The organism is Pseudomonas sp. OVF7 (assembly GCF_030644265.1).
Lineage (GTDB): Bacteria > Pseudomonadota > Gammaproteobacteria > Pseudomonadales > Pseudomonadaceae > Aquipseudomonas > Aquipseudomonas gorinensis.
The window spans coordinates 3141769-3199439 of the sequence record NZ_CP128996.1 but is presented as its reverse complement, the minus strand read 5'-3'; the positions used below and the strand labels follow the sequence as shown (position 1 = coordinate 3199439).

Annotated in this window: 48 protein-coding genes, 1 tRNA gene and 3 pseudogenes (2 of these 52 only partly in view); 7 read left to right on the top strand and 45 right to left on the bottom strand. The window is 61.6% G+C overall.

Going from position 1 to position 57671, the window contains the following annotated elements:
- Both QU606_RS14745 and QU606_RS14740 read left to right on the top strand, forming a co-directional pair.
- Positions 1-1294, top strand: the 3' portion of a protein-coding gene (locus QU606_RS14745) for a sigma-54-dependent Fis family transcriptional regulator (RefSeq protein ID WP_304998508.1). The gene continues 464 nt to the left of window position 1, outside the view; 1294 of the gene's 1758 nt are visible here — the last part of the coding sequence; the start codon falls outside the window, past its left edge; it ends in the stop codon at positions 1292-1294.
- A gap of 105 nt (positions 1295-1399) precedes the next feature.
- Positions 1400-2011 (top strand): TetR/AcrR family transcriptional regulator, encoded by a 612-nt coding sequence (locus QU606_RS14740; protein ID WP_024074607.1) that lies wholly within the window; start codon positions 1400-1402, stop codon positions 2009-2011.
- A gap of 246 nt (positions 2012-2257) precedes the next feature.
- On the opposite strand, the gene QU606_RS14735 is transcribed toward QU606_RS14740, so the two are convergent.
- The 13 genes and pseudogenes from QU606_RS14735 to QU606_RS14685 form a co-directional block, all read right to left on the bottom strand.
- Positions 2258-3361 (bottom strand): polyamine ABC transporter substrate-binding protein, encoded by a 1104-nt coding sequence (locus tag QU606_RS14735; RefSeq protein ID WP_150056082.1) that lies wholly within the window; start codon positions 3359-3361, stop codon positions 2258-2260.
- Positions 3362-3401: 40 nt separating this feature from the next.
- A complete protein-coding gene (locus tag QU606_RS14730) occupies positions 3402-4739 on the bottom strand; it encodes a hypothetical protein (RefSeq protein WP_304998507.1) in 1338 nt (445 codons plus the stop codon).
- Between the two features lie 117 nt (positions 4740-4856).
- Positions 4857-6119: a serine hydrolase gene (locus tag QU606_RS14725; RefSeq protein ID WP_304998506.1), complete on the bottom strand. Its 1263-nt coding sequence runs from the start codon at positions 6117-6119 to the stop codon at positions 4857-4859.
- A 248-nt stretch (positions 6120-6367) separates the two neighbouring features.
- A complete protein-coding gene (locus QU606_RS14720; protein ID WP_024074602.1) occupies positions 6368-7978 on the bottom strand; it encodes a gamma-glutamyltransferase family protein in 1611 nt (536 codons plus the stop codon).
- A gap of 17 nt (positions 7979-7995) precedes the next feature.
- A complete protein-coding gene (locus tag QU606_RS14715; protein ID WP_024074601.1) occupies positions 7996-9087 on the bottom strand; it encodes a polyamine ABC transporter substrate-binding protein in 1092 nt (363 codons plus the stop codon).
- A 20-nt stretch (positions 9088-9107) separates the two neighbouring features.
- Positions 9108-9887 carry an amino acid ABC transporter ATP-binding protein gene (locus QU606_RS14710; RefSeq protein WP_024074600.1) on the bottom strand — a complete coding sequence of 260 codons (780 nt, stop codon included), beginning with the start codon at positions 9885-9887 and terminating at the stop codon, positions 9108-9110.
- 2 nt (positions 9888-9889) lie between these two features.
- Positions 9890-10666 carry an amino acid ABC transporter permease gene (locus QU606_RS14705; RefSeq protein ID WP_024074599.1) on the bottom strand — a complete coding sequence of 259 codons (777 nt, stop codon included), beginning with the start codon at positions 10664-10666 and terminating at the stop codon, positions 9890-9892.
- 12 nt (positions 10667-10678) lie between these two features.
- Positions 10679-11485: an ABC transporter substrate-binding protein gene (locus QU606_RS14700; protein ID WP_024074598.1), complete on the bottom strand. Its 807-nt coding sequence runs from the start codon at positions 11483-11485 to the stop codon at positions 10679-10681.
- Positions 11486-11559: 74 nt separating this feature from the next.
- Positions 11560-12228, bottom strand: a complete 669-nt coding sequence (locus QU606_RS14695) for a GntR family transcriptional regulator (RefSeq protein WP_024074597.1) — start codon at positions 12226-12228, stop codon at positions 11560-11562.
- A 340-nt stretch (positions 12229-12568) separates the two neighbouring features.
- A pseudogene (locus QU606_RS32985) lies at positions 12569-12910 on the bottom strand (ATP-binding protein); the annotation flags it as partial.
- Between the two features lie 519 nt (positions 12911-13429).
- Positions 13430-13765: pseudogene (locus QU606_RS32980) on the bottom strand (response regulator transcription factor); the annotation flags it as partial.
- Between the two features lie 207 nt (positions 13766-13972).
- Positions 13973-15022: pseudogene (locus QU606_RS32975) on the bottom strand (sensor histidine kinase); the annotation flags it as partial.
- A 1288-nt stretch (positions 15023-16310) separates the two neighbouring features.
- A complete protein-coding gene (locus tag QU606_RS14685) occupies positions 16311-17411 on the bottom strand; it encodes an ABC transporter substrate-binding protein (RefSeq protein ID WP_304998504.1) in 1101 nt (366 codons plus the stop codon).
- A gap of 703 nt (positions 17412-18114) precedes the next feature.
- On the opposite strand from QU606_RS14685, the gene QU606_RS14675 reads away from it, so the two are divergent.
- Positions 18115-18849 (top strand): EthD domain-containing protein, encoded by a 735-nt coding sequence (locus QU606_RS14675; RefSeq protein ID WP_193690429.1) that lies wholly within the window; start codon positions 18115-18117, stop codon positions 18847-18849.
- A 120-nt stretch (positions 18850-18969) separates the two neighbouring features.
- Here the strand turns inward: QU606_RS14675 and QU606_RS14670 are convergent, their stop codons facing one another.
- The 20 genes from QU606_RS14670 to QU606_RS14575 form a co-directional block, all read right to left on the bottom strand.
- Positions 18970-20103, bottom strand: coding sequence for an FAD-dependent oxidoreductase (locus tag QU606_RS14670; RefSeq protein WP_081329205.1), 1134 nt, complete (start codon positions 20101-20103; stop codon positions 18970-18972).
- 307 nt (positions 20104-20410) lie between these two features.
- Positions 20411-21880: an NAD-dependent succinate-semialdehyde dehydrogenase gene (locus QU606_RS14665; RefSeq protein WP_304998503.1), complete on the bottom strand. Its 1470-nt coding sequence runs from the start codon at positions 21878-21880 to the stop codon at positions 20411-20413.
- A gap of 16 nt (positions 21881-21896) precedes the next feature.
- Positions 21897-22913: a dihydrodipicolinate synthase family protein gene (locus QU606_RS14660; protein ID WP_024074563.1), complete on the bottom strand. Its 1017-nt coding sequence runs from the start codon at positions 22911-22913 to the stop codon at positions 21897-21899.
- A 28-nt stretch (positions 22914-22941) separates the two neighbouring features.
- Positions 22942-23952 (bottom strand): ornithine cyclodeaminase family protein, encoded by a 1011-nt coding sequence (locus QU606_RS14655; protein WP_024074562.1) that lies wholly within the window; start codon positions 23950-23952, stop codon positions 22942-22944.
- A 99-nt stretch (positions 23953-24051) separates the two neighbouring features.
- A complete protein-coding gene (locus QU606_RS14650) occupies positions 24052-25002 on the bottom strand; it encodes a LysR family transcriptional regulator (protein ID WP_240968764.1) in 951 nt (316 codons plus the stop codon).
- Positions 24999-25730: a FadR/GntR family transcriptional regulator gene (locus QU606_RS14645; RefSeq protein ID WP_304998502.1), complete on the bottom strand. Its 732-nt coding sequence runs from the start codon at positions 25728-25730 to the stop codon at positions 24999-25001. Before QU606_RS14645 ends, QU606_RS14650 begins: the two co-directional genes overlap by 4 nt.
- Positions 25727-26512, bottom strand: a complete 786-nt coding sequence (locus QU606_RS14640) for a cyclase family protein (RefSeq protein WP_024074559.1) — start codon at positions 26510-26512, stop codon at positions 25727-25729. The genes QU606_RS14645 and QU606_RS14640 overlap by 4 nt, the downstream gene beginning before the upstream one ends.
- The gene (locus QU606_RS14635) at positions 26499-27506 is read right to left on the bottom strand and encodes an NAD-dependent epimerase/dehydratase family protein (protein WP_304998501.1); all 1008 of its coding nucleotides are present in this window, start codon (positions 27504-27506) and stop codon (positions 26499-26501) included. The genes QU606_RS14640 and QU606_RS14635 overlap by 14 nt, the downstream gene beginning before the upstream one ends.
- The gene (locus tag QU606_RS14630) at positions 27497-28489 is read right to left on the bottom strand and encodes a fumarylacetoacetate hydrolase family protein (protein ID WP_304998500.1); all 993 of its coding nucleotides are present in this window, start codon (positions 28487-28489) and stop codon (positions 27497-27499) included. The genes QU606_RS14635 and QU606_RS14630 overlap by 10 nt, the downstream gene beginning before the upstream one ends.
- Positions 28486-29058 (bottom strand): cupin domain-containing protein, encoded by a 573-nt coding sequence (locus tag QU606_RS14625; protein ID WP_102623752.1) that lies wholly within the window; start codon positions 29056-29058, stop codon positions 28486-28488. The genes QU606_RS14630 and QU606_RS14625 overlap by 4 nt, the downstream gene beginning before the upstream one ends.
- A 62-nt stretch (positions 29059-29120) precedes the next feature.
- Positions 29121-30074 (bottom strand): PDR/VanB family oxidoreductase, encoded by a 954-nt coding sequence (locus tag QU606_RS14620; RefSeq protein ID WP_304998499.1) that lies wholly within the window; start codon positions 30072-30074, stop codon positions 29121-29123.
- Positions 30071-31111, bottom strand: coding sequence for an aromatic ring-hydroxylating dioxygenase subunit alpha (locus QU606_RS14615; protein WP_304998498.1), 1041 nt, complete (start codon positions 31109-31111; stop codon positions 30071-30073). Before QU606_RS14615 ends, QU606_RS14620 begins: the two co-directional genes overlap by 4 nt.
- Before the next feature lie 48 nt (positions 31112-31159).
- On the bottom strand, positions 31160-32362 hold the full coding sequence (locus QU606_RS14610) for an MFS transporter (RefSeq protein WP_277378406.1): 1203 nt from the start codon (positions 32360-32362) through the stop codon (positions 31160-31162).
- 126 nt (positions 32363-32488) lie between these two features.
- Positions 32489-35017: an RND family transporter gene (locus tag QU606_RS14605; RefSeq protein WP_150293447.1), complete on the bottom strand. Its 2529-nt coding sequence runs from the start codon at positions 35015-35017 to the stop codon at positions 32489-32491.
- Between the two features lie 4 nt (positions 35018-35021).
- Positions 35022-36125, bottom strand: coding sequence for a YCF48-related protein (locus QU606_RS14600; RefSeq protein ID WP_168233136.1), 1104 nt, complete (start codon positions 36123-36125; stop codon positions 35022-35024).
- 71 nt (positions 36126-36196) lie between these two features.
- Positions 36197-37561 carry a DUF1329 domain-containing protein gene (locus tag QU606_RS14595; RefSeq protein ID WP_102623750.1) on the bottom strand — a complete coding sequence of 455 codons (1365 nt, stop codon included), beginning with the start codon at positions 37559-37561 and terminating at the stop codon, positions 36197-36199.
- Positions 37562-37573: 12 nt separating this feature from the next.
- The gene (locus tag QU606_RS14590) at positions 37574-39253 is read right to left on the bottom strand and encodes a DUF1302 domain-containing protein (RefSeq protein WP_304998496.1); all 1680 of its coding nucleotides are present in this window, start codon (positions 39251-39253) and stop codon (positions 37574-37576) included.
- Between the two features lie 127 nt (positions 39254-39380).
- Positions 39381-40505, bottom strand: coding sequence for an FAD-dependent oxidoreductase (locus QU606_RS14585; RefSeq protein WP_304998495.1), 1125 nt, complete (start codon positions 40503-40505; stop codon positions 39381-39383).
- Between the two features lie 157 nt (positions 40506-40662).
- Positions 40663-41046 carry a Rieske 2Fe-2S domain-containing protein gene (locus QU606_RS14580; protein ID WP_304998494.1) on the bottom strand — a complete coding sequence of 128 codons (384 nt, stop codon included), beginning with the start codon at positions 41044-41046 and terminating at the stop codon, positions 40663-40665.
- Between the two features lie 15 nt (positions 41047-41061).
- A complete protein-coding gene (locus QU606_RS14575) occupies positions 41062-42000 on the bottom strand; it encodes a VOC family protein (protein WP_024074545.1) in 939 nt (312 codons plus the stop codon).
- Between the two features lie 314 nt (positions 42001-42314).
- Between QU606_RS14575 and QU606_RS14570 the strand changes: the two genes are divergently transcribed.
- Together QU606_RS14570 and QU606_RS14565 are read left to right on the top strand one after the other, a co-directional pair.
- Positions 42315-43226, top strand: a complete 912-nt coding sequence (locus QU606_RS14570) for a LysR family transcriptional regulator (protein WP_024074544.1) — start codon at positions 42315-42317, stop codon at positions 43224-43226.
- A 198-nt stretch (positions 43227-43424) separates the two neighbouring features.
- Positions 43425-44582: a S9 family peptidase gene (locus tag QU606_RS14565; RefSeq protein WP_168233135.1), complete on the top strand. Its 1158-nt coding sequence runs from the start codon at positions 43425-43427 to the stop codon at positions 44580-44582.
- 169 nt (positions 44583-44751) lie between these two features.
- On the opposite strand, the gene QU606_RS14560 is transcribed toward QU606_RS14565, so the two are convergent.
- The 5 genes from QU606_RS14560 to QU606_RS14540 form a co-directional block, all read right to left on the bottom strand.
- Positions 44752-44827 (bottom strand) — tRNA-Gly (locus QU606_RS14560).
- 63 nt (positions 44828-44890) lie between these two features.
- Complete coding sequence (gene pgsA, locus QU606_RS14555) at positions 44891-45451, bottom strand: CDP-diacylglycerol--glycerol-3-phosphate 3-phosphatidyltransferase (protein WP_012723427.1); 561 nt, start codon at positions 45449-45451, stop codon at positions 44891-44893.
- Between the two features lie 32 nt (positions 45452-45483).
- Positions 45484-47307, bottom strand: a complete 1824-nt coding sequence (gene uvrC, locus QU606_RS14550; RefSeq protein ID WP_024074542.1) for an excinuclease ABC subunit UvrC — start codon at positions 47305-47307, stop codon at positions 45484-45486.
- A gap of 1 nt (position 47308) precedes the next feature.
- Positions 47309-47950, bottom strand: coding sequence for a UvrY/SirA/GacA family response regulator transcription factor (gene uvrY, locus QU606_RS14545; RefSeq protein WP_003190387.1), 642 nt, complete (start codon positions 47948-47950; stop codon positions 47309-47311).
- A gap of 159 nt (positions 47951-48109) precedes the next feature.
- A complete protein-coding gene (locus QU606_RS14540) occupies positions 48110-48466 on the bottom strand; it encodes a helix-turn-helix domain-containing protein (RefSeq protein ID WP_024074541.1) in 357 nt (118 codons plus the stop codon).
- Between the two features lie 83 nt (positions 48467-48549).
- On the opposite strand from QU606_RS14540, the gene QU606_RS14535 reads away from it, so the two are divergent.
- Positions 48550-48789 carry a DNA-binding protein gene (locus QU606_RS14535; protein WP_024074540.1) on the top strand — a complete coding sequence of 80 codons (240 nt, stop codon included), beginning with the start codon at positions 48550-48552 and terminating at the stop codon, positions 48787-48789.
- Between the two features lie 35 nt (positions 48790-48824).
- Here the strand turns inward: QU606_RS14535 and QU606_RS14530 are convergent, their stop codons facing one another.
- A complete protein-coding gene (locus QU606_RS14530; RefSeq protein WP_193690419.1) occupies positions 48825-49265 on the bottom strand; it encodes a GNAT family N-acetyltransferase in 441 nt (146 codons plus the stop codon).
- 19 nt (positions 49266-49284) lie between these two features.
- Entirely contained in the window at positions 49285-50031 is a 747-nt protein-coding gene (locus QU606_RS14525; protein ID WP_193690418.1) for a carbon-nitrogen hydrolase family protein, read from the bottom strand.
- 621 nt (positions 50032-50652) lie between these two features.
- On the opposite strand from QU606_RS14525, the gene QU606_RS14520 reads away from it, so the two are divergent.
- Positions 50653-51744 (top strand): 3-deoxy-7-phosphoheptulonate synthase, encoded by a 1092-nt coding sequence (locus QU606_RS14520; protein ID WP_102623951.1) that lies wholly within the window; start codon positions 50653-50655, stop codon positions 51742-51744.
- A 51-nt stretch (positions 51745-51795) separates the two neighbouring features.
- Here QU606_RS14520 and QU606_RS14515 read toward each other — a convergent pair whose 3' ends face one another.
- The 5 genes from QU606_RS14515 to QU606_RS14495 all read right to left on the bottom strand — a co-directional run.
- A complete protein-coding gene (locus QU606_RS14515) occupies positions 51796-52497 on the bottom strand; it encodes an NAD(P)H-dependent oxidoreductase (RefSeq protein ID WP_168233132.1) in 702 nt (233 codons plus the stop codon).
- A gap of 135 nt (positions 52498-52632) precedes the next feature.
- Complete coding sequence (locus QU606_RS14510) at positions 52633-54240, bottom strand: 5-guanidino-2-oxopentanoate decarboxylase (protein ID WP_168233131.1); 1608 nt, start codon at positions 54238-54240, stop codon at positions 52633-52635.
- Positions 54230-56338, bottom strand: coding sequence for an acetate--CoA ligase family protein (locus tag QU606_RS14505; protein ID WP_304998492.1), 2109 nt, complete (start codon positions 56336-56338; stop codon positions 54230-54232). The genes QU606_RS14510 and QU606_RS14505 overlap by 11 nt, the downstream gene beginning before the upstream one ends.
- 18 nt (positions 56339-56356) lie before the next feature.
- The gene (locus QU606_RS14500; RefSeq protein WP_069076231.1) at positions 56357-57517 is read right to left on the bottom strand and encodes an acyl-CoA dehydrogenase family protein; all 1161 of its coding nucleotides are present in this window, start codon (positions 57515-57517) and stop codon (positions 56357-56359) included.
- 23 nt (positions 57518-57540) lie between these two features.
- Positions 57541-57671: the final stretch of an enoyl-CoA hydratase/isomerase family protein gene (locus tag QU606_RS14495; RefSeq protein WP_193690415.1), read on the bottom strand. It continues 661 nt past the right edge of the window; 131 of the gene's 792 nt are visible here — the last part of the coding sequence; its start codon lies beyond the right edge, outside the window; it ends in the stop codon at positions 57541-57543.

Sequence of the window (57671 nt, the reverse complement as noted above, 5' to 3'; positions counted from 1 at the left end):
CGACGAACATGTAGGTGCCTATGGCATCGGTCAGGATCCGGTGTGCTGGACAGAAACGGGCTATGCCATCGGTTTCGTCAGTGGCCTTTTCGGGCAAATGGTGATTTTCCGCGAAGTGGAGTGCCGCGGCATGGGCCACCGAAGTTGCCGGGTGATCGGCAAGACGGCCGAGCAATGGGGCGACGTCGAGCAGGACCTGCGCTACCTGAATGTGTCCCAGACCGTCACCCGCCCCGCCGCCGCCCCTACGCTCGATAGCGCAATGGGCAACCGTGCCAGCGGCAGCCAGCCACCGCCGTTGGTGGGCGCCAGTGCCGCGTTCAATGCCGCGATGCAGGCGCTGCAACGCGTCGCGCTGACGCCCGCCACCGTGCTGATCAGCGGTGAGTCAGGGGTGGGTAAGGAGATGTTCGCACGCCAGTTGCACCAGCTCAGCTGTCGCCGTGACAGCCCGTTCGTGGCGCTCAATTGCGCGGCCATCCCGGATAACCTGATCGAAGCCGAACTCTTCGGTGTCGAACGTGGGGCGTATACCGGCGCGACACACTCACGTCCCGGACGTTTCGAGCGAGCCCAGGGCGGGACACTGTTTCTGGATGAAATCACCAGCCTCAGCCTGACCGGGCAAAGCAAACTGCTGCGGGCCTTGCAGGAGCGCGAGATCGAACGGGTCGGCGGCGTGCGCGGCATCAAGGTGGATGTGCGGGTGGTGGCCGCTACCAACCTTGACCTGCGCAAAGCGGTCGCTGACGGTACGTTTCGCGAAGACCTGTTCTACCGGCTGAATGTCTACCCCATTGCCCTGCCGCCCCTGCGGGAACGCCGCGATGACATCCCGCTGTTGATCAACGCGTTTCTGACGCGCTTCTGCCAGGAATATGCGCGCACCCCCGTGGGCCTGACCATGCGCGCCCTGAAGGTGTTGCTGCGCTACGACTTCGCGGGCAATGTGCGCGAGCTGCAAAACCTGATCGAGCGCGGCCTGATCGCCAGTAACGAAGGCCAGGCCATCGACCTGGTGCACCTGTTTCGCAACGAGCCGATGCCGGCCGATCCCTATGGCCTGGACGATCACGGCAGCCTGTCAAACACCGGGCAAATGCCCCGCCCTGCACTGTTGGATACGCTTGGCCAACTGGAACAGGGGTTTTCCATCGAGGGCCTGGAATCGCGCCTGATCAATGAGGCGCTGCAACAGAACGCAGGCAACCTGGCCGCTGCGGCCAGGCTCGTGGGACTGAGCCGGGCGCAATTTGCCTACCGCCTGAAGAAACATCGGCGGCAGGCGCCTTGAATGGCAATTAGAGCTTTAAAAGCTTTACCCAATTAAGTATTTTGCAGGGATACCCGGCCGACAAGCGCCTGGTGCCCCTCTTTTTACTCGTGACAAGGACCTCCCGTGAGCGGACTGCGTGAACGTCAGAAAGCCGAACGCCGGCAAGCCATCAGCAAGGCGGCGATCGAACTGTTCGAGCGCCAGGGTTTCCAGAACACCACCATCGAACAGATCGCCAGCCAGGCCGGGGTGTCGCCGCCCACGGTGTTCAAGTACTTCGGCAACAAGCAGGAAATCATCCTGGAAATCCTGCACCACGCCGATCAACGCGCCATCACTGACACGCGCAGCCTGATCCGGGAAATAGAGGATCCGGTCGAGGCGCTGTGCCACTTGGAACGGCTGCTGACGGGTTATGCCTTGGAAGTCATGCACCCCAGCCTGTGGCGCGAACTGCTGCCATTGATCCTGTTCGGTGGCAGCAATGAACTGCCCGAAGGTTATCGGGCCATGAACGATGCGCTCAGGGCCGAAATCAGCGAGCTGCTGCGGGAACTGCAACGGGCCGGCAAGCTGCGCCCGCAACTCGATGTGGAGTTGGCCGCGTTCCTGCTGAACGACTACTCCCACCTGCAGTTGTTTCGGCTGGTGAACCAGGAACACCCGGATATCGACGCGCACTCTACCCAGGTCAGGCGTATCACCGAGTTGCTGTTCTACGGAATGCAGGCCTGACAGCATAGGTATCTACACAAATCTTAAGGCTGACACATAACTCTGCAGTGAGCGGAGCAAGCCCTAATGCCCGTCAGTTAAGCGTACAGCGCCTTCTGTAGGAGCGAGCTTGCTCGCGAAAAACCTCAACGATGACGCGTGCCTCCTGAATGAACGCGGCGCCTGTGGGTTTTTCGCGAGCAAGAACTAGGCGTCCCCCTCGCTCCTACAAAAAAAATTAACTGCCTGGCATTAGGGTCACACTGATCAGCGGTTGCTCTTGATGGCGGTCCAGGTGCGGGTACGGATGCGTTCCACCGCAGCCGGGATCGGCTCCAGGGCGAACAGGGTCTTGCGCGCGGGCTCCGGCACATACATGTTGGGGTTGTTACGGATGCTGGCGTCCACCAGCGCGGTGGCGTCCTTGTTCGGGTTGGGATAGCCGATTTTGTTGCTGATGCGCGCAATCACGTCCGGGCGCAGGATGTAATTGATGAACACATGAGCCTCTGCAAGGTCGGGCGCATTGGCTGGGATCATCATCACATCCGACCACATCGGCGCGCCTTCCCTGGGCAATGCCATCTCGACCTTGACGCCCTTGCCAGCGGCATCCGCCAATTGCTTGGCCAGCGCGACACCGCCGGACCAGCCCACGCCCACACAGATATCACCGTTGGCCAGGTCCATGCCGTAGCGCGACGAGTTGAAGTAGGTGATGTAAGGGCGAATCTTCATCATTGCGGCCTGAGCCTGCACATAGTCCTCGCGCTTCTGGCTATTGGGGTCGAGGCCCTTGTAGTGCAAGGCAATCGGCAGGATCTCGTTGCCGGCGTCGAGGAAGCCGACCCCGCAGCTGGCGAGCTTGGCGAGGTTTTCTTCGTTGAAGATGATGTCCCAACTGTTCATCTGCACGTCGGGGCCCAGGGCTTTGCGCACCTTGTCGACGTTGTAGCCGATCAATGTGGTGCCCCAGAGGTAAGGCGCGGCGTAGCGGTTGCCGGTGTCACCCACCGCTTCCAGGGATTGCATGAACTGCGGGTCCAAGTGCTGCCAGTTCGGCAACTGCTTGCGGTCCAGTGGCTGCACCGCTCCGGCGGTGATCAAGTGCCCCAGGTTGGCGGTGCCGGGGAACACCACGTCATACCCGGAGTTGCCCGTCAGCAGCTTGGACTCCATGGTTTCGGAACTGTCGAACACATCGTAAATCGGACGAATGCCGGTTTCGTCCTGGAAGCTCTTGAGCACTTCGGGCGGCAGGTATTCGATCCAATTGTAGATCCGTACCGTCCGCTCTTCAGCCAGGCAAAAACCACTGATCAGCAACGAAGTGACAGTGCCCAGCAAGGTATTACGCAAAAACCTGTTCATGATCCAAACACTCCAGCGCGGCCACGATGGCTCGCGGCACTTAATAGCGATAGGTGAAATACAGTTCCAGCGCACTGAACGTCTGGTCATCGCCGAATACCTGTTTGGCGGCGGCCAGTGGCTTGACCCAGTTGTAGGACAGCGACGTATAGAACGACGGCGTGGGCGTCCAGTCGAGGAAAACCACACTTTCGTCAGCAAAGCGCCGATCGCTGACCGGTGCGCCCATGTAGTTTTTCTCGTCCAGCCAGAACTGGTAGTGAATCGCGCCGAGGGTCAGGGTTTCGTTGAGGTGGGTCTTGAGGGAGAACTGCTGGACGTTTTCGTTGCTGTTGAACAGCAGGTAGTTGCCGACCACGTCCCCGACCAGCCATGTGCTCCAGTCGACGAAGCCTTTACTCAGCGAATCCCAGGCTTTCTGCCGGTTGTCGGTGAGGTTGTCGTCGCCGGAAAAGCTCGCGTAGCGGTAGCCGAGGACCGGCGTCAGCGGCACGGTGCTGAAGGCGTAGTCGGCCTGGGCGTACCAGGCGTTGGCATCGTAGTCGACCCCCTCGCCGCTGCCGCGCTCCAGCGCGTACTCGGCATTCAGCGTCAGCGCCTGTACGCCGGGCACCTTGGCGTTGAGCGCCCGCAGGTTGTACACCTGCATGCCGTCCCGACGGCGCGGGAGCGTGCTGCCTCGGGGGCCAAGGGCATTGACCTTCATGGCCATGGCGCCGAGCGTCACCTGGTCATCGAGGTTGTAATCGAGGTTGACGCCGGTCATGCGGAAATCGCCCAAGTCATCATCGGTGCGCAAGGTGAAGGCCTGGGACTTCAGCGCGCCATGATCCCAGGCGAGGATCGCCGAATCCTTGAACGCGGTTCGCGGGCCGAGCCAGTAGGCGCCATCCTTGTATTGGTCGAGGTTACCGTCCATGACGATGAACCCCGTACCGATCATGTAGTTCTGGCGGCCGGCGGTGAACTTCCATTCGCCGGCGCGAAAACCGCCGTAGAGTTCTTCGGCAGCGACCTTGCCGTCGGAGCTGCGGCTGAAGCCCCCCGCATCGCCATCGCCAAACGTGCTCGCGCCCACCAGGGAACCGCCCGCCAGCAGGCTGAAATCCGGTTGCAGCGCATACTCGAGTTTGACCCCCGGTTTTACGTAGACCTCTTGCCAGTTGATCCTGGCCCCGCCGTTTTTGCCGTTGCGCGCATCGACCTGGCCGCTGCCGAAGTTGACGCCACGGGTAAACAGCGTCGCCCCGCCCACCGTGAGATTGACTTCACCCTTGAGATCGCCGTCCTCAAAGGTGTAGCCCGCCAACGCGACATGACTGGTCAGGGGTAAGCCGAGCGCTAACAGCGCTCGGGAAAAACGCTTGGTGAAAACCATAAGAAGCTCCTGTGGAATTATTGTTGTTACAGGGCAGTCAATGGCGACGCAGAGCGCCGCCAACACCTGGGCAAGCCAAGTGAATAGAACGCAAAACTCTTATTTTTTAGGCGTGGGTCAGTGACTCAGTTGCGCGGCGATCGCGCGCAGCATGCGCACGCTGTCGTTATCGAACGGGCTGACCGCATCGGTGAGCGACGATTGCTTGACGATCACCACGCCGGACGGCTTGTCGATAAACAGGTATTGGCCGTGGATGCCCCCAGCCATCAGGGCTTGGCTGTGGTCGTTGAACACGTACCACTGGCTGCGATAGGACGCACCCGGCGTCCAGCTCGAGAACTCGGCATTTTGCGCGTAGACCGCAGGATCAGCGCCGGCGGCGATACGGGCCACGGTCTCGGGCGACAGCAGCTCAACGCCGTCCTGGCGACCGTCGTTGGCCAGCAGGCGGCCGAAACGTGCCATGTCTCTCAAGGTTGCGCTGAAGCCCGCCCCGGCCACGTTACGGCCCCAGGGATCGGCCATGAAATAACCGTCGCGGTCGCATCCCAGGCGAACCCAGATCTCTTCCAGCATCTGACTGCAGGCCTTGCCCGAGGCACGTTCCATGACCCATGCCAAGGCTTCGGTGGTTGCGGTCACGTAATGGAAAAAACCACCGTGGCTGCCGCGCTTCTTGAGAGACGGCAAGTACTGGTACAACGAGTCGAACTGGGCGTACTGCGCCGGTGCCGGTTGAAAGCCGCAGGCATAACCATACTGCGAGCTCTCAGAGCTGGGGTCGTCATACACCTCGCTGTAGTCGATGCCCACCGCCATATCGAACAACTGACGCACCGTGGCATCGCCAAACGCACTGCCCACCAGCTCAGGCACGTAGTACGCGACGGACAGCTCGGGCTTGAGCGTGCCGTTGGAAACCAGCTGTTCACCAAGGGTGCCGATCAGCGACTTGGTCACCGAGAACATGATGTGCCGGTCATCCGCACGCTGACCGTTGAAGTAGCGCTCGAACAACACCGTGTCGCCCTGCAGCACCAGAAAGGCGTCGGTCTGGCTGGCGACAAGGTGTTCGATAACACTGATGCTCAACCCGCATTCGCTGTCGAAACACAGCTGATCCAGCGCGTTGGGCGCTTCCTTGAGCTGACCGGCAGGCCCTGGACCCGCCGCCACATCGATGGTGGGACGCAGCCGCGCCAGATGACGGAAGCCCCACTGGCTGAAGGGTGCGCGCATCCAGTTGTGCCACGTGACTCGGTGTTTGGGTTCGGCGGGGAAGCCCTGCATCAGCTGGGGGGTGATGCGATTGGCCGAGGGCGACTCAGTGGCCTCGATGTAAAGAGTCGCAAGAAAAGACGGGGGTGTATGACTCATCGGGATAACCCTGAAGATGACTCTGCATGAAAGCAGATGCAGGGAAATAATTACCCGATATTTTATTTTAGTCAATAAAACTTTTTATCAAGAAACGCTAATTCCACCGCCTTTGAATCCCAGCGGATTGCCGGCTGCGGAGGATGCCGCTGCCGGGCAATCTGGGCCGAAAGCCCGTGCCATAGGAAAGCCTCGACGACCCGCTACGAGTCGCCGCGACATGCTCAGACGAGGGCTGCGCCAGGCGGTTACCACACGGCAATATGGGAGTCCGCCCGCGGTTCAGTGCCTGCGCAGAGCACCCCGCTGACCGGGTCGCGCAGGATGATTTGCCCACGCCCGTAGTCGGTCAGGTCGCTGGCGATCTGCACGTGATGCCCACGCCGGGCCAGGGCATTGGCCAAGTCACGGGAGGCGCCCTGCTCGATGCCGACCTTCATGTCGCCCAGCCATTGCCAGCGTGGCGCATCCAGCGCGGCCTGGGGGTTGAGGCCGAAGTCCACCAGGTTCATCACCATCTGCACGTGGCCCTGGGGCTGCATATAGCCGCCCATCACGCCGAACGGGCCAAGGGCTTGGCCGTCCTTGGTGAGGAAGCCGGGGATGATGGTGTGGAAGGTTTTCTTGCCCGCGGCCAGGCAGTTGGCGTGGGCCGGGTCGAGGCTGAATTCCTGCCCACGGTTCTGCAGCGCAATGCCACTGTCGGGCAGCACCACGCCGGAGCCGAAGCCGTGGTAGTTGCTCTGGATGAACGAGACCATATTGCCTTCAGCGTCCGCCGTGGCCAGGTACACCGTGCCGCTGGCGTGCGGGTCACCGGGTTTGGGCGGCTGTGCCTGTTCGCCGATCTGCGCGCGGCGGCGCGCGCTGTAGTCGTCGCTGAGCAGGTCGGCGACTGCCACGCGCATATGCAGAGGGTCGGTGATGTAGTGCAGGCCGTCGCTGTAGGCGAGCTTCATCGCCTCGAGCTGGCGGTGCCAGGTCTGTTGGCTGTCGCGGTGATCAAAGGTGAAGCCTTCGAGGATTTTCAGCGCCATCAGCGCCACCATGCCCTGGCCGCTCGGTGGGATTTCCCACACGTCCACGCCACGGTAGTTGATGTGGATCGGGTCCACCCACTGCGCGCGGTAATCCTTGAGATCACTGGCGCGCAAGTAGCCACCGCTGGCCCGCGAATGGGCATCCAGGCGTGCGGCCAGGGCGCCGCGATACAGGCTTTCGCAACGGCTGGTGGCGAGTTCTTCCAGGGTGCGCGCCTGGGCCGGGTTGCGGAAGATCTCCCCTGCCCGAGGCGCGCGGCCGTCGATCAGGAAGGTATCGAACCAGGCGTCCAGCACCGGGTCGCGATGGGGGGTGAATTCATCCAGCGCGATCTGCCATTGATGGGCAACCACCGGCGACAGCGGGAAACCATCACGCGCCAGGCTGATGGCCGGTTGCAGCAGCTCGGCAAACGGCAGCTTGCCGAAGCGTTGCGACAGCTCCGCCCAGGCCGACGGGCAGCCGGGCACGGTGACCGGGGTCCAGCCGTACAGCGGCATCCGATCGTGCCCCGCGGCCTTGACCGCGTCGATACTCAAGGCGGCCGGCGCGTGGCCGTTGCCGTTCAGGCCGTGCAACTGGCCCTTGCACCACACCAAGGCAAAGGCATCGCCGCCCAGGCCGCAGCCGGTGGGCTCCACCACCGTGAGCGCCGCCGCCGTGGCAATCGCCGCGTCGATGGCATTGCCGCCCTTTTGCATGATCTCGATACCCGCCTGGGCGGCCAGGGGCTGGGATGCGGCGACCATACCGCGACGCGCGAACACGCACTGGCGTTGCGATGGATAGGGGTACTCGTGAGCAGAAAATTTCAACATGGCAAAGGCTCTTCGATTTATTGGCCGGATTTGATCCGGTTCCATTCCCGGGTCATCAGGCGCTGGATGTTTTCCGGCAGGTCGGCGGAGACAAAGGTGTGGCTGATGACGTCATCGCCGGGGTAGATCCCCGGGTTACCGCTGACCTTGGGGTCCATCAGCGGCGTGGCGTCCTTGTTCGGGTTGGCGTAGCCGACGTAGTCGCTGATCGGCGCGATCACGTCGGGACGCAGCAGGTAGTTGATCAGGGCGTGGGCGTTGGCTGTGTTACCGGCGTCCTTGGGAATCGCCAGCATGTCGAACCACAGGTTCACGCCTTCCTTGGGCATCAGGTAGCGGATGTCGATGTTTTTACCGGCGTCCTTGGCCCGGCTCTGAGCCTGCATCACGTCGCCGGAATAACCGACGGCCACGCAGATATCGCCGTTGGCCAGGTCAGCGGTGTATTTCGACGAGTTGAAGTAGGTCACCGACGGCCGCAGCGCCATCAGGCGTTTGGAGGCTTGCTTGTAGTCGTCGGGCTTGACGCTGTTGGGGTCCAGGCCCAGGTAGAGCATGACCTGGGGAATGATCTTCACCGGCGCATCGAGGAAGGCCACGCCGCAACTTTTCAGCTTGGCCAGGTTGCCAGGCTCGAAGACCATCGACCACGAGTCCAGCACCACGTCCTTGCCCAGCACGGCGCGCACTTTTTCTGCGTTGTAGCCGATGCCCACGGTGCCCCACATATACGGCACGGCGTAGCGGTTGCCGGGGTCGGCGGCTTCCAGGCGTTGCATCAGGCGCGGGTCGAGGTGCTTCCAGTTATCCAGCAGCGCGCGTTGCAGCGGCTGGTAGGCGCCGGCGCGAATCTGCTTGGACAGGAACTGGCTGGACGGCACGACCACGTCATACCCCGAGTGCCCGGAAAGCAACTTGGCTTCGAGCATTTCGTTGGTGTCGAAAATGTCGTACTGCACCTTGATGCCGCTGTCTTTCTCGAAGTTCTTCACGGTGTCGGGGCCGATGTAATCGGACCAGTTATAGACCTTCACCACCGACTCGGCGGCCTGGGTCACGGGGACAAGGGCGGCACAGCACAGAGCCGCAAACAAACGTGATAAACGCATGGTGATTTTCCTTGCAAGGGTCATAACACGCGGCTGAGAAAGGCCCGGGTACGCGGGTGGCTGGGGTGGCTGAAAATCTGCTCCGGCGGGCCTTGTTCGATGAGCTCCCCCTGATCGAGCACCACCACACGGTCGGCCACTTCACGGGCAAAGCCCATTTCATGGGTGACCACCACCATGGTCATGCCCTCTTCGGCCAGCGTCTTCATGACCTGCAGGACTTCGCCGACGGTTTCCGGGTCGAGCGCGCTGGTGGGTTCGTCGAACAACATGGCCTGGGGTTTCATTGCCAGGGCACGGGCAATCGCGACCCGTTGCTGCTGGCCACCGGAAAGCATCGAGGGGTAATGGCTGGCCTTGTCCGCCAGCCCGACCCGTGCCAGCAAGCCATGAGCCTGTTCCAGCGCCTCGGCACGCGGTACGCCGAGCACCTGGATCGGGGCTTCGATGATGTTTTCCAGGGCAGTCATATGGGGGAACAGGTTGAAGCGCTGGAACACCATGCCGATGTCGCGACGTTGCCGGGCGATGTTGCGCTCCGAATCGCGCACCAGGCTGCCGTCGCTGCGCTCGCGATAGCCCATGGCGCGGCCGTTGACGCGGATGCGTCCAGCCTGGATGTCTTCCAGCAGGTTGATGCAGCGGATAAAAGTGGTCTTGCCGGAACCGGAGGCGCCAATCAGCACCACCACCTCGCCGCGTCGCACCTGCAACGAAATCCCCTTGAGAATCTGCAGCGTGCCGAACGATTTGTGGATATCCAGGGCTTCGATGATCAGTTCTTCACTTTGGTGCGCCATGGTTAACGTCCCCTCAGCAATTTCAGGGTGCTGCGGCCGAACATGCGGCTGGATGCCGGCGGCGGTGCGGCAGGCCGATCGGACTGGCTGAAACGCGTCTCCAGCCAGCGCTGGAAAAAGCCCCACAGGGTCGTCAGCGTCAAGAAGTAGAGCGCGACCACCAGGTACAGCTCGAATACACGAAAGGTCGCCGAGGTGATCATCTGGGTGCTGAGCAGCAACTCTTGCACGCCAATCACACTGACCAGGGTGGTGTTCTTGAGCATCACATTGAACTCGTTGCCCAGCGGCGGCACGATCACCCGGAACGCCTGAGGCAACACGATGCGGCGCATCAGCTTGGCGAACGGCATGCCCAGGGAGCGCCCGGCTTCATACTGGCCCTTGTCCACCGCACCGATGCCGGCGCGGATGATCTCGGCCATGTACGCCCCTTCATTGAGACCCAGGGCAATGATCGCCGCCTGGATATTGCCGGGCACGACCAGGCCGAACAGCGCAATGTCCTCAAAGCGGAAGATGCCGCCCGCCGCCAAGGCCGTGTAGAGAAAGACGATCTGCACCAGCAACGGCGTACCGCGCATCAACCACACATAAAAACGCACCGGCAGGTGCAACAGCGGGTTTTTCGACAAGCGCAGCAGCGCGGCCGCCAGCCCCAGGACACAACCGAGCGCCATCGCCAGCACGCTGATCAGGCAGGTCAGCCAGAGCCCGGTGAGGTACACCCCGCTCGGCTGCAACAGGTACTGCCAGAACACATCCCAATTGAAATTCATCGCTGGCAAACCTCAGTCGAGTGTGTCGCTGCTGACATGCCATTTGTTCAGCAATTGCCCATAGCTGCCGTCACTGCGCATATCACTGATCACCTGCTGCACGGCGGCGGTCAGTTGCGGGTCATCCTTGCGAATCCCCAGGCCGGTGAGGATGCGACTGAAGGCCGGTACGCCTTCCTGGAACAGCTCCGGCGCCATCGCCGCGTAGTACCCGGCGGTTTCCACGGTGGTGCCGTAGGCGTCGACCTGGTTGATGCGCAGCGCCTGGAATGCATCGGTGTCGGTGTTGTAGACCACCAGCTTCATCGGTGGCTTGCCGGCCTTGGCCAGGCTTTCATTCTGGGTATCGAGCAGGGTCTTGATGGTGGAGCCGTTGAGCACCGCCACCTTGTGCCCGGACAAGTCATCCAGCGCCTTGATGCCCTTGGGGTTGCCCTTGGGGACCACCACCGACTGGCTGGAATACATGTAGTTGACGATGTCGATGACCTGCCGCCGCTCAGGCTTGTCGAACAGCTGGTCGACGATCATGTCGCACTGCTGGGCGAGCAGCGCCGGGACCAGCCCGGAGAACGGAATCACCCGCCACTGCACCGGCTTGTCACCCAGGCGCTTGGCAATTTCCAGGCCCAGGTCGACGGTGAGCCCGCGCGGTTTCTGGTTTTCGTCGAAGGACACCAGGGGCGGTGAATCCATCCCCGAGCAATACGTGAGCTTATCGACTTTCTGCAGGCGCTCCGGCACCTGGGGCGCGGCAAACGCCCCTTGCGTGCAGAGACCCAGGGTTACAGCCACCAGCAAGGCGCGGCGTTTATGCATGACCAGACACTCCAGTTCGTTGAACAACGGGGGCAGGACTCAATGTCAAAACACAGTCGGGCTTGGGCCCGCTTCTATTTTTCCGATTGCAGGAATTGAATCAGCGCCGGCACGGTGCCTTCGATGTGTTCGCGCACCACCGCTTCGGCACGGGCGGCATCCCCGGCACGGATGGCATCGAGGATCACCGCGTGCTCCTGGCGTGCGCTGAGCGGTTTGTCACCGTGTTGCAACCACAACCGCATAGGCGCCTCGACCAGCGAGTACAGCGCCGAGATCTGCTTCATCAAGCGCGGACGCCCGCTGAGGCTGCAGAGCAATTCATGGAAGGCACGGTGGCGGCTGACCCACTCGGCGCTGTCGTCGCGGTAATCGTCCATCTCGTCCAGCAGGCGCTCCAGCGCCGCCAGTTGGCGTTCGCCGATACGGCTGGTGGCAACGCGCACCGCCAGGCCTTCGAGGGCGCTGCGCATTTCAAACACTTCGTGCAATTCATCGATATCCACGCCGCTGACGACCGCGCCACGGTTGGGCCGCAGGGTCACCAGGCCCTGCGCGTCCAGGCGGCGAAAAGCCTCGCGTACCGGCATGCGGCTCATCCCGAGCTCGGTGGCAATGTCCTCTGCAATCAGGCGATCACCCTTGCGATAACGGCCGTTGCAAATGGCATTGAGCAGAAAACTGTAGGCCTCCTCCTCGGCGGTGAGGGGCTGGCGGTCAACGTAAGCGGAGGCAAATTGCATCGGACAGCACCTTTTGAATTTTTGTATCCAATTATCCACGAATACAAAAAAGCAGGATGCGTGCCAATTCTTCGGTTACGCGTCAAGTGATTGATTTGGCAGAAATCGCCGGAAAACCCGCGTCAGCCTGGCGCATGGGGTCAAGGCGCGGTGCTACCAAATAGCTCAAGGGGTGCGCCGTTAATGGGCACAACTGCAAGCGCAGTAACACTCGAGTCGCAGCAGCGGCGCCGTTGCTGCGCGTCGTGAGTCCGGGTGGTGTCGGGACCGCGGCCAACTCGCCCCTCATCAACCGCGTCAGCGATACCTCATCGACCAGCCAGATGCGCCGATTCAGTGTTCATCCCTTACTCTGCTGGGCATCAAGGGGGACATCGAGGATGAAGGTTGCGCCTTGCCCAGCCCCGTCGCTGCGCACGGTCAAGCTGCCACCCATTTCCTGCGCAGCGAGCGCGCAGCTGTGCAGGCCGAAACCGTGACCGTCCTGGCGCGTCGTGAAGCCATGGGAAAAGATGCGCACCAGATGCTCTGGCGTAATCCCGTTGCCGTTGTCGGCCACCGTGATACGCAATACTGGCCCGTCCGTAACAGAGGCGTTGAACGTGATGGCCGGGCTGCGATCGATCACGCCGTCCAACGCCTGCTTGGCGTTTCTGATCAGGTTCATCAGGATCAGCAGCACTCGGTGCCGGTCCAGCGACAGCAGGGGCAAGTCGGTAATCTCCTTGACCACCGTCACCTCCTGACGCCCCCGTGGTCCGGCACTCATGCGCAAGGCGTCATCGATTAATTCCGAGATCGCGATTGTCTCGACGACACTGACGGCAACGGCATAGGACTGCTGGGCCGCGACAATGGTTTTGATGTGGTCAATGCCCTTGGTGAGTTGCCCGAGTTCTTCGATGATGCCCTGTTGCTCTGCCGTCACCACTGTCGCCAGCTTGAGCAGGTAGTCGGGCAGCATCTTCCCTTTGTTGTCTCGGGTGAGGAAATCGCTCAGGTCATGGACGTGTTCGTTCATCAGTTGAGCCACCTTGCCCAGGCCCTGGGCTTTGGAGTTGCGCATCTGGCCGCTGACCAGCTCTGCCGATACGTTCACGCTGTTGAGGACATTGCCGACGTTGTGCAGCACCGTAGTGGCAATTTCGGCCATGCCCGCCTGACGGGATTTTGCGCTCAGTTCGGCTTGCACCTGGCTCATGCGCAGGGCCGCGCGTACGCGAGCCTTGAGCTCCAGCGGCGAGAAGGGTTTGGCGATATAGTCATCGGCGCCACTCTCCAGCCCGGAGACGCAGGCCTCGCTGCCGCCGCGGGCGGTCAATAGGATCACGGGCAGATGAGCGAAGCCGGCGCTGGCTTTGATTCTGGCGGTCAGGCCAAAGCCGTCGAGCTTGGGCATCATCACGTCCGAGAGAACGACATCGATGGGTCGACGCTGCAGTATTGCCCAGGCCTGTTCTCCATCGGCTGCGGTGGCGACAATGTAGTCGTCGCGCAAAAGTTCGTTGAGGTAGCTGAGCATTTCCGGGTTGTCGTCGACCACCAGTACTTTGGATCGCAAGGCGTGTTCCGGGTGGGGCTCGTCGTCTGCGACTTGCGTCGACGCCGGGTCGCCGCGACTGCCTTGGCGGCCGTCGTCGAAACGCAGGTAGCGCTGCTCGGTGGTGCTCGGTGCTGACCGCTCGTGCATCCTATTGCTGGCGTCGATCGGCACGATGCTTTGCTCAGCCCCCAGCGGAAGTCGCACAAAGAAGCATGAGCCGCGTCCAGGCTCGCTGTTGACGCCAACTTCGCCCCCCATCCGTTCGGCCAGATACTTGACCAGGGCCAGACCAATGCCTGTGCCGCTGTAATGGCGCGTGGCGGAATTGTCGATCTGGGAAAAACGCTGGAACAACAACGGCAGTTTGTCAGGCGCAATGCCAATCCCCGAGTCTTGCACCGCGAGTTCAAATCGCTCGCCATCAATCGGCGTCACGGCCACGTGCACGGTGCCGCCAGCGGGCGTGAACTTGATAGCATTGCTCACCAGGTTAAGCACGATCTTCTCGAAGTGTCGGGGGTCCAGGAACACCGTGCCGAGCGCGGCGTCGATGCTGCAGGTCAAGGTGCAGCCTTTGCCCTGCGCCACCAGCGCGGCATCCTCGGCCAGCACACCCACCGCCTTGTTCAAGTCAACGGACGTTGGAAACAACTCCACCTTGCCGGCTTCGGCCTTGGAAAAATCGAGGATCTCATTCACCCGGCTCATCAAGCGCAGCGCATTGCGTTGGGCGCGCTCGACTTGCACACGCCAGTCCGCGGGCGGGGTGGTCACCGCCGAGAGCTGCTCCAGGGGGGCGAGAATCAGGGTCAGGGGGGTGCGCAGTTCGTGACTGACCGTGGCAACGAAATCGCTCTTGGCCCGGTTAGCCGTCTCGGCCTGGTTGCGCGCCTGAATGAGTTCGACGGCCTGCGCCTCCAACACCTCGGTCTGCCGGTGCAGCGTGTCGGTCCGTTCATCGACCATTCTCTCCAAAGAGGCCTGGACCTGCTGTCGTTCGGCTTCGGCCTCGGCCTCCAGCACCCGGATGCGCAAAGCATTCTCCTGGAACACCCGCACCGCACGGGTCATGATCCCAATCTCATCGCCGCGCCCGGCGCTGGCGATCTCGGCGCTCAGGTCACCGGCAGCGAGCCGGCGCATGACCGAGGCCAGGGCAACGATGGGCTGCGCAACAAACCGCGAGGTGCTCCAGGCGATGGCACCGGCCAGCAGAATGGCGACGGCGCCCGCGATGATCGTGGCGAGCATGCCGCGATCCTTGTGGACCAAGGCGTCTGAACGCGCTTGGCCAGCGAAGCGCGCAACCAACAGGCCTGCGCTGCGGGCCTCGTTGCGAACTTGGTCGCGCGCGTCACTCAAGGCATTGCTCGCCTGATGGAACCTGGCGAATGCGGCCCGGTAGCCGGCGATCTGATCGCTGACCGTCTGGGGCGTAGCGTCGGTCTGCGGCCCTACCGATGAAGGGAGAACGCGCGCGAGACGGGAGAGTTCATCGAGGATGGCATCGACAGCGCTGGCGACCTCGGCCGAGGGTGCCAGGCGAAACGACAACGTCTGCGCCTCCAGGGTGGCCACACGCTCGGCGAAACGCTTGGACAATGCGGCCGCATTTTGCAGCAAACCGGTGGCGGCCTGAATGTCGCTGGCTTCGTGGGCAACGTGCTCCTCCACTTCACCCAGCATGACTTCGAGGCGTTCGGCCACGTCCCCAACGGTGCCGAGATGCCGCAAAGCCTCGCCACCGCGAAGCTTGGGTGCCGCGCCAAGCTGCTCGACCGCCAGGCAGGCGGCAGCGACCGCCGTCGCCAACTGCCCCAGGGTCTCGACCTCCTGCGGCGCTCCCATCAACTCGCGCAATTGCTCGACCACGGGCGGCAATGCCGCGCAGGCGCTGCTCGCCGCAGTGGCGGCCGCCCCATCACCGGTCACCAGCACCTTGGCCACATTGGCGGTGATGATCCGTTCGCCGTTGCGCAGGATATCCAGGATACGGTGGGCACTCTCAATATTGCTCACCCGCGCCTGGTGGTCAGTGGCGCGGGCACCAAGCGTCTTCAGCCCATCGGCGATGCCCTGTTCGACGACGATCGTCGCCTCTCGCATTCGCTCGTAGTGGGCGGTCATGTTCTCCGTTTCGCCATCCATGGTCAGGGTCGCCGCCCGCAAGGCGGCGATCGCCCCGGCGAGCCGTTCCAGGCTGCCCTTGAGCGATTGCGCTTCTGCCACCGGAATGGCGGCAAGGCCGGTAATAGCCGTCGCCACCATGCCTTCGGCCTGGGACAAGCTTTCCTGATCGCGGGTGGCAATGAAGTTTTCCACCCGCCCGGTGGCGCCGTTGACCGAAGCCAGAATTTCTGCGGAATGGCTGGCGGAATCCACCGCACGCACCATGCCTCGCAGGCCGTAGAGGTTCACCAGCGATACCGCCAGCATCAAGAACACCAGTGCGGCAACTGCCAGGCCAATCCTGACGGCAATGGGCCTGGCCGTGGCCGATTTGAATGTCAACATCGGGGCTTCGCCTCCTCGCCCGCCGCTACTGTTTCGTCACCTCCGGCAGCGGCGCTGGCGACACCGTGTTGTTGATGGCAGCGTCGATCATCGCCGCAACGGAAGCCTGGCTGTAGAAAGGATTGGCGGCGCCGCCCACCGGCATAGTGGCGAGCCAGGCGTCCAAGTCTTTTGCATCGATACGCACCAGCGGCACCTCGACGAACTTCGGCACCTGCTTGCCCGCCAGGATCTGCTGGGCTACCCAGAAACCCACCTGAGAGACGCTCGGGGAGGCAGAGACAGAGACGGTCTCGTAGCCATTGGCATCGCGCTCCTGTTTCCACAGGGCGAGCTCGTCCTGACGGTTGCCCATCACGATGATCGGCAACGGACGGCCCGCCGCCTTGAACGCCATGGCCGCCCCATAACCGTCGCCCCCCTGAGTCGCCACGGCATCAATGTTGGGCAGCGATAGCAGCGCCAGCGCCACCTCCTTGCGGGCCACGGAAGCCGTCCAGTTCCCGTACACGGTCTTGGCGAATCTCAGGCCCGGATAGTCGCTGGCGGCCTTGCGAATGCCGTCGCTGATGTTTTTATCGGTGGCATCGCCGGCAATGCCACGGATCTCCAGCAACGTTCCGTTGCCCTTCAGGCGCTCGGCGATGTAATCCATTTCCACACGGCCCATGGCAGACCAGTTGTAATCCACGGTATAGACGCATTGCTCGGTGACCAGGCTGGCCATGACCACCACCACGATGCCGGCGTTGCAGGCATCGCGGATCACCCCATTGAGGGCCGTGTCAGACGCGGCCAGGATGACGATGGCATTGACGCCCTTGACGATCATGTCCTGGATATGGGCCGCTTGTTCCGACGCCGAGTTATTGGCGCTGACCACCGGAGCCTCCCGGATCAAGCCATCCTTCTGCGCCTGTAGCGCCATCGCCTGCCAATTGCTCACCATCACCTTACGGAAATCACTGCCCGCGTAGGAGTTGCTGAAGGCAATGCTATAGCTTGCGGTAGGGCCACCGGCGATGCCGCCGTCGGCAGCCTGGGCTGGATTGACGGCAACCATCGCCAGCCCGGTCACGCAGCCGGCGAGGTGCCATAAGATTTTGTGGATGGGTTGAGTGTTCATACTGCTCTCCATCTTCTTAGGATTTACCCACAGCAATCCACCTGCACTTGCCGACAGCCTGGATCGACTGATTGATTTGGTTGATCTGGTTGGAGAAGCCGCCCGGCGGAATGGAGATTGACAGTCATCATAGTATCAAAGTGCCCGCTTCGCCCGCGGCCATAGAGAATTTCAACCAATGCTTGCGCTGTAGATCAAACTGGTCGGGCCTCGCCAAGCGCAGCTCGCCAGTAAGCCCCCCGTTAGCAGCAACCAGCGAAGACCCAGGCTTGTTTTGTTTGCGCCACCGTAACGTCGAAGCACGGCCGGCCATGCAGGCAGCTCGTCCATACAAAGAAAGGGATTGTGTACGACAGATCCGCTCAGTAGGTGCGTCACGTCATGGCGATTAATGTCGTAGATAGAGCGTAGGCCGAACGTCTTTTTGAAGATTCTCAAGATCGGCGAAAATATCAGGGGTCATACCACCTCGCTATCGCCTTCTGCCATCGATGGCCACGCGCCACTCCCCACCCAAGGCTCGTCAAGCATGCTATTGCGCGATACCTCCTAGCGGAAACGCTGATTGGTTCGCCAGTCCGTTCTGGTTATATATTTTATTGCTGAATAAAGTAACGCCCGAACATCGCGCATAACAAATATGCATTAAATATTCAGGACACTACATTCATTTAAAATCAGTCCAATAAACGCGAGAGCTCTCATGATTAAAATGCTAGCCGCCGTACGCCGAAAACCTGGAATGACCCATGCTGAGTTTTTGGAATATATAGAGCATCAGCACGGAAAAATCGCTCGAGCCAAACCATTGAGTGTCAGACGATACGTACAAAACCATATCATCGACGGCGCGTTCGGAATGGACTCCGATGTGACCTATACAAGAAGTTTTCACCGAGACTCCATCACGGAGTTATTTTTTGATGATATGCCCGGTTTGATTCACACGTTCAGCGATCCCTATACCCAACAAACCGTAGGGCCTGATGCAAAAAACTTCGCGGACCTGTCTAACCAGGCCGCTCAGTTGATGGATGAAGTCGAAACCGTCCCTGCAAGTGCAGGGTCCCTCAACAGCAAAGTGATGATTTTTTTGAAAAAGAATCCAACGGTGTCTTTGGATTCTTTTTTCAGCGCATGGGATTTAGCGCACGAGTCAGTCATCAACCGACACCCAGACTTTCAAAGTGCACTCCGCCGGCATGTTCGTTCCAGATACCTGCCTGAAGGTGACAGGGTAACCGCCTATTTCGGACCCGACATAACGGTATATGAAGGCGCTTGCAGCATGTGGTTTGAAAGTGAAAGCGCTCTTTCCAGTTTTCGTCAGTATCAGCGCGCACTGTTCCAACAGCTTTCTGACAAAGGGATTGCGGTGTCAGCGGAGTCTTTTTTCGTATATGTCAAAGAGGTGGTGATTATGGGCCTGAACCGGTAAACACTTAATCAACGGAACTGTGCTCAACCGCGCGTCAACGCGGACTCAAGCCGCTGAGTCCGCATCCTGTGCCGCACACCATAGACATAAGTGCCAGGCACCAGAACAGCGACTCATTTATCAGATGGGCTCGGCCAACATCGCAGTAGACTCGCGCATGATCTGAGCATGCTCGTCCTTGTCACCCCCACTTTTTTCTATCTCGCACAGCCGCGCGGAGTTTTCGACCACGAGCTGGCAACGCTCCCAACGCCGCGCTTCGAACCGGTTCAGGGCAGTCTGTAGATCGGCGCTGGCGAGCAACTCTTCGGCGAGCACGATGGCGCTCTCAATACCAATTCCAGCCCCGGAAGCCAGATGTGGCGTGGTGGCATGCACCGTGTCCCCAATCATCACCATGCGGCCTTTATGCCAGGGCAACGGCACCAATAGATTGGCCAGCGGACGATAGTCGATATTGGCGCCCGGCTCATACAATTGAGGCACCAGCGCCTGCAGGATCGGGGCGGGGAACTCACCCAGCAGCCGCGCCATTTCACCTGGCCAACTGGCCGGATCGATCCACTCGGAAAACTCGCGGCTTTCCATGAGGAACATGTACATGTGCGTTTCGGAAATCGGATTGACGCCAACCTTGGTGCGTCCGAGCCAGTGACTGGGCCGCACGATTTCCGGCGGACGCCTCAGTACAGCACGCCAGACACTCTGGTGAATGGGTTTCGGCGCAGGCGCTTCGGGGAAAAACGCCTTTCGTATCTGCGAATGCACACCATCGGCGGCAATGACCAGGTCATAGCGCCCAGAGGTGCCGTCGGTGAAAGACACTTCAAGGTCATCCGCGTGCTCGATGATGCCGTCGAACGTGATGCCGAGGCGCACATGGGTGCCTACTTGCCGTGTCTTGTCGGCAAAAATACGAGCCAGCACCGGGCGCAGAATGCCGCCGCCACAAGGAATCGCTTTATCACTGAGCGGAGGTCGAAGCGCCAACTGCACAATCAGGTCGCCTGCCGGTGAAAACACATCGAAATTGGTCGACAGATACCCTTGCGCGGCCACCTGTTCAAGAATCCCAACGGTATCAAGCGCTCGTAGCGTGGGCCCACTCAGGGTAATTCCCGCCCCTAGAGGGCACCACAAAGGATCTATTTCGACCAGGTCAACTTCCACCCCCTGGCGGGCGAGCTGGATAGCCGCGGTCATACCGGAGAACCCTCCTCCGATCACCAGGACCTTATTGACTGCTGCAATCATCACGCTCTCCTAATTATTCTTATTCACCCGGCTGACAGTGCATGGCACACCGACGAGCGTTGCGGCGTCGTCGAGTCAATGCTGCAGAGTCATGAGTTTCCGACGGAAAATGTCAGATCAACGACGAGACTATCGAATTGGTTATCTGCGCTGAAATCGCTTTGCACAATCCGAGGTATCGCTTCAGCTGATGGGTCTTGGCGTTGCGACAAAACCCGGTGTTATCCGCGTGCCTACGGATAAATAAAAAAACCGATTGATTGCAGTTCATTCGAACCGCAATCAATCGGCCTTCAACGACACGGATTCACACGCTTTCCAAGCCATCCCAGCAGAGGTATTTCACTTCAAGAAATTCGTCGATCCCAAGGTGCGATCCCTCGCGCCCAAGACCGCTCTGCTTGACGCCGCCGAAGGGCGCGACCTCATTCGAAATCAAACCACAGTTGATGCCCACCATGCCCGATTCGATACGAGCGGCGTTGCGCCAGATGCGTGCCGCATCACGGCTGAACAGATAGGCCGCCAAGCCAAACTCACTGTCGTTGGCCATCGCAATGGCTTCGTCATCGCTGTCGAAACGCAACAGCGGCATGACCGGGCCGAAGATCTCTTCGCGAGCGATCTGCATCCCATGGGTCACATCGGCCAGCAGGGTGGGCTGGAAGAAACCTCCGCCCAGCACGTGGGGCTTGCCGCCGGACAGCAGTCGAGCCCCTTGCGCCAGCGCGTCATCAACCAGGGCCTGGGACTTTCGTAGCGCCGCGTCATCGATCAACGGCCCGACCTGTACACCCGGCTCCAGGCCGTTGCCCACCTTCAGGCGTGCCATGCGCTCGACGATGCGTTCGGCCAGCGCGTCATAAATCCCTGACTGCACCAGCACCCGGTTAGCGCCGATGCATGACTGCCCGCCATTGCGAAACTTGGCCAACATCACCCCGTCAGCGGCGGCATCCAGATCAGCATCGTCGAAGACAATGAACGGGGCGTTGCCGCCCAACTCCATGGAGCATTTCTTCACCGTCTGCGCCGCTTGCGCGAGCAACAACCGACCCACTTCGGTGGAGCCCGTGAAAGTGAGCTTGCGCACCAACGGGTTGGCCGTGAGTTCACCGGCAATGTCGCGGGTGTCGTTACCCGTGATCACACTGAAAACACCGGCCGGCACACCCGCGCGTTGCGCGAGTTCGGCCAGCGCCAGTGCGGTCAGGGGCGTCTGGCTGGCCGGTTTCACGACCATCGTGCAGCCGGCCGCGAGGGCCGGGGCGGCCTTGCGCGTAATCATGGCAGCGGGAAAGTTCCAAGGCGTGATCGCGGCGCACACCCCGATGGGTTCGCGCAGTACAACGATGCGCTGAGTGTCCTTTACGCCGGGGATCATTTCGCCGCGAACCCGCGTGGCTTCCTCGCCAAACCAGCGCACAAAAGACGCCGCGTAATCGACTTCGCCGCGCGCCTCCTCCAGGGGCTTGCCCTCCTCCAGGGTAATCAGCGTGGCAATATCCTCCCGATGTTCAACCATCAACTCATACCAACGGCGCAACACCTCGCCACGGCGTTTGGCCGTCAGGCGCCGCCACGGCCCAAAGGCCTCCTGCGCCGCGTCGATGGCGTGCCGGACTTCAGTTTCGCGACAGCGTGGCAACTCGGCCAGCACCGTTTGATCCACCGGATTACGCAGCGTGTAACGACCGTGTGGCGTCTCGGTCAACCAGTCTCCAGCGATGTAGGCTCCGGTACGCCACAGTGTCGGGTCCTTAAGTAAATGCTTCACGGTGCAACCCTCCTGATCAGCACGGGTGACGCCCGATCATGAAGGCGGCATCAGGGTCCGAAGTCACTGGCAGCCCCGACGCGACCAACCCTTGACGCAGAGACTTCATGAAGCGATCCGGCACACGCATCGCCGGGGCGCGGAGCGGGCCGCCGTTGAAGCCGGCGAGCCAGTCCTGGTATTTCCACATCGTGCGGTTGAGCACACCGGTGCCGCCGGCATAGCTTTGCGCAGCGGCGCCGTTGGCGCTGCGTGCCGGATTGACCTTCCAGTACAGTTCCATCGCTTCTTCGAAACGCCCCGTGCGGGCCAGCTCGAAAGCTTTCGGGTAGTAGTCGCTCATCCAGGCGGTGTTGCTGGTGCCGGAAAACTGCAGCTTCATCAGGCTCATCAAGGGGATCGCATCGCCTTCGATCGGGCAACTGATCACCACTTGGTCACGGAAGTGGTGGTACATCTCACAAATGCCCGCCGGCAATGGGAACCCTTGCTCGGACTTGATCGCGGCGATATTCGGGCAATCGGCCAGCAGGCGACGGACCAATTCCAATGACATCCCCGCCGGATGCACGCGCTCAAAGCCCCAGAGCGGAATCGGGAAGAGCATGACGGCAAGGTCCGTCGCGTCGCAGAATGCCTTGGTGTAGTCGTAGATTTCCTGCTCGCTGGTCGGCCAGAACTGTGGCGGATAGGACAGCAGGACGATGTCAGCACCGGCATTCTCGGCGAGCTTCACCGCCTCGATATTCTCGGCAAGCGTGCCAAAAGCCGCGTGGAAGAACAGGATCAGGCTTTTCCCCGACTCACGCGCCCAAGCGGTGAATTGCGCGTTTTCCTGGGCAGAGATGGCCAGCTCGCTGCACAGCAACGTGGCGCTGTAGCCCAGCCCGACCGTATGTTCGATGTCGTGGCGTATGCCACGCTCATTGAGGCGCTTCAGATCAGCACTGAAGCTTGGGAGGGTGACAGCCGAGCAGCCCACCAGGTTTTCACGCGCCCAGGCACGGGCATCCGCTTTGTTGTAAGTCGCCATGATGATTTTCCTTCGGACAGTGGAGGGGTTATTTCGAGACAGGGACAATGCTGGCAGGCAACTCGATGCCGAGGCCTTGTTGCCGGGCGCGCTCGTACAGCACTTGCGCAATGACAACGTCTTGCAAGGCCGAGCCCACCGATTTGTAGAGAACGATGTCGCTGTCGTTCTGGCGCGGGATGACACGCCCTGCCACCAGGTCCGACAGCGCGACCAATTTGTCGGCGACATAGACACCGGCAGTGATCGCCGCAATGGCATCCCCCGTATCGTGGAGTACCTCTTGCGGCATATCCGCGACGATGCACACGGCTCGCTCCATCGTGACCGGGTCAACTTCCCGTTGTTCAGGCAAGGTCGAACCCAACGATACGATTGTGGTACCCGGGCCAAGCCACGCGCCTTGCAGTACTGGAGACTCGTCACGGCTGCGGGCGGCACAGATCACCACATCACAGTCCTGCACGGCCTCTTGCGCGCTGCCCACCGCGTGAATATCCAGCCCCGGCCTGAAACTGTCGGCAAACCGTTCGCGGCTCGCAGGCGTTGGGCTGAACACGCGAACATGGGCGACATCGCGCACGGATTTGAGGCAATCCAAGGCGCCCCGCGCCTCGAACCCCGCGCCAATCACACCCACCCGCAGCGCACGCTGGGGCGCCAGCAAATCCACCGCCAGCGCAGCGGTTGCCGCGGTGCGCAATCCGGTTACCCGATTGCCGTCGATCAGGGCACTGAGCGCCATGGTTTGCTGGTTGAACAACGCGATCAAATAGCTGGCGCAACGTGCCCGCATGGATGCAGCAATCAGCTTGCAGCCCATATGGCCGCCAGTCGGTGGTACGGCGGTCAAACTGCGCAGCCAGATCCCATCGCCCCGCGCCATCGACCGGGGCGGCACCATGGCATCCGAGGTAGGGCTGGCATAGGCCTGGGCGAGCGCCGCGACGGCGGCGCTCCAGTCGGCGAGCGAGGCCACATCGGCATCGCTGAGAAAAAGCGTCGGGGCCACGACGTGGTGCTGTTGGGCGTGATGCATAGCGCTAACCTCGCAATCGAGTATCAGTCGGTGATTGACTGACACCCTACGAGGCACATCCCCCACCGAATACTGCTGGGGATCGAAAGCAGCTATCGCTCAAATCGATGGCATCGCCAGGCTGCCGATCAAGCGTCGCACTTCACGGGAGGCACGGGTCAAGGGGCGACGTGGTGACTCGACCAGTACCACAAAGCGCTCGAGAAGCGGCTCGACGATACGTGACGAACTCAGTCGCGGGTCCAGAGAGCCCGGTAGCACAGAGGCGATCGCATAGCCGCCACCCGCGGCGACGACTTCATATTGGAGCTGCACGGAGTCGGCTTCGACGGCAACGCATAATTCCACGCCTTGCTCGGTGGCCAGATGGTCGAGCCTGGCCCTCAACAGATGCGGTCGCCCAGGCACGACCAATGGCAACCTCGATAGATTTTTTAATGCAATATCTCGCTTGACGAACAGCGGATCGGCGGCCGGTCCTACCAGGTGCAACGGCAGCCTGGCCACAAGATGGGCCTGCCCGATGCTTGCCTCGCTCTCGCGCAGCACCAGCGCCATATCCAGACGACCATCGTGCAACTGCTCTTCGAGTTGAGCGCTCGCGCCCTCGATCAGGTGCAACCTCACACCGGGCATCTGGGCGCGTACCGCAGAAAAAAGCGTCCCGGCAAACCGACGCACCGCAGACGGCAACATGCCCACGACCACCTCCCCCACCGGCTTTCCCCGCAGGTTGCGAATGTCATCGGCAAGGCCTTCAGCGTCCGCAAGAAGATCCGATATGCACGGCAGCAGTTGCTCTCCAAATTCGGTCAGGACCACCCCGCGCCCCGTGCGATGAAACAGGCGCTCGCCACATTGCGACTCGAGCAAGGCAATATTGCGACTTACCATGGACTGCGGCATATCCAGCAGTACCGCGGCTTTGCTGAGACTTCCAGCCGCCACGACACGCACGAACAAGGTCCAGCGAGGGTCGATGATGGTCAGCGCTGTTGCCGGATAGTGCGAGCCATTGCCCGGTACATCGGCATTCTGAAGGTCCTTCATGGCCTAAACTCTTGGCGAGCCTGATGCAGGTACTCGCGACTGTCCTGAAGGTGCAGGCGCATGGCCGCGCGCGCGTATTCAGCGTCCTGGTTGAGGATCGCCTGATAGATCTGTTCATGCTCGCTTTGCATGCGCTGTTCATAGTGCAACGGCTCATCATGAAACAAACGCGCAGAATCCAATCGACTGCGCGGAATGATGATCACGCCCAGGTTGGCCAGTGTGTTGGCGATGTAGTGATTACCTGTCGCCTGGGCAATGCTCAGATGGAACTGAAAATCCAACGCCGCCCTGTCATTGACACTGACGGCTGGCTGTCCGAGTTGATCGAGAAGCCCCCGCAACCCGGCCAACTGATCCGGACGACGTCGCTGGGCGCACAGCCCGGCAGCTTCCACCTCAAGACCGATTCGAAACTCCATGATCGCCAGCGAATCATCGAGGATGCCGAGGGTAGCCGGGTCGATGAATGCCCCCAGCGACAGGGCGCTGCCGCGCACAAACGTGCCGATCCCGTGGCGTGTCTCAACCATTCCAGCAGCCTGTAGACGCGACATGGCCTCGCGCACCACGGTCCTGCTGACCCCATGCTCAAGCATGAGGGCCGACTCGGTGGGCAACTGTTCACCGCCACGCAGTCGCCCCTCCAGAATCTGCCCTGACAGCAGCGCCTCCAGCCCCTGGGACAGGCTGCTGCGTTTTTTTCCTGCGGCCGCCGGCACGTTCACGCCTCGAAAATCGCTACGGCACGGACGAAACCGGCCGACGCGTGCCGGATCTTGTAGGGGAAGCAGGACACCTGGAAACCATGGGCCGGCAGGCACTCCAGGTTGGCCAGTTTCTCCATCTGGCCGTAGCCGATGTCACGCCCGGCCTTGTGCCCTTCCCAGATGATCGAGGCATCGCCCGTGGCCGCGAAGCGTTCGCGTGTGTACTTGAACGGCGCATCCCAGCTCCAGGCATCGGTGCCGACCACACGCACGCCGCGCTCGAGCAAATACAACGTAGCCTCGCGGCCCATACCGACCCCGGCATCCAGATACCCTGGCTGACCGAACAGCGCGCCGGCGCGGGTGTTGACCAGGACAATGTCCAACGGCTGCAGCACGTGGTCGATGCGCGCCAGCTCCGCCTGCACTTCGGCGGCGCTGACCACATGGCCATCGGGCAAATGACGGAAATCCAGCTTCACGCCAGGTTGCAGGCACCAGTCCAACGGCAACTCGTCGATGCCGAAAGCCGGCTTGCCACCGTCGGTGGTCGAGGCATAGTGCCAGGGGGCATCCATATGCGTACCGCTGTGCGTGGTGATCTGCAGGCGCTCAGCCGCCCAGGATTCGTCGCCAGGCAGTTGCGCCTTGGACAGGCCGGGAAACATCGCGGCCATCTCCGGCCAGCCTTGCTGATGGTCCATGTAGTCGATTTTCGGCAGCAACGGCGGTGGATCGGTGTAGGGGTTGTTGTCCAGGGTAACGGACAGGTCCACGAGGCGGCGTTTAGTTGATTGCATGTTCGCTCACTCCAAGCGCCACCCGCCCACGCGCACGACGCGCCGGGGCAGCAGCATTCAAACTGTTTCGTATCAAGGCGGCAGCCGAGCCGTCATGGCGAAAGCCAAGAGCACGGGCCAGAGGGGTTTTCATGGCCGGGAAGTTGCCAAACAACGCTTGCAGCCCGGCATCCGGTGCGAAGCTGATCAGCGCACGGCGTTCCTGGCCATAGGCAGCGGCCAGGGCATCGATGACCTGGGCAATGGACAGGCGCAGCAGCGGGAGTTGCCAGACGCGTGACTCGCCAAGCTCGGCGGCCGGCAGTTCGGCGGCCCGTAACAGGTTATCCACGCAACACCGCACCGACATCCACCAGGCCTGCGCCTGCGGTGAAACCGGGCAGCAATACGGCTGGCCTTCGGCGAAGGCATGCAGCAGGTCGCTCATGAACGCCGAGCGCAGCCCGTTGGGTTCATGTGGACGGGCAACGATGCCGGGCAGGCGTACGGCACGGCCGTCCACCTCGCCTCGTCGGGCCAGGTCGTTGAGTGCCATTTCCACCATCGCCTTGTGCGCACCGTAACTCAACTGCGGGTGTGGCACGGCGCGCTCATCGAGGCGCGCCGGCAGGTCGCCGCCGTACACCGCCACGCTGCTGGCATACACCAGCACCGGCGCGCCAGGCTGCTCGCGCAACTGGTCAAGCAACTCCAGGCTTGCCAGCAGGTTGACCTGATAGCCCAGTGAATAATGCTGCTCGGCCGCTCCCCCAGGGATGCTGACCAGGTGAAAAACCACATCAATGCCATCGGCCAGGGCGCGACGCAATAACGCGGCATCGGTCACACTGCCGCAATGCCGACGCAGGCGTTTATCGTCAGCAAACCCCACCAACTCTTTATCCAGCAGGATCAACGCGCTGATCGAGCGGCCTTGCCATTCATTCGCCTGGAGCAATCGGTTGACCAGCGCCCGGCCGACAAAACCATTGGCCCCGGTAATCATCACGCGCATGGGAGGCCTCCGCGCACGACACGTTGGTCTATCGCCCCGAAGACCGACTGCCCGCGCAGGTCGAGAACTTCCATGCGCACGCGATCACCGAAGCGCATGAAGGACGTCTGCGGCGCCCCTTGCTCGATCATCTCGACGGCACGACGTTCGGCGATGCAGGCCGCGCCAACCGTGGGGTCGGCATTGGAAACCGTGCCAGAACCGATCACGCAGCCGGCCCTGAGGCGCCGGGTCAGCGCCGCATGGGCGATCAACTGATGAAAGCCGAAATGCATGGCGCCACCGTGGGCATGCCCGAACCACTGGCCATTCCATTCGACCCTCAGTGGCAAATGCACACGCCCGTCCCGCCAGGCCTCGCCCAACTCGTCGGGGGTGATCGCCACCGGGGCAAAACTTGACGAGGATTTGGCCTGGATAAACCCGAAGCCGGTCTTCATTTCACGGGGGGCGAGCGCACGCAAGCTGACATCGTTGACTTGCACAATCAGCCGAATATGGTCGGCGGCGTCTTGCGCCGAGCAGCCCATGGGCACCTCATCGACCACCACCGCGAATTCACCTTCAAAGTCGATACCGTGGCTTTCACTGGGCAGCACGATGTCGTCGTGGGCCCCCAGGAAATCATCGCCACAGCCCTGATACATCAAGGGTGTGTGTTCAACACCTTCGATCGGATCCAGCGCGAACGCTTTCTGCATGCGCTCGCCATGACTGAGGAAGGACGAGGCATCCAGCCATTGCCAGGCACGTGGCAAGGGTGCGGCAGCGTGCTGCGGATCGAAGGCGAAGGCGCCGGCCAGGGTGCCTTCATTCAAGGCGTCGTAGCGCGCGCGTAACGCGGTTTCGACGCTCGACCATTGTTCAATGGCAACCTGCAACGTCGCCGCAATATCGCTGGCATCGGCCGCCCAGGCGAGGTCGCGCGACACCACCAGCAGGCGACCGTCGCGGCTATCATTCTTGAAGGTACTGAGCTTCATGCCTGGCCTCCTTGCAGTTCGGGCGCGAAGCGGCCATCCAGCAGGACAAACAACATGCGTGCCATCTGCTCGGTGCGATTGCTCCAGGCGTGGTTGGTACCTCGCTGCACGACGATGTCACCGCGCTTGAGGTGCACTTCCTCGCCATCGAGCACCAACCAGACCTCCCCCTCCGTGACCACGCCGTAATCGAGGGTTTCGGTGCGGTGCATCAGCTTGTGTTTGGAATCTGCCTGCCCCGTGCCGGCATGGGCCTGGCCAATTTCGGCGAAGGCCGCCGCGGCATCCTCGGCGCTGACTTGGTTCTGTACGCTGTCGGGCGGGATATCCACCACACGGATAACGCTGCCCAACGGCGCCGGACTCAACTGAAGCGGCTTGCGGGTGGGGTCCTCGCCATTGTCGAGTAAGGCCGGGCTGGCACCACTGTTCCAGATCTCATGGAATACCGTACCAGGCACGGCCTTGAGCGGGAAGCTGTTGGGTGTCGGTCCGCTGAGCGCGACCACCGCCTGGCCGTGGGCATCGTGCCCGGTGACCACGCGTTTGAAACCTGGAAGTTGTTGCATGTTCGACTCCTCAATCAGTTGGCAAAACACCGCAGCGGGTAGAGATGGATGAATGGAAAACCTTAAAGATCGAGCACCAGCCGGGCACTCCTGGCACGCGAGCAACACGGTGTGAACTGGTCGTTGCGGGCCCGCTCGGCATCGGTCAAGAACATGTCGCGATGCTCCGGCTCGCCTTCCAGCACGCGCGTGATGCAGGTGCCACAGATGCCCTGCTCGCAAGACAAAGGGATGTCGATGCCGGCCTCCAGTAGAACCTGGGCAACGCTGAGCGTGGCCGGCACTTGGAAACACTGTCCGGTGCTGGCCAGTTGCACTTCGAACCCGCCCGCCTCACTCACCGGGGCAGCAGCAGCGGTAAAGTACTCACGGTGCAGTTGCGTTTCGGCCCAGCCCTGCGCGCGCGCGGTGCCGAGCACGTGCTCCATGAAGCCATTGGGGCCACAGACGTACAGATGACGGTCACGGGTCGGCGCGGACAAAACCCCAGCGCTGTCCAGGCGCTGGCTAGCCTCGCCATCGTCCACATGAACGTGCACGCCATCGGCGAACGCCGAATGGCGCAGGTACTCGATAAAGGCCATGCGCTCGACCGAGCGGCCGCAGTAGTGCAGCTCGAAAGGCGCGCCGATCCGCGCCAGGCGCTCGGCCATGCAGAGGATCGGTGTAATGCCGATGCCGCCCGCGAACAGCACGCTGTACCCCGCCCCATGCTCCAGCGGGAACAGGTTGCGTGGCTCGCTGATCCGCAGCCGGCTGCCTTCGTGCACTTGCTCGTGCATGGCCTGGGAACCGCCACGAGACGCAGGGTCGAGCAACACGCCCAGCAGGTAGCGGTGGCGGTCTTCCGGGTGATTGCACAGCGAGTACTGGCGCACCAGGCCATTGGGCAGGTGCACATCGATATGCGAGCCGGCACTGAAAGCCGGCAGCAGGGAATCCTCGGCCGGGGCCAGTTCAAAGCTGTAGATGCCTTCGGCTTCGCGACGCTTGCGGGTCACCACGACATCGATCATCTCGGGGCACTCACTGGCTGCTCAGCGGCAATCAAGCGACGCAGAACACGTCGGCAACGCACGGCCCCGGCATCGACTGGCAACAACACAGGGTTGAGGCCAAGCAGCTCAACCTCGCCAATCTGGCGCTGTTGAGCCTCGACCATGGGCTTGTCTTCACCGGCGAAAATCCCGATCAACATGTCCTGGATGAAGGTGTTCAACTGCGCATTGTCCTGCTCGAAACTGCGTGTGTTGGCGAAGAAGTAATGGGTGTTCGTCGCGTCCTGCGGCGTCATCAGATGCAGGTTCCAGGTCACGGGCCCCTCTTCCCTGGGGCGGCCGGGCGGCGTGGCGCCACTGCCCAGCAGCATCAGGCCGGGGGCGTGCCAGATGACTTCGGCCCAGACGTCTGCCCGGCTCGGGTCTTCAAGATGAGCGCCGAAAGCCGGTGGGGGGACATCGTCTGGCGCCCACCAACTGATGCGCACGCGGTCGTTGGGCAACTCCTCGATGGTCGCGCGCGTGCGTGACAACGCCCCGCCACCCAGCGTATCGGGGTGCAGGAAATCAACGTGGCTCAGGTCCATGATGTTGTCGGACAGCAACTCGTAGTGCGCGCGGGTTGGCAAATACCCATGCCCCTTGGCATGGGGTGGGGCCTGTTCGAGGAAGGAAAAATCAGGGATCTGCGCCTCGTTGGCCAGGCTCGAATCGCCAGGCCAGACCCAGATCGCCCCATGCCGCTCGACGACCGCGAACGCGCGAACACAGGCCGCCTTGGGGATGGTCCCATCGCCATGGGGATTGTGCGTACATTGGCCACTGCCATCGAAACGCAAGCCGTGGTACGGACACTGGACGCTATCGCCGACAACCTTGCCCATGTGCAGCGGGGCAAAACGGTGTGGGCAACGATCGGCGAGCGCCTGGATCACACCCTGGCTATTGCGAAAGAACACGATGGGTTGCTCGACGATGGTCCTGCCAAGCATCCCACCTTGCGTCAGCTCGTCTGCCCATCCAGCGATGTACCAGGTGTTGAGCAAATAACTCATGATGATCTCCTCATTGTTCTTGTTTTCATGAAATGTCGAATAGACAGATCAGCGATCAGGCTCTGCGACGACCGCGCCGGCAAACGCGGCCCCGCTGCCTCGCAACCGAAGGCAGGCCAGGGCCACCACAAGTTGAAGCCCTGCGATGATTCCCAGTGCGGCAGGCAAGGCGCCGATCACCCCGCCGGTGATCGCCAGCACCACCAGTGGGCTGGCGAACTCACCGGCAAAGAACAGCGCCGTGAAGCCGCCGGCCGCGCGGCCGCGCTGCTGGAAGTCGACCTGGCTCATGATCCAGGTGAGCAGGGTCGGCATCATCAGGCCGATGCCCAAGCCGTTGATCAGCACGGCGACCACCACCAGCCCATGACGGTCGGCCACCGCCAGCAACCCGCCGCCGATAGCGGCCGCGAAGAAAGCCAGGAGCATCTGCCGAGGCGCCGGGACACCACGCAACAGACGGAAACTCAAGGCGCCGACCAGTACGCCGAACTGACTGGCGCCCATGGTCAGGCCGATCTGCTGCGACCCTTCGACATGCAGCAGGTTGAGCAGATAACTGACTTGTACCGGCACGATGAACAGGCTCAAGCCAGCCAGGAATGCCAAGGCATACAAGGGTGCCAGGGCGCGCCAGGGGAATGCCCTGTCCGCTGTGGTTGTCACGGTGACGGCCTGCGCACGCGGCTCCCACAGCAACCAGGCCATCAGTGGCAGGAACACCAGCCCCAGCCCATACAGGGCAAACGGCGTGCGCCAACCGTGCTCGCCGAGCACACCGCCGACGGCAATGAAGATCGCCGCCGACAGCGAGGTCGCAACCATTTGCAGCGCGAATATGCGTTCACGTCGCGCGCCGCTGTAGTAGTCCCCCATCATCGTGGTGCAACAGGTCATGATCGCCGCCTCGGCCACACCGATGCCGGCGCGGCTGATCACGATGACCTGCAGCGACTCCAGCCATAGCGGCAGCACGCCACAAACCGTGTAGAGCACCATCGCACCGATCAGCAACGGCTTGCGCCCCAGTCGGTCGGCGATGATCCCGGCGACGGGGGCCAACAGCGCAATCATCAACGCCGGCAGCGTCAGGGCGATGGGCACCAGCACCGCGACACCTGGCGTGTCGGCAAAGTGTTCCTGCATACGCGGCAGGATCGGAGCCAGCAGCACCGCACCGAGCACCGGCAGGCAACTGCCGAGCAAGAGCAACAAGGACTGCGGCAGCCGCGCCTGGCGTTCAACGTTCATCACGCACCTCCGCTGATTGGGTCGCGCAGAACGCCATGCCGAAGGCGCTCAGGCCGGCGATAAGGTCAAGCCATAGAGGCTGTCGGAACAGATACATACGAGGCATCGCAACGTCCTTTCTTGTTGTTATGGCGCGACCGGATTAGCCGCCACAGAGACTGTCTTCTTGCACGATGAGTGCTGTTCCCTGGTCCTCTGCTCGGCGGTAACGGGCGTCAGCGCCGCAGTGACCAGGCAGTGGGGCTCATCCGCGACTGTGTGCCCCACCGGTTCCTTGCTCACACGCTTGCTCGGCAACAGGAAGTGAGCCAGGGCCGGCAGCAGAACCAGGGCACCGACCATGTTCCAGACGAACATGAAGGCCAGCAGCACACCCATGTCAGCCTGGAACTTGATCGGCGAAAACATCCAGGTGGCCACGCCGATCGCCAGGGTCACCCCGGTCAGCATCACCACCTTGCCGGTGGACAGCAGTGCCCGGTAATACGCCTGCGACAGGCTTGAGCCCTGGCGCATATGCCCGAGCAGGATGCTCATCACGTACAGCGCGTAGTCAACGCCAATGCCCACGCCGAGGGCGATCACCGGCAGGGTCGCGACCTTGACGCCGATGTTCAGCCAGACCATCAGCGCCTCACAGAGTACCGAGGTGAGCATCAGCGGAATGACCGCGCAAATCGTGGCGCGCCAGGAGCGGAAGGTGACCAGGCACAACAGGATCACCGCACCGTAGACCCAGAACAGCATTTCGCGGTTGGCCTGTTTGACGACAATGTTGGTCGCCGCCTCGATCCCGGCATTGCCGGCAGCCAGGAGGAACTGGACCTCGTCGGTATTGTTCGCCGCGGCGAATTGCTCGACGTGATCCACCAGGCGGCTGAGGGTTTGCGCCTTGTGGTCGGAGAGGTAGACGTACAGCGTCAGCAGGCTGCAGTCTTCGTTGTAGAGCCCGCGTGGTGCCCCGGCGGTGACCATGTTGAGCATCGCCTGGTTGTTCTGCAGCTCGTACCACTTCGGGCTGCCTTCGCTGAGGCCGACCAGCATGCGGCGGTTGAGCAGCGCCAGGGAATTGGTCGAATCGACACCCGGCAACGTGCGCAACTGCCAGTCGAGGGCATCGACCTTGTTCAGGATGTCATAACGCGAACAGGCGCTGGCGGGGGTCTTGATCATGACCGCGAACAGATCGCTGCTGGCGCCGTAATGCCGGGTCAGAAACGCATCATCCTGGTTGTAGCGCGAATCGGCCCGCAGCTCGGGCGCGCCGGCATCCAGATCACCGACCTTCAATTGCAGGCTGACGATGAAGCCGAGCGTCGCCAGCGCCAGGCTCAGGGCGATGCACAACGCCGCCCAGCGCCGCTGGGTGAACAGGTCAAGGAAACGCCAGAACCCATGGCGATGCTGACCGGCCTGTTCAGCGTGCTCGCTTTTCAGGCTCAATCGCGCCGCACGGCGGCTGACCCCAACGTAGGAGAGCAATATGGGTAGCAAGATCAAATTGGTGAAGATCAACACCGCCACGCCGATACTGGCGATCATCGCCAGGTCCTGGATCACCTGGATCTTGATGATCATCAGCACCGCGAAACCGACCGCATCACAAAGCAGCGCGGTGAGCCCGGCAAGGAACAGGCGGCGGAACGTGAAGCGTGCGGCGACCACCCGGTGCATGCCGCGCCCGATGTCCTGCATGATGCCGTTCATCTTTTGCGCCCCATGGCTCATGCCAATGGCAAACACCAGGAACGGCACCAGCACCGAATAGGGGTCCAGTTGATAATTCAGTAACGGCAGCAAGCCAAGCTGCCAGACCACCGCCACCAACGAGCAGAACACCACCAGCAAGGTGCTGCGAATGCAGCGGGTGTACCAATAAAGCACGACCGTGGTGATCAGGATCGCCACGGCGAAGAAGATCAGGATCTGCCGCAGGCCGGCAATCAAGTCCCCGACTTTCTTGGCAAACCCGGTGATGCGAATGTCGATGCTGTCGCTCTGGTATTGGCTACGCAACGCCTCCAGCTGTTGCGACAGCTGGGTGTAGTCCAACGCACGGCCATCCGGGGTTCGCTGCAACAGCGGTACTTGAATGATGCTCGATGCCTGGTCGAACGCCACCAACTGGCCGAGTTCATTGGACAGCTGCACATTGCGCCGCAACGCCGCAAGGCTCGCAGCGCCGCCATCGTATTTATCCGGAATGACCGGCCCACCCTCCAGGCCCGCTTCGGTCACTGCCACCCAGCGCGTGGCCGGCGTCCACAGCGACTTCATGTACGCACGGTCGACACCGGGCAGCAGGTAGATCTTGTCGCTCAACGCTTGCAGGGTCTTGAGGTAGGCGCTGTCGTAGATATCGCCCCGCTTGTTGACCACGGCGATGCGCACCGCATTACCCAGCCCGCTCAGCTCCTTCTGGTGCTCAAGGTAGTTGGCGATATAAGGCTGATGGGTGGGGATCATTTTTTCAAAACTGGCATTGAGCTCGACACGACTGGACTGCCAACCCAGCACCAACGTGGTCGCCAGACACAGCAACAACACCCACAGGCGATGGTTGAACAGGGCTCGTTCGAGCACCGAGCCAGAACGCGGATCGAAGTCTTCGAACGCATTGGCTGGGGACTGGGGGAAATTACCAGGAGACGTCATAACCTCACTCCGAAGCGGCAGTGGCTGGCTGCGCAAGACGCTGCAGCCCGGTGAAACCAGCAACGACCAGGCTGCCATCGGCGGCCTCGATCACACTTGAAACAGGCTTGCCCAAGGGGTTGCCCAGTGGCAGCAGCGCCGCCCCGGTCTGCTCGCTGTTGCGAAACAGCGTGCCGCCCTGGTTGACCAGCAGCAGCTGGCCGTCGGCCAGGCGGATGGAGTCGTTGAAGGAGATGGGTATGGGAACTGACAAGCGCTGGAAACTTGCGCCGGCATCGTGGGAGACAAAGGCATTGCCCTTCAGGCCAGCGACCACCAGTGCGCCATCGGCGCGGCTCTGCAGGGTGAAGAAACTGCCTTCGTAGGGGCTGTCCAACTGACTGAACGACAGCCCGTCGTCGTCCGAGCGCGCCAGGTAACCCTGCTCGCCAGCCAGGAACCAATGTGTGCCCTGCCGACTGATGGCGTACAAGTGCAAGCCGTTCGGGTTGGCGATACGCCCCATGAGCGACTGCCAGGTGGCGCCACCATCGGTGGTCAGCAGCGCCAAACCGTAGGCACCGACGATCAACCCGCGGCGGGCATCGACGAATTCCAGTGCCAGGAACGGTTTGTCTGGACCATCGGCGACAAGACGCTCGGCATTTTGTATCCGTACCAGCGCGGCATCCGGGTCGCTAGCCGTGGCCTGGTCCGCCTTGGCGGCGTCCAGTTCCAGCTGCGCCACGCGCACGCCGTCGAGCTGCAACGTCCAGTGCTCGCCACCATCCAGCGTCGCCAGCACCACGCCCGCGTGGCCGACCGCCCAGCCCTTTTGTGCATCAACGAAACGTACCGCCGTCAGGCTGACCGAGACCGGCACCGACGCCTGGCGCCAGGTTTGTCCATTGTCGTCGGAGAGCAGTACCAGGCCACGCTCGCCTACGGCCACCAGGCGTGTACCGGCACGCGCCAGGTCGATCAATACGCTGTTCTGCGCAGCCGGTACCCGCATGGCCGGGGTATTGAGCGGCACGCCCACCGCAGCCTGCCCCGCCAGGCACTGGCTCGTGACGAAGGGCAAATACAGGGCCAGGAGCAAAGCACCCGCCTGACTGATTCTGTTCATAACCTACCTCGGACAAACACTCGTACCCCAAGGACATGCCGACGGGCATGCCCTTCACGCTCGGTTCAGGTTTAACGCACGCCGCGCCCGGCCATCGCCGCAGGCGAGAACTCCGAGGCCTTGTAGCGATCAACCGCGCGATACTGATCCGGCAATCCGGCGTAGACGTTCTGGATAAACCACGCCCCCGAAGTCAGGTCATAAAAACCCGAAGACAGTTGCACCAGGCCAGGCAGGTCAGGCAGTACGGACGGCAGGGACCAGAGGGTCTTGGCCAGTTGACCGCTGGCATCCCAACGGTCACCGAGCAGGGCTTGCCAGGTGTCTTCGTCGAGGTAGTAGCGGCCTTTGGGCAGTTGGTGACGCTTGCCGGCGGCCAACGTCGACTCGACGACCCAGACGCGGTGCAACTCCCAACGCACGTAGTCAGGATTCAGATGGTGCTTGGCGAACAGGTCTTGCGGCTGGGCGGCGGCCTGCACCTTGTTGGTGTTGTAGGGAACATACATTTCCTGCTTGCCCACCAGTTTCCAGTCGAACCGGTCCGTGCGCCCGCCCCACACGCTCAGCTCGTCGAACGACATGACGCCAGCGGTGGACGGCGTCGGTGTATCGCAGCAGGCGTTGGGCAGCGTGCGCACCCGGCGCTGGCCGCTCAGATAGACATGGGCCTGGGATTTGTCGCCGTTGATGTTCTCACGCCCCAGGATCTGTTCGCCGGCACGAATCGCCGGGCCGAGATTGACGAAGCGCACCAGCCAGTAGTCGCCCGAGAAGTTTTCAGGGCCACCTTCCTGGAAGTAGTAAGGCATTTCCTGGGTCAACAAGCCGTCGCTGGTCATCACCTGGTTGCCGTCGGCCGTCATCAGATAGTGGCGGAAATGCCCCGCCACCGAGGTGCCGCGCCAGTTCAGCAGGTGGTTCCAGATGGCTTCGGTACCGTTCTGTGGAATCGGAAACGGGATCCCGCCATAGGCACCGTCGGGGATCAGGCCGGCGCTGCTGTTGACCAGTTTGGCGCGGGTCGCATTCTTGAAGGTGTTGTCATACACCCACTGCGGCGCGGCCGCCGTGCGCCGGGTCGGATAGACATCGATGCGATAGGTGTCCGGGAAGCGCTTGAACAGTTCCTTGGTGCCGTCGCTGAGCTTGTCGGCGTACTTGGCCACGTTTTGCGCGGTGATGCTGTACAAGGGTTTGTCCGCGGCAAACGGATCGCTGCGCTTGCCCCCCGGAACGTAGGCCGGATCGACCTTGGTGTAGCCACCGTCCCAGGCGGGAATGCTGCCATCGGCATTGCCTGCTTTCTCGGCACCAAAGGGCGTCAGGGTCTTGCCCAGTGCGGCGGCTTGTTCGGCGCTGGCGGCCAGCGTCATCGGCGCGGCAACCGCCAGCAGGGTCAAGCACAAGGCCTTTAGAGTGAACTGAATGGTCATGCGCGAATCCTCTTAGAACGTGGTCTTGACGGAGAAGGCCAGGTAATCCCGGTCCTTCAACGACTGCTTGTAAGTGAACTGGCTGGCAGCGTTGAGGCTGGTGTCCTCGGGACCGTAGTAGTGCGTGTAGGTCAGCCCCACGGTCACTTGGTCCAGGTAGGTGGCGGAGACGCCGATGTTCATGTCCCCTCCTCTATCGGGACCAAACCCGCTGATCACCGCCGACTTGCCCATGGGGAAATAGCTGATGCCCAGCGGCACGCTGATATCGATGCCGGGGAAGAACTGGCGATAGGTGGGCGTGTACACCAGCTTCAAGCCCAGGCCATCGTCGGTGGCGTTGGGGTCGAGGGCTGCGCGGTTCCGGGTCACGGCCAGCAGGCGGTTCCAGGCCACTTCCCCTGTCAGGTTGGCTTCATTGGAAACGAAGGAAGGGCCCAGCGATGCCAGGACGTTGAGGTTGACATGGGCCGTCCGGCCAACCGCGTACAAGGCGTTATCGTTGTTGTCCGCCTCAACGCCCGGCAGGACGGTCTGGGCGTTGGACACCAGCGGCATGTTCCAGCGCATCGATGCCTCGCCGGCAAAGCTGTACTCGTCCACGGAGGTCGCGAAACTGGCGCCCAGGACACGGATATCTTCCGGGTAGACCCAGGAATACTCGCCGACTTGCCCGGTACTGAAGTTCGGCCCGGTGGCATTCGGTTTCAAATACAACGTGGGCGTTTTCTCGTGATACTGCAGCGCGTACAGGCCGTAATCCGTCGTCCCGGTGTTGAACTTGAGCTGCAGGCCGCCCTGGCCGGAGTCCCTGGCTTTCTTATCCTTGCCATGGAAAAAAGCCGCCGGGCTATTGGCATTACCGCCAAGGACATCCGGGAACGGCCCGCCCGTGATCAGCCGTTCATTGCCCTCGCCGATGGTATCGCTGGTGGAGAAATAGCTGCCGGCGCCCGGCAAGCGGGTGGCCTCCCACTCCAGTTGGTAGAAGGCGCCCAATGACACACTGTCGGTCAGTTGGTAGGCGGTCGAGAGCTGATTGACCGGCCGGGTGATTTCCTTGAACTGAGTGTTGGGCACCGATTGCGCCTTGACCACGTCCACCGGCGCCATGGCACCGGCGATGCCGTTACTACCGAAGAACAGGCTCTCGCCCCAGATAAGGCCGTGGCGCCCCGCGCGAACCGATAAGGCACGGTCGGCCAGGGTACCGTTCCAGTAGACAAAGGCATCCAGCAGTTCGCCATCGCCACCATGCAGATGACGCGTGTCACTGGTGAACTCGTCGAAGCCCACCGAACGCTGGTTGGCACTGGCCGCGTCGTGGTTGTCGTTGCGTTCCTGGTAAACGGTGTCGTACCAGGCTGCACCGCTCACGCGCGCGCCGAAGTCGCGATAACCGATGTCCAGTTCGGAAAGGATATCCAGGCGATCGGAAATCAGCCCCTTTTTGAAGTTGTGATCGCCGTCGTTCTGGTTCAGCGCCGTCTGCCCCTCGCTGAGCTTGCTGCTGGGGTCCTTCAGGCGCCAGGCCGCGCTGTACTTGAGCGTATTGTCCCAACGCAAGCTGAGATCGGGATTGCCGGTATCGATCTGAAATGCCTGGGCGGCCGTGGCGCCGAGTCCCAGGCTGGCCGCAAGGGTCAGGGTAAAGGGGACGCGCCGCGACGCAGCGATCTTACGAGTAGCCATCGAAGTAACCCTCTTTATTGTTTTTGTATGTCAGTTCTTCAGGTGAAACAGCGCCCACGGACGAACCGGGCCAAGCCTGCACAGGCATAAAGCATCCGTGGGAGCGCGAATTCGGTCTTGCCGGGCCTTAGATGGGCTCTGCCGTGACTTCGAGCATCCGCCTGACCAGGCCGATCCGGTCGAAGCCGCTGTCGTAGGTCATTTCCTTGTCACCGGCCAGCACCGAGCTTTCGCTGATGAATTTGCAGCGCTCGTATCGGCGCGCCATGAAGCGTTCGAGCTGCTGTTCGACGCTGCCGTCGGCGACCAGCTCTTCGCCGAGCACCACGGCATCTTCAATGGCCATGCCAGCGCCCTGGCCCAGGTGCGGCGTCGTGGCGTGCACCGCGTCGCCAATCAGCACGACACGGCCGCGGTACCAGGGCTCGCTGACGAACACCACCTCCAGCGGCTTGTAGACCACCTGGTCGCTGTCGAGGATCTGCTCGCGCAGTTCACCGATCAGCCCGGTGAAACCGTTCAGGCGCTGGCGCATCTGGGTCGCCAGCGTGGCGGCATCCATCCTCGGGTTGGCGGGTTCATGAGAGGTGACGAACAGGTACATCTGGTCGCGTCCCAGCGGCACCAGCCCGGCATTGCCGGCGGGGCCTTGGAAGGTCGCCAGGTGATCGATTCCAGCCGCGCGTGGGAAGTTGTAGCGCCACACCGACTGGCCGGTGAAACGCGGCCGGTACTGCTCACCGAACAGCAAACCGCGTATTCGCGAGTACAGGCCATCGGCGCCTACCACCAGGTCGTAACAATCGCGACTGCCATCGGTGAGCAGCACATCAACGCCCTCGTCCACCTGCTCCAGGCTTTGCACGCTCAGGCCCAGGCGAATCGAAGCACCCAGGGCAATCGTGGTTTCGCTGAGGACTTGATGCAGGGCCAGGCGCGAGATGCCGACGTTGGCCGGATACTCGGGGCCCGCCAGGCGTTGGCCGGGAATTCGCGCCAGCTGTTCACCGGCCGTGGTATTGATGGTCACATCCTCAAACGCGTAGGCAGCGTCCAGGTAACCGTCCAACACACCCAACTTGGCCATCTCACGCACAACGTTGCTCTGCTGGATGATGCCGACACCGTAGACTGTCCACTGCGTCTTGAGCTCGACCAGGTCGACTTCGATAGCCTGGCGACGCAACGCGATTGCGGCGCACAATCCACCGATACCACCACCGACGATAAGCACCTTTTTCACTGCGTTCATGCTTGTCTCACTCTTATTCTTGTTATTCACGCAAGCGTTCTGCCGGAGCGATCCGAAGCCTCACTACCGGCTGTTTCTGCACGCATTCGCTAGCGCGTTGTGCTCACTTTCTCGGCAAAGCAGGCGTTTGACTAATCGCATGTAGGGATACGATGTATCAGCAACCGCGATACGTTGACTCAGGTGCACACGCCTCCAATTGACCCGCTTCAAGCACCAGCCAATCGGCCTGCGCCTGCCATTTCAAAGCCGTCAGGTGCTCGCCCAGACACGGCCCGTAGACGCACAGGCCACTGTCCGGAAGGAAGCGGGCACCATGGGCGTAACAGACAATCTGGCTGCCATCGACGCTGAGAAAACGGTCCTTGCGGTACTCCAGGCGCACCTCCAGGTGCGGGCAACTGTTGCGATAAACCCGCACCTCGCCGCCATGGCGCAGCGCAAACACGCTGTCCTTTCCCGTGCCCAGGGGATCGAACCCACGGGACTGCCCTTCGAGCAGTTCATCCAGGCGACATAGCGCAATCACGTCGTGACTCATGGACGAAATCCGCACTCAGGCCTGCTTGGGCGGCGGGCCGCTGGGGAACCATTTTTCCCGGGACGTGAACAGGAACAACTGCGAGTTATCCGCCGACAACGGCGCCTGGCGCGCTTGCCAGGCGTCATCGTGCTTGTCCATGTCGGCGTCGTATTCGATGTGGCAGCCCAGCGGGCTGTTGAAGTACCAGAACCAGTTGGAGCCGAAGAGGTGACGGCCCGGCCCCCAGAAGCTGGTCCAGCCTTGCTGTTCGAAACGGCGCCCGGCCAGCAGCACTTCCGTGCCGCTGCCCATGTGAAAGGTGAAGTGCTCGCAACCCTTCATGTGCGGTGGCGTCTGGATCATGAACAGGCAATGGTGGTCATCGGAACCGGCTGGACGCATGAACGGGCCGGCGCCCACGAAGGTGTCGGTGGTCGTGAAGCCCAGGCGTTTGTAAAAGGCCTCGGCCTTGGCCGCATCCGGCACGAAATACACCACGTGGGAAAGGGTGCGTGGCAGGGCCTGCATGTCGGGGGTGATGCCCGGTTGGTTGACCGGACGCTGGGGAGCATGGCCCGGCGCATTGGTCAGGTCGGCTGGCGCGCTGTAGGGGCGCCGTACACTGATCTGGAAACCCAGGGCAAACCCCATATCGTCCACACTGTGCACCGAACCATCCGCGCCACGGGTCACCAGGCGATCGCGCCCCAACTCATCGGCGATGGCCTCAAGATCAGCGACGCTGGCCACGCCATAAATGGTTTCACGAATCGAGGGCGCTGGCCCGATGGCCGCCGGCAGACGGGCATCGTCAGCACGACGGATAATCACGGCCGTGCCGTCGAGGGCTTCAAAACGGCCGCCCTCGCTGTCGACATCGACAGGTTGCAGGCCATAGTCACGCAGGCAATGGGTACAGGCTTGAATGTCGTCGACGCCAAAAATCAAGGCATCAAGGCCAATGATGTTCATTGTTACCACTCCATTTGAATTATTCAGCACACGGGCCGGACAGCAATGCCTGGCAGTGCGCTGCTGATGCTGGTTGTGGAGTCGATAGAGCGTCACGGCCAACCGACTGTGGGCCGATACTGAAGTGGCAAAAACGTACTGACTAATCGCTTGTCGGGATGCGACCTATCGGCAAACGCAATACCTGGTCGCGCAGCACCCAATGACGGGGAAAAACCCAAAGACACAGGCCGACGCCCCTCGTCAGGGGGCTTGACGGCGCGATAGGAAGGTCGGAAGGTATTTACAAAATAAATACAAGAATCGAGACCGCCATGCGTTTTAACCACTTGGATCTCAACCTCCTGGTGGCGCTGGATGTGTTACTGGAAGAGCAGAACATCACACGCGCCGCCGAACGCCTGCACATGACCCAATCCGCCACCAGCGGCGTACTGGGCAGGCTGCGCCTCTACTTCGAAGACGAACTGCTGGCGCAGGTCGGGCGCAAGATGCAACCCACGCCCTACGCCCGCGAACTGGCGGCGCCCGTGCGCCAGGTACTGCTGACGATCCAGTCCTCGATCACCGCCAAACCGGTGTTTGACCCCGCCACCAGCAAGCGCCATTTTCGCCTGATCACGTCGGACTATCTGATCAGCGTTCTGTTTGCCCGGGTGATCCAGAAGATCTCCCTGGAAGCCCCGCACATTACCTTCGAACTGCTGGGCCCTGGCGACGCCTCCACCGAGCTGCTGATGCGTGGCGAGGCCGACATGATGATCGTGCCCGAGCGCTACCTGATCGAAGGTCACCCATCGCAACTGCTGTTCGAAGAAGAGCATGTTTGCGTGGTGTGGGACGGCAACACCCAAGTGGGCGACAGCATCACCCTCGATCAGTACATCGAGATGGGCCATGTCTCGGTGATTTTCGGCCGAAACCGGCAGTTGAGCGTCGAAGAATGGCTGATGAGCCAGTACGGTTTCACGCGTCGCATGGAAGTGGTGACCCACGACTTCAACACCTTGCCGCAGTTGATCGTCGGCACCCAACGCGTGGCCACCATGCTCCAGCGCATGGCCAGGCTTTATGCCGACTACCTGCCGCTGCGCATCGTGCAACCCCCGGTGAAGATCCCGGTGATGCGTGAGTTCATGCTATGGCACCGGACCATGGAGGGGGATCCGATGCACCGTTGGCTGCGGGCGAAGATCAGTCAAATCATCAACGAGTTGGAGCAGTAGTGGCTGCTTGAAGGGCGAGTAGAGACCCTCGGGTCGACGGCGCGCATACGTTCTATCTGCGTTCGCAATACCTCCCATCCTGACTCGCGATTAGCCAAACAATGGGCCTCCCCTTAGCCTGCTTCGAACCGCCAGGTCCGGCGATCACCGCTCAAGACCTGGCCGTCTGCCTTTGCTTGCACAAGGACAATTACCCTCATGTTTCGCTACTTCCCGACCAACTACGTATGGAATCTCTCCGTCGATCTGGCCATTGAAATGGGCGCCCGCATCGGCGAAATCGAAGAGATGTGTGCGCCACTGCAAGAAGCCGCCAAGCAGCCGGATGCCGCCGGCAGCAAGGCCTTCCGTGAAACCTGGGCGAACATGGCCGACAAGCTGTGCGGCCTGGCTGAAGAAGACGAAGCCAAAGGCCGAATGTTGTCAGCCGGCGAAAAATACAACCGCGCCGCCACCTATTACCTGAGCTGCGAGCGCCTGCAGGCCCATGGTGCTCCTGGCCGCACGCAGCTGTACCAACGCTTTCTGCACACCTTCCAACGCGGTATCGAGCTGGCGCGAGAAAACTGCGAGCGCGTTGAGATCCCTTACGAAGGCAAACACCTTTCCGGTCTGCTGGTTCGTGCCGAAGGCGTCAGCGGCCCGGCGCCGATTCTGGTGCAGGTCAATGGACTGGATTCCACCAAAGAAATGAAATACCGCGTCGGCCTGCCCACCTGGCTGGCCAAACGTGGCGTGTCGTCATTGATCATCGACCAACCCGGCACGGGCGAAGCACTGCGCCTGCATCACCTGACGGCGCGTTTCGACAGCGAGCATTGGGCCAGCCGCGTGGTGGACTGGCTGGAAACCCGCGACGATATCGACGCCAAACGTATTGGCCTGGAAGGCGTATCCCTCGGCGGCTACTACTGCCCACGCGCGGTCGCCTTCGAACCGCGCTTCGCTTGCGGCGTAGTGTGGGGGGCCAACCATGACTGGCGTGATGTGCAGAAGCGTCGCATGGAAAAGGAAGGCAGTTTCCCGGTGCCGCATTACTGGTCGCATGTGTCGTGGGTATGGGGCGCCAAGGATACGGACGAATTCATGACCATCGCAGAGAACGTCCATCTGGACGGCATCCTGGATCGCATCAAGGTGCCCTTCCTGGTCACCCACGGTGAAAAGGACTCGCAGATTCCGCTTAAGTGGGCACACCGAACCTATGAGCAACTGGTCAACAGTCCAAAGCGCGAGCTGAAAATCTTCACCGAACGCGAAGGGGGTGTGCAGCATTCAAGTTTTGATAACAGCATCAATGCCGGTCAGTACATTGCCGACTGGGTGGCTGAAGTGCTCGGTGGTCATACCGCATGATGGGGGTCAAAGGTACCAGGCTCTCGGCAAGTGTCGGCCTTGCCTGAAACTACAACTGCACGACTCGGCGATGTTATGCACAACGGGCCCGAGTCCTGTATTCAAATGTTCCAAGTGGGGCAAAGGCACAAAAAAAAAGCCACTCATATGAGTGGCTTTTTTTAAATTTTGGAGCGGGAAACGAGACTCGAACTCGCGACCCCGACCTTGGCAAGGTCGTGCTCTACCAACTGAGCTATTCCCGCGTCTTGGTGATGCGCATTCTATAGAATCCTCACCACCCGTCAACCCCTTGATTCAAAAAAGTTTTATTTCTTTTCAACGGTGGTACGCAGATGCGGCCAGGCAGCGCGTAAATACTGGAGCATGGACCACAACGTCAGGCCAGCGGCGATCAGGAGCAAGGCATAGCCCAGCAGCACCCAGAAGGTGAAATCCGACGGGTTGGCCAGCAGGATCACCAGTGCAAGCATCTGCGCGGCGGTTTTCCATTTGCCCATGTTCGAAACAGCCACATGGGCACGGGCACCAATTTCGGCCATCCATTCGCGCAGGGCCGAGACAACGATCTCGCGCCCGATGATTACGGCGGCCGGCAAGGTCAACCACAGGTTACCGTGCTCTTGCACCAGGAGGACCAAGGCCACGGCGACCATCAATTTGTCGGCCACCGGGTCGAGGAATGCGCCGAACGGCGTGCTCTGTTCCAGGCGGCGAGCCAGGTAGCCATCAAGCCAGTCGGTTGCGGCAGCAAAAGCAAATACCGAACTGGAGGCCATATAGCTCCACTCGTACGGCAAATAGAACAACAGAATGAAAATCGGAATAAGGAGAACGCGTAGAACGGTGATCAGATTAGGGATATTCATCGGCACAACTGGCTACGAGGTGAGAAGGCATTCTATTCGCTGTGCAGATTGGCATAAATCAACTCAGCGAGCTTTTTACTGATACCGGGAGCTTTGGCAATTTCGTCAATGCTGGCACGGGATAGCTCCTGCAAGCCACCAAAATGTTTAAGCAGATCGCGTCGGCGTGTCGGGCCAACCCCGGCAACCCCTTCCAGCGTTGAAGTTCGCCGGGTTTTACCGCGACGGGCGCGATGGCCGGTAATGGCGAAACGATGCGCCTCGTCGCGGATCTGTTGGATCAGGTGCAGCGCGGGGGAGTCGCCCTTCAAGGTGAACTCATGGGCGGCATCATTCAAGTACAACGTCTCGAAACCGGCCTTGCGCGTGGTCCCCTTGGCCACGCCGAGCAGGATCAGGTCAGGCACCGCCAGTTCGTTAAGCACGTCACGGGCCATGGACAACTGGCCCTTGCCGCCATCGACCAGCAGGATATCGGGCAGTTTGCCCTCCCCGTCCTTCAACTTGCTGAAGCGGCGCGTGAGGGCCTGGTGCATCGCGGCGTAGTCGTCGCCAGCGGTGACGCCTTCGATGTTATAGCGCCGATAATCGGACTTGATCGGCCCCTCCGGCCCGAATACCACGCACGAGGCCACCGTCGCCTCGCCGCTGGAGTGGCTGATGTCATAGCACTCCAGGCGCTGGGGTGGCTCGTCCAGGTTGAGGACTTCGGCCAGGGCCTCGAAGCGTGCGGCCACGTGCTGTCGATTGGCCAGACGTGCCCCCAGGGCCTGCTCGGCATTGGTCACGGCCAGTTGCTGCCAGCGGGCACGGGTGCCGCGCACGCGGTGGCTGATGTCCAGCTCGCGACCACGCAGTTCGTGGATCGCCTCGATCAATGTGGGGAAATCTTCATGCACCACGTTGACGATCAATTCGGACGGCAAGTCGCGCTCGGGGCTGCTGACGTAGTACTGGCCAAGGAAGGCGGCCATGACTTCGGCCACTTCCTCGTCGATACCGGTCTGCGGGAAGAAGTTCTTGCTGCCCAGCACCCGCCCGCCACGCACGCTGATCAGGTGCACACAGGCGCCGCCCGGGTTGACGAAAGCCGCGACCACGTCGACGTCGCCGGTGCCGCCCTCCATGCTTTGCTGGTCCTGCACACGGCGCAACAGGGAGATCTGGTCACGCAGCTCGGCAGCGCGCTCGAAATCCAGGGTGCTGGCTGCCTGCTCCATGGCACCGGACAGTTCATCGGTCAGGGCATTGCTGCGACCTTCGAGGAACATCACCGAGTGACGTACATCTTCGGCGTACTCCGCCGGCTCCACCAGGCCCACACAGGGCGCCTTGCAGCGTTTGATCTGGTATTGCAGGCACGGCCGCGTACGGTTCTTGTAGAAGCTGTCTTCGCACTGGCGCACGAAAAAGGTCTTCTGCAGCAGGCTAAGGCTTTCGCGGATGGCGCCGGCGCTGGGGTAAGGGCCGAAGTACTTGCCCTTCTGCTTCTTCGCGCCACGATGAATGCTCAAGCGTGGGAAGTTACCGTCGGATAAAAACACGTAGGGGTAGGATTTATCGTCGCGCAGCAGGATGTTGTAAGGCGGCCGCCACTCCTTGATCAGCGTCTGTTCCAGCAGCAGCGCTTCGGTTTCATTGGCCGTGATGGTCGTCTCGACCTGGGCGATGCGCGCCACCAGGGCGGCCGTCTTGGGCGCCAGGCCGCTCTTGCGAAAGTAGCTCGCCAGGCGGTTTTTCAGGTTCTTGGCTTTGCCGACATAGAGCAGGCGTGCCTCGCTGTCGAACATGCGGTACACGCCGGGGCGACCACTGCAGGTTGAGAGGAAGGCACTTGGATCAAACGGTGTGGTCATGTCAGGCGCTGGCGTCCACCATGCCGTGGCGGACCGCGAGCAGGGTCAATTCAACATCACTGCTGATGGCGAGCTTCTCGAAAATCCGATAGCGGTAGGTATTGACGGTCTTGGGCGACAAGCACAGCTTGTCGGAGATTGTCTGTACTTTCTGGCAACCGACAATCATCAAGGCGATCTGGATTTCCCGCTCCGACAGCGCATCGAATGGCGAGTCGCTGGTGGGCTGGAAAGATTTGATGGCCAACTGCTGGGCAATCTGTGGGCTGATATAACGCTGGCCTGCAAACACCAGGCGAATGGCTTGCACCATCTCTGCCAGGCCCGCACCCTTGGTCAGGTAACCCGCCGCCCCTGCCTGCAAGAGGCGGGTCGGAAACGGGTCTTCCTCACATACGGTCACCACTACAACCTTGATGTCCGGGTGACTGCGCAACAACTTGGTGGTGGCGCCAAGACCGCCAATCCCAGGCATCTTCACGTCCATCAACACCACATCGGGCTTCAATTCCCGAGCCTTGATCAGGGACTCCTCCCCCGATTCAGCCTGGCCGACTACTTGCAGGCCATCGATGTCAGCCAGCATTCGTGTAATGCCTGTACGAACGAGATCATGGTCATCGACTACTAGCACCCTAATCAAGCAGACACCTCGCGATATGGTCTTATAGGTTGCCGAGCACCTTAGCAAAAACCAAGGCACAGACCTAGTTGCAAGTGTCATATATATAGAGTTTAAACGCGCTGCGCCTGTTCCTCGGGTGAGGAACAGCGTTGTTTCCTGGGCAAAAGGTCAGGAACCCTAGGGCAGCGGCTTGAGTTTATCGTTCACTATCGATGAAAGCTCGGCCAAGGTTGAGGTCAAGCGCCGGATCGCATCCTGGTCCTCCTTGAACATTGCCCGGTAGTTGCCCAGGACTTTTTCTTCGAGATGACTCAGGTTATCCAGTTGCGTCGGAGTAGGAGTGCCCGTCAACACGTACAGGATGTCCACACCTCTCGCTGCCACGCGCGACAAGTAATCCGCTTTCGGTGCGCGCCCTCCGTTTTCATACTTGCCTTGGGCGTTGGCCTCTACGCCTCCTATCTCACCAAAAACTTTTTGCGACAGGCCAAGCCGCTCTCTTTCTTGCCTTAAACGCGAACCGATTCCACTCATTTGGATGTATGATCCTAAATTGGCACACCCCAAGAGGTGATACGTTCATCCCTTGGTTAAACAAATTTGAACGGTTTTGAACTATGCCCGGAATCCGCACCGCTGCACAAGCCAAGGCTTGGCTTGAACACCAAGGTAAATCAGTTCAAGCATTCGCCCGGGAACACGGCGTGGACCCGGCAACCACGTATCAAGTGCTCGCTGGGCGCAAAAAGGGACGGCGTGGAGAGGCCCACAAGGTGGCAGTGCTGTTGGGCATGAAAGAAGGGATTATCCTGGATGAACCTGAAGTCCAGCACAGCGATAGAGAAGTAGTTTCCTGAAGCCAGTATGCGCTAATTCAAGTGCAGTGCCTGTTTTAGTCGAGAGTCTGACAAAGACGCTCCATTTGCCAGAAGCACTCTTCATCCCGGACGACATTCAATCCGTGCCGGAGATAAAGCAACCTGGCAGGATTGGTCTTGAACACCGTCAGACGCAGCAGCCTCAAACCCAACGCGCGAGTCTTGAGGACCATCTGCTCCAACACCCAACTGCCCGCGCCTTGCCCGCGAAACGCCTCGACCAGGTGTAACTCGCGGATGAACAGCGCCTCATCGTCCCGGCTCAGGCTGATAAAACCTATCACGGCATCGTCGCGACAGATCAACCAGCTTTCTCGTCCCGCCCAGGCTGTATCGAAGCCTTCATTGGACCAGATGAAACCGAATTGCTCGTAGTAACGATTCATCGCTTCACGGGTGAGCGTACGTGCAAACAGCCGGTCCTGATCCGTCGCCGCGCGTAAGTGGAATGTCATACTGTCACGCCCTCCCTTTTCAGATCGCCACCTGCCGTCCGGTCCAGCGCCCAGCCTCGCGACGCGCAATGACCAGTGCTTCGCCAGTGCCGGACGCCGCAGCAACCAGGCCATCGGCAGCCCAGATGGCACTTTGCCCGGCAGAGGTCCAGCCGCCCGTTGGGCCCCCATGGTTGGCCATCACTACCAGCATACGGTGCTCAGCCGCGTACCCCTGCAACAGAGTGGTATCGGCAGCATAGCCAGCCTCGCTGATCAACACGCCGGCGGCATACACGTTTGCTCCCGATTGCGCGGCATTGCGCGGATGACTTGAGTGGGAGAAATCTGCACACACCGCCAGCGCAATCCGATCGTCTCCCCACGCCAACGCTGCACCGCCCTGTCCCGCAATGAATGCCACCTCTTCGCCGGGATGCAGATGCTGCTTGGTGTAGACCCCCAAGGAGCCATCCGCCCCCAGCACCAGGGCACCGATCAACACGCCCGTGCCTGGAGCCAATCGGATCGGCATGCCCACCACCGCCGTCAACCGCAGCTCTCGCGCCATTTCCCGCAGGGGCGCCAGCCGTGCGTCTTCAGGCGCTATGGCCAATTCATCCGCCAGGGACGGTTCATACCCGGTCAATGACAGCTCTGGGAACACCAGCAATTGCACGCCATGGCCGGCTGCCGCCCGCATGAACGCCAGGTGCCGCTGAAGATTGGCCGGCACATCGCCCGCGATGGAAGTTGTTTGGGCTGCTGCAAGGGTCAAGGCAGTCATGGTCGCGTCCCCGCAATCATTATCGAAGTGCGACCAGCATATCGGCACTCCCCCCATAGTCGTAAGTACCTCCACGTAATAGAAATTACTGATTGAATCCAACCGCAAGCCTCTAGTAAGCTCCCCCCATCATTTGGAGACATACCATGTTGCAACTCACCCAAACCCAGGTTTGCCCTGCTTCCAGCGCCCCGCGCTCGGTCGTGGCTACCCGCGTTAACGGTTTGAGCGCACTGGTCAGCTTTTATTTTGGGTATTGGTTTAGCCACTGGCGCGCCTGATACCTGAAATCGGCGCCCACTATTCAAGGGGTCGCCTACCAGAGAAATCTAACCCCCGGTCGGCTCCCCGACCGGGGGTTTTGTTTTTTCAGGCCGCCACTTTTTTTGATTGATCAAGAACACTTAAAGGAATCACGTCATGAACTACGCCACTTATTACCGCTACGACACTTCCACTGCATGGCGATTTAGCAAGCTCCGCTCGGGACAGCCTGCCGCCTCCGATCGGTCACCTATTGGTGGCAAGCCAACTCACGTAGCCAATACGGCCAATTGTCGAACACCCCAGTAGGGCCAAGCGTGCGGGAACAGCCCGCCGCTTGCCCAGGAAGCCTTGAATATGAACTCCTCCGTCGCCGCTCTGCCCCTCTCTGCCCTGAACAGCGCCTTGACCAGCGCCAATGAAGCCCTGACCCAGCGCTTGCCCAGCGCGCTTGAGCTCAAGCACCAGTTGCCCCTCAGCCCGTTCCTCGACCAGCAGATCCACGCCCATCGCCAAGCCGTGCGTGCCATCCTCGATGGCGACGACTCTCGCTTGCTGGTGATTGTCGGCCCCTGCTCGATCCACGACCCGAAATCGGCCATGGAATACGCGCGCAACCTGAAGAGGCTGGCCCTGGATGTCAGCGACCAGATGCTGCTGGTGATCCGCGCCTACGTCGAAAAACCGCGCACCACTATCGGCTGGAAAGGCCTGGCCTACGATCCCCACCTGGATGGCAGCGACGACATGGCCGCTGGCCTGACCCTGTCCCGCGAGCTGATGCGCGAAATGCTGCGCCTGGGCCTGCCGGTTGCCACCGAGCTGCTGCAACCCATGGCCGCCGGCTACTTCGACGACCTGCTCAGTTGGGTCGCCATTGGCGCGCGCACCACCGAATCGCAGATCCACCGCGAAATGGCCAGCGGCCTGGGCCTGCCCGTGGGCTTCAAGAACGGTACCGACGGCGGCGTCGCGATTGCCTGTGACGCGATGCGCTCGGCCTCCCACCCGCATCGACACTTCGGCGTCGACAGCCAGGGCCACCCGGCGATCATCCAGACCTCGGGCAACCCCGACACCCATCTGGTGCTGCGCGGCGGTCACCGTGGGCCGAATTACGACGCGCAGAGTGTGGCCCAGGTGAAACTCGACCTGGCCAAGGCCAAGGTGGCCGCGCGGATCATGGTCGATTGCAGCCATGCCAACAGCGGCAAAGACCCGCTGCGTCAGCCGGCGGTGTTCAATGATGTGCTGGAGCAACGCCTGCAAGGGGACACCGCGCTGATCGGCATGATGCTGGAAAGTCATCTGTTCGAAGGCTGCCAGCCGTTGAGCACATCGATGAACTATGGCGTGTCGGTGACCGATGGTTGCCTGGGGTGGGATAGCACCGAGCAGTTGCTGCGCAATGCGGCAGAGCGTTTGCGGGAACACCGCGCAGCCCACTGACGGGCATCTGGGAGGGGACAGGCCCCCTCCCCCATTGAAGGGATGTTCGGTTCAGGACAGGGGGTGCAGCGCTTCGTCGAACTGCTCAAGTTTCGGGAACACCAGGGGCTGCTCATCCGCCAGCCCTTGCAGCCGCTGCTCGTACCCCATCAGAAAATCCTGCCGCGCTTCGGTGCTGATATACGGCACATGCCATGCCACAAACGGCGCCAGCACCTCAAACCCCACATACGCCAGCGTCCCGCGCAGAATCGGGCGCAACATCTCCTCCAACGGACCATGGATCGCCCCCTCGCCGAACATATGCTCGCGCCCACCCAAGGTTACCGTGACCAGTGCCCGCTTGCCCGCCAGCCCACCCTGATCGTAAAAGCGCTTACCGCCGTAACACACCCCCGACACCAACACCCGGTCGATCCACCCCTTGAGCATCGCCGGTGCCGAGAACCAGAAGATCGGAAAATTAAGGATCAACAGATCGGCCCACAGCAACTTATCCAGCTCGCCCTGGATATCCGCCGCTATCGACTGCTTTTTCACCCCCAGGCGCTGCTCCAGGGCGTACACCAGGTAGTCGGGATTCTCTCGGGTGGAAAAATCCGACGCCGATGCCACCGGGTTCCAGTTCATGGCATACAAATCGCTGACCTGCACCGCATGCCCCAGTCCTTGCAGCGTGGCGATGGCCTGGTCGCGCAACGCGGCGGTAAACGACTGCGGCTCCGGATGGGCATGCACAATCAAAACTTTCATGTCAGTTCCTCAAGCAGTGTGCGCCGCCCGTTGGGCCAGTCAAACCGCTCGGCCACGACGCTGGGTCTGAGGATGTCCCGTAGGTGCATGGCTTGAGTCATGTGGTGTTCGCCCATGGTCTTGCTCCTCTGAAGGTCAACAGGCACAGGCATGTTTCAGCTCGATCAAGGTCACGCCATTGCGCTTGAAGCCATTGCGCAAGTCCGTTTGCAGTTCATCCAGGTTCTGTGGCTGGTTCACCGTGCAGCCGAATGCCTGGCCGAGCAGCGCGAAATTCGGATTGCGCGGCAGCACGCCGATAGGTTCGATCTCGAGGCTCAGCATGTCGTCGCGGATCTGGCCAAGGGCGTCGTTGTTCCACAGCAGTACCACCAGCGGGCTGTCCAGTTCCTCGACGGCGGTCGCCAGTTCCTGGGCGGTGTAGAGAAAACCGCCGTCGCCCACCAGCACCAACCCCGGGCGTTGCGGCGCGGCGAACTTGGCACCGATGCCCGCCGGCAGGCCATAGCCCAGCGTGCCGTAGCCAGTGGGGTGCAGCCAGCTGCGCGGCGCGCGGCTTTGGAAGGCATAGTTGCCGGTATAGGCCAGTTGGGTCATGTCGCTGCTGATGAAGGCGTTGACGGGCAACTCGGCGTGGATACGCTCGAAAATGGCCTGGTGGATCGACTGCAATGGACCGTGCCCCCGTGCTATTGCCTGCCGCAACGTCGCGACGTGTGATGCCGCCGCGTCAGCGTCGCGCGGTGCAGACGGCAGGCGTTCCAGCAAGGCCCGTAAGGTCTGCTCGGCGTCGCCGTTAAGCGCCACCGCACAGGGGTAGACATCATTGAATTTGCGCGGGTCGATATCCACCCGCAGCAGCTCGCCCTTGAGCGGCAAACGCTCGCACCAATAATCGGTGTCGGCCATCTCGGTGCCGACTGCCAGCACCACATCCGCCTCGCTGATCAGTTGCCAGCCCGGCGCCACGCAAAGGGTCGCACCGGCATTCAACGGGTCATCGATCGGCAACAGGCCTTTACCCGCGACACTGGTGAAAAACGGTGCCGCCAGCACTGTGCTCAAGCGCCGCAACACCGCACCGGCCGCCAGCGCGCCACCGCCGGCAATGATCATCGGGCGCCTGGCCGCAGAGAGTTTCGCCGCCGCCTGATCCAGGCAGTGCGCCGCAGGCAGGCCGCGCCCGGGACGCCGCACCACCTCATGGCTCCAGTCCCTTTGAATGGGCGCCGCCAACACATCCAGTGGTACCGAGATATGCACCGGCCGTGGCCGCTCACTGTCGAACACCGCATAGGCACGGGCGATCAATTCGGGCAAGTCCTCGGCATTCAAGGCCACCGCTGAAAACGCAGTGATCGGCGCAGTGATCGCCCGCTGGTCCTGGGTCTCATGCAAGCTGCCCCAGCCCTTGCCCAGGCTGGCGGTGTGGTTGACGCTGGAAATCACCAGCATCGGGATCGAGTCCGCGTAAGCCTGGCCGATGGCCGTTGCCGCATTGGTCACGCCGGGCCCGGTGATCACAAAGCACACCCCCGGCTTGCCGCTGACCCGCGCATAACCGTCGGCCATAAAGCCTGCGCCCTGTTCATGGCGAGCCAACACGTGGCGAATGCCGCTGCCAGGCAACCCGCGATACAGCTCCAGGGTATGCACGCCGGGAATGCCGAACACCGTGTCGACCGCATAGTGGGCCAGCAATCGCACCAGGGCTTGGCCGCCGGTCATCGTTTTATCGTGCATGCTCATCTCCTAAACGAATCAACGCATCGACCGCCGTGGCGCCCTGGGCATTGACCAGTAATGGGTTTACATCCAGTTCCAGCAATTGCCCGGCGTTGGCGCATGCGTAGTCGGCCACTGCACGGATGGCGGCGACCAACGCGTCCATATCCGCCACCTCGCGCCCGCGAAAGCCTTGCAGCAAGACAGCGCTGCGCAAGCTGAGCACAGCACGGCGGATCGCATCATCCGTGGTGGGCAGCAGCAGGCAGCGGCTGTCTTTGAGCAATTCCACCAGGACGCCCCCGGCGCCAATCACCAGGGCCAGGCCGAAGTCATTCTCGCGCTTGATGCCGACGATCAACTCGGCCAACGGCGGCGGCGCCATGGATTCCAGCAACAATTGATCGAAGACCACACCCGGTGCGTACGCGGCAATGTGCGTGCGCATCTGCTCAAGCGCAGTCGCCAGGGCCTCGCCGTTTTGCAGGTTCAGCGCCACGGCCCCGGCTTCGGTTTTATGCGGTAACTGAGCGCTGACCGCTTTGAGCACCAGCGGGTAGCCCAACAGGCTCGCATCGGCCAGTGCCCGCCCCGGTGTACTCAACACCGCGGCCGGGGTGTTCAAGCCGAAAACCCGCAAGGCTTGCTTGGACGCCCACTCATCCAGCGCCAGGCCCTGGCCTTGCAAAGGGAGGGGGCACAGCGGAGCGAGGCGGGATTCGCCCCGCGCCAGCAAGATGCGTCGCTGATGTTGATACCCAGCGATCCGTCCCCAGGCTGCGAGTGCGTCCTCCACACCTTGCAACGCAGCAATGCCTTGGGCATGCAAACGCTCACGGGCATGGGGCGGCAGCAATTCGGGAAAAGCCGAAGTGACGAAACCGGTCTTGCCGTGCCGACTGAGCGCATTGCAGAACAGCTCGAGCAACAGGTCGCATTCCTGGCGCTCACCGGTGAATTCAGCCGGGTAGTCCAGTACCAGCATCGCAGCATCGGCGTCGGTACGCAGGACCGTGTCGAGCATGCGGTTGAGTGCCGTGCTGTCGCCCCAGATGGCAGTGGTGAAGTCCAATGGGTTGACCAGGTTGGCGTAGCTGGGCAACACCTGCGCCAGTTCACCGCGCTGGTTTTCATCCAGTTTGGGCAAGGCCAGGCGGTTGCGCTCGGCATAGTCTGCGATCAGCCCGGCATCGCCCCCGGAACAGGCCAGCGCAATCAGGCGATGGCCGCCCGGTAGATTGCCGCACGCTGCCGCCTTCAACGTCTCGACAAAACTCACCGGGCCACTGACCCGGATCACGCCCAGCCGCGCAAACAGGCTGTCGTACAACACATCGGAGCCGGACAACGAACTGGTATGACTCAACGCCAGCTCGGCACCGATCTGCGACACGCCGGTTTTCAACGCGATAATCGGAATACCCTTCTCCAGCGCCTTATGCGCGGCGCGGGCAAACCCCGGCACATTCTTCAAACCTTCCAGGTGCAGGCCGATGGCAGTAACGCGTGGTTCATCGAGCAACACATCCATCAGTTCGGCAACGCCCAGCTGCGCCTGGTTACCCACCGAAGCCATATAGGCCACCGGTAACGAGCGATCGCTCATCGACAGGTTATAGGCGAAGTTGCCGCTCTGGGTCAGCACCGCCACGCCCTTCTCGACGGCCTTGCCGCCATGGGCCACCGGCCACAGCGCCGAGCGGTGCAGGTAGTCGAGCAGGCCGTAGCAGTTGGGGCCCAGCAAGGCCATCTGCCCCGCCGCCGCCAGCAACTGTTGCTGTAACACCGCGCCACTGGCACCGGTTTCGGCAAAGCCAGAGGCATAGCAGATGGCGCCGCCCGTGCCGATAGCCGCCAGCTCGGCGACACAGGTCAACGTCAGCTCACGGTGGGTGGCGATAAATACCGCGTCCGGGCCGCACGGCAGGTCGGCGACGCGGCGCACACAGGGAATACCCTCGAGGTGGTCATGCTGCGGATTGACCAGCCACATCGGCCCGGTAAAGCCACCCTCGGCACAACGCTTGAGGGCACGGGCCATGCTGCGCCCGCCGACGAACGCCAGGTGCCGGGGCGCCAGCAGGCGCTTGAGATTGTCGCGAATAGCCTGGGACATGAGCGTTCTCCGCGCCGATCAACGCAACAGGGGCCGCAACAGTTCGCGGGCGATGATATGGCGCTGGATTTCCGAAGTGCCTTCCCAGATCCGTTCGATCCGCGCGTTGCGCCAGATACGCTCCACCGGGCCTTCATCCATCAGGCCCATGCCACCGAAAATCTGCACAGCTTCGTCAGCGACCTTACCCAGGGTTTCGCTGGCAAACAGCTTGGCCATGCCGGCCTCGCCGTCGGTCATGCTGCCCTGATCCATCTTCCAGGCGGTGTGCAGGGTCAGCAATTCGGCGGCGCGAATCTGTGTGGCCATGTCGGCCAACTTGAAACTCACCCCCTGATAGGTGCCGATGGGCTGGCCAAACTGTTTGCGGTCCGCCGCCCATTGCAGGGATACATCCAGCGCGCGCTGGGCCTGGCCGACGCAATTGGCGGCGACCATTACGCGGCCGGCGGTGAGCCAGGCGTTGGCCACGTCCCAGCCTTTGCCCACGTCGCCAAGCACCTTGGAGGCCGGGACCCGGCAGTCGTCGAAGAACATTTCATAGGTGTGGTAACCACGGTTGCTCACGCACTTGGGGCCCCGGCGAATGGTCATGCCTGGGGTACCCCGGTCCACCAGGAACGAAGTCACCGCATTGCGCTGGCGACCGTTGTGTTCATAAGTGTCGGTGACGGCAAACACAATGGCGAAGTCGGCATGGCCGGCATGGCTGATGAAGTGCTTGCTGCCATTGATCACGAAGTCATCGCCACTGCGCACGGCGCGGGTCTTGATGGCGTTGGCATCCGAGCCGGCACCCGGTTCGGTCAGGGCAAAGCAGTCGATTTTCTTGCCTTGCACGCATGGCAACAGGTAGTCGCCAATCTGCGCGCCGGTGCAAGCCATCAGGATCTTGGACGGGCGCGCGACAAACACATGCAGCGCCCACGAGACCTTGGACAACTCCCGCTCGATCAACGCCTGGGACAGGTAATCCAGGCCACCGCCCCCCACCTCTTCCGGCATGTTGAACGCGTAGAAACCCGCGGCGATGGCGGTGTCGCGAATCTGCGCGGCGAGTTCCGGGGGAACCGCGTCGGCACGGTCTACCGCCTCCTCGTGAGGCAATAACTCCCTGGCAACAAAACTGCGTACCGCGTCCACCAACATGTCTTGTTCTTGGCTGAGTTGGAAATTCATGGCGCTACCTGTTCGGGGTCTTGTTATTGGCCGCAGAAATTCGCCGGGCGTTTTTCCAGGGAGGCGCGCAAGGCTTCGGCACCATCGACACTGCGCCCACACAACAGGCCTGCCGCGCGTTCTGCCTGGAGTTGCTCGGGCAGGCTGCGGTGGG

Bases quoted from the DNA above. Each gene is read 5' to 3' on its own strand.
- QU606_RS14590 (WP_304998496.1), bottom strand. From the start codon at position 39,253: ATGGCTACTCGTAAGATCGCTGCGTCGCGGCGCGTCCCCTTTACCCTG.
- QU606_RS14605 (WP_150293447.1), bottom strand. From the start codon at position 35,017: ATGACGTCTCCTGGTAATTTCCCCCAGTCCCCAGCCAATGCGTTCGAA.
- QU606_RS14540 (WP_024074541.1), bottom strand. From the start codon at position 48,466: ATGAGTGGAATCGGTTCGCGTTTAAGGCAAGAAAGAGAGCGGCTTGGC.
- QU606_RS14525 (WP_193690418.1), bottom strand. From the start codon at position 50,031: ATGACTGCCTTGACCCTTGCAGCAGCCCAAACAACTTCCATCGCGGGC.
- QU606_RS14500 (WP_069076231.1), bottom strand. From the start codon at position 57,517: ATGAATTTCCAACTCAGCCAAGAACAAGACATGTTGGTGGACGCGGTA.
- QU606_RS14725 (WP_304998506.1), bottom strand. From the start codon at position 6,119: ATGAGTCATACACCCCCGTCTTTTCTTGCGACTCTTTACATCGAGGCC.
- QU606_RS14535 (WP_024074540.1), top strand. From the start codon at position 48,550: ATGCCCGGAATCCGCACCGCTGCACAAGCCAAGGCTTGGCTTGAACAC.
- QU606_RS14565 (WP_168233135.1), top strand. From the start codon at position 43,425: ATGTTTCGCTACTTCCCGACCAACTACGTATGGAATCTCTCCGTCGAT.
- QU606_RS14695 (WP_024074597.1), bottom strand. From the start codon at position 12,228: ATGCAATTTGCCTCCGCTTACGTTGACCGCCAGCCCCTCACCGCCGAG.
- QU606_RS14505 (WP_304998492.1), bottom strand. From the start codon at position 56,338: ATGTCCCAGGCTATTCGCGACAATCTCAAGCGCCTGCTGGCGCCCCGG.
- QU606_RS14720 (WP_024074602.1), bottom strand. From the start codon at position 7,978: ATGTTGAAATTTTCTGCTCACGAGTACCCCTATCCATCGCAACGCCAG.
- QU606_RS14655 (WP_024074562.1), bottom strand. From the start codon at position 23,952: ATGCATCACGCCCAACAGCACCACGTCGTGGCCCCGACGCTTTTTCTC.
- uvrC (WP_024074542.1), bottom strand. From the start codon at position 47,307: ATGACCACACCGTTTGATCCAAGTGCCTTCCTCTCAACCTGCAGTGGT.
- QU606_RS14715 (WP_024074601.1), bottom strand. From the start codon at position 9,087: ATGCGTTTATCACGTTTGTTTGCGGCTCTGTGCTGTGCCGCCCTTGTC.
- QU606_RS14625 (WP_102623752.1), bottom strand. From the start codon at position 29,058: ATGCAACAACTTCCAGGTTTCAAACGCGTGGTCACCGGGCACGATGCC.
- QU606_RS14660 (WP_024074563.1), bottom strand. From the start codon at position 22,913: ATGGCGACTTACAACAAAGCGGATGCCCGTGCCTGGGCGCGTGAAAAC.
- QU606_RS14675 (WP_193690429.1), top strand. From the start codon at position 18,115: ATGATTAAAATGCTAGCCGCCGTACGCCGAAAACCTGGAATGACCCAT.
- QU606_RS14685 (WP_304998504.1), bottom strand. From the start codon at position 17,411: ATGAACACTCAACCCATCCACAAAATCTTATGGCACCTCGCCGGCTGC.
- QU606_RS14615 (WP_304998498.1), bottom strand. From the start codon at position 31,111: ATGAGTTATTTGCTCAACACCTGGTACATCGCTGGATGGGCAGACGAG.
- QU606_RS14520 (WP_102623951.1), top strand. From the start codon at position 50,653: ATGAACTCCTCCGTCGCCGCTCTGCCCCTCTCTGCCCTGAACAGCGCC.
- QU606_RS14620 (WP_304998499.1), bottom strand. From the start codon at position 30,074: ATGATCGATGTCGTGGTGACCCGCAAGCGTCGCGAAGCCGAAGGCATC.
- pgsA (WP_012723427.1), bottom strand. From the start codon at position 45,451: ATGAATATCCCTAATCTGATCACCGTTCTACGCGTTCTCCTTATTCCG.
- QU606_RS14670 (WP_081329205.1), bottom strand. From the start codon at position 20,103: ATGATTGCAGCAGTCAATAAGGTCCTGGTGATCGGAGGAGGGTTCTCC.
- QU606_RS14580 (WP_304998494.1), bottom strand. From the start codon at position 41,046: ATGAGTCACGACGTGATTGCGCTATGTCGCCTGGATGAACTGCTCGAA.
- QU606_RS14705 (WP_024074599.1), bottom strand. From the start codon at position 10,666: ATGAATTTCAATTGGGATGTGTTCTGGCAGTACCTGTTGCAGCCGAGC.
- QU606_RS14630 (WP_304998500.1), bottom strand. From the start codon at position 28,489: ATGAAGCTCAGTACCTTCAAGAATGATAGCCGCGACGGTCGCCTGCTG.
- QU606_RS14585 (WP_304998495.1), bottom strand. From the start codon at position 40,505: ATGAACGCAGTGAAAAAGGTGCTTATCGTCGGTGGTGGTATCGGTGGA.
- QU606_RS14575 (WP_024074545.1), bottom strand. From the start codon at position 42,000: ATGAACATCATTGGCCTTGATGCCTTGATTTTTGGCGTCGACGACATT.
- QU606_RS14710 (WP_024074600.1), bottom strand. From the start codon at position 9,887: ATGGCGCACCAAAGTGAAGAACTGATCATCGAAGCCCTGGATATCCAC.
- QU606_RS14570 (WP_024074544.1), top strand. From the start codon at position 42,315: ATGCGTTTTAACCACTTGGATCTCAACCTCCTGGTGGCGCTGGATGTG.
- QU606_RS14650 (WP_240968764.1), bottom strand. From the start codon at position 25,002: ATGAAGGACCTTCAGAATGCCGATGTACCGGGCAATGGCTCGCACTAT.
- QU606_RS14700 (WP_024074598.1), bottom strand. From the start codon at position 11,485: ATGCATAAACGCCGCGCCTTGCTGGTGGCTGTAACCCTGGGTCTCTGC.
- QU606_RS14510 (WP_168233131.1), bottom strand. From the start codon at position 54,240: ATGCACGATAAAACGATGACCGGCGGCCAAGCCCTGGTGCGATTGCTG.
- QU606_RS14595 (WP_102623750.1), bottom strand. From the start codon at position 37,561: ATGACCATTCAGTTCACTCTAAAGGCCTTGTGCTTGACCCTGCTGGCG.
- QU606_RS14600 (WP_168233136.1), bottom strand. From the start codon at position 36,125: ATGAACAGAATCAGTCAGGCGGGTGCTTTGCTCCTGGCCCTGTATTTG.
- QU606_RS14530 (WP_193690419.1), bottom strand. From the start codon at position 49,265: ATGACATTCCACTTACGCGCGGCGACGGATCAGGACCGGCTGTTTGCA.
- QU606_RS14610 (WP_277378406.1), bottom strand. From the start codon at position 32,362: ATGAACGTTGAACGCCAGGCGCGGCTGCCGCAGTCCTTGTTGCTCTTG.
- QU606_RS14640 (WP_024074559.1), bottom strand. From the start codon at position 26,512: ATGCAATCAACTAAACGCCGCCTCGTGGACCTGTCCGTTACCCTGGAC.
- QU606_RS14515 (WP_168233132.1), bottom strand. From the start codon at position 52,497: ATGAAAGTTTTGATTGTGCATGCCCATCCGGAGCCGCAGTCGTTTACC.
- QU606_RS14735 (WP_150056082.1), bottom strand. From the start codon at position 3,361: ATGAACAGGTTTTTGCGTAATACCTTGCTGGGCACTGTCACTTCGTTG.
- QU606_RS14635 (WP_304998501.1), bottom strand. From the start codon at position 27,506: ATGCGCGTGATGATTACCGGGGCCAATGGTTTTGTCGGCCGGGCGCTG.
- QU606_RS14730 (WP_304998507.1), bottom strand. From the start codon at position 4,739: ATGGTTTTCACCAAGCGTTTTTCCCGAGCGCTGTTAGCGCTCGGCTTA.